This is a genomic window from Actinomycetota bacterium, from assembly GCA_040757835.1.
Classification (GTDB): domain Bacteria; phylum Actinomycetota; class Geothermincolia; order Geothermincolales; family RBG-13-55-18; genus SURF-21.
On record JBFLWJ010000018.1, the window covers coordinates 13,373 to 58,706 of the forward strand.

At 64.2% G+C, this 45,334-nt stretch carries 39 protein-coding genes, 1 other RNA gene and 3 riboswitches; of the genes, 27 read left to right on the forward strand and 13 right to left on the reverse strand.

What is annotated here, in order from left to right:
* The 3 genes from AB1384_12790 to AB1384_12800 form a co-directional block, all read left to right on the forward strand.
* Window positions 1-458, forward strand: a 458-nt coding sequence (locus AB1384_12790; GenBank protein MEW6555148.1) for a DUF5719 family protein, incomplete at its 5' end; no start/stop codon positions are given.
* 80 nt (window positions 459-538) lie between these two features.
* A riboswitch (molybdenum cofactor riboswitch) is annotated at window positions 539-659 on the forward strand.
* Window positions 660-807: 148 nt separating this feature from the next.
* Window positions 808-3,537 carry an IPT/TIG domain-containing protein gene (locus AB1384_12795; protein MEW6555149.1) on the forward strand — a complete coding sequence of 910 codons (2,730 nt, stop codon included), beginning with the start codon at window positions 808-810 and terminating at the stop codon, window positions 3,535-3,537.
* A gap of 433 nt (window positions 3,538-3,970) precedes the next feature.
* On the forward strand, window positions 3,971-4,456 hold the full coding sequence (locus AB1384_12800) for a hypothetical protein (GenBank protein MEW6555150.1): 486 nt from the start codon (window positions 3,971-3,973) through the stop codon (window positions 4,454-4,456).
* Between the two features lie 222 nt (window positions 4,457-4,678).
* On the opposite strand, the gene AB1384_12805 is transcribed toward AB1384_12800, so the two are convergent.
* Window positions 4,679-7,186: a DUF5719 family protein gene (locus AB1384_12805; GenBank protein MEW6555151.1), complete on the reverse strand. Its 2,508-nt coding sequence runs from the start codon at window positions 7,184-7,186 to the stop codon at window positions 4,679-4,681.
* Window positions 7,187-7,336: 150 nt separating this feature from the next.
* A riboswitch (molybdenum cofactor riboswitch) is annotated at window positions 7,337-7,455 on the reverse strand.
* 157 nt (window positions 7,456-7,612) lie between these two features.
* A riboswitch (molybdenum cofactor riboswitch) is annotated at window positions 7,613-7,731 on the forward strand.
* Between AB1384_12805 and AB1384_12810 the strand changes: the two genes are divergently transcribed.
* The 7 genes from AB1384_12810 to AB1384_12840 all read left to right on the forward strand — a co-directional run bounded on the left by AB1384_12810 (window position 7,721) and on the right by AB1384_12840 (window position 14,156).
* Complete coding sequence (locus AB1384_12810) at window positions 7,721-9,256, forward strand: molybdopterin-dependent oxidoreductase (GenBank protein MEW6555152.1); 1,536 nt, start codon at window positions 7,721-7,723, stop codon at window positions 9,254-9,256. Its footprint overlaps the riboswitch before it by 11 nt.
* Window positions 9,253-9,783, forward strand: coding sequence for a molybdopterin-dependent oxidoreductase (locus tag AB1384_12815; protein ID MEW6555153.1), 531 nt, complete (start codon window positions 9,253-9,255; stop codon window positions 9,781-9,783). The genes AB1384_12810 and AB1384_12815 overlap by 4 nt, the downstream gene beginning before the upstream one ends.
* Window positions 9,780-10,637: a substrate-binding domain-containing protein gene (locus AB1384_12820; GenBank protein MEW6555154.1), complete on the forward strand. Its 858-nt coding sequence runs from the start codon at window positions 9,780-9,782 to the stop codon at window positions 10,635-10,637. Before AB1384_12815 ends, AB1384_12820 begins: the two co-directional genes overlap by 4 nt.
* 131 nt (window positions 10,638-10,768) lie before the next feature.
* A complete protein-coding gene (locus AB1384_12825) occupies window positions 10,769-10,978 on the forward strand; it encodes a molybdopterin-binding protein (GenBank protein MEW6555155.1) in 210 nt (69 codons plus the stop codon).
* 219 nt (window positions 10,979-11,197) lie between these two features.
* A complete protein-coding gene (locus AB1384_12830) occupies window positions 11,198-11,476 on the forward strand; it encodes an RNA-binding protein (protein ID MEW6555156.1) in 279 nt (92 codons plus the stop codon).
* A 249-nt stretch (window positions 11,477-11,725) separates the two neighbouring features.
* The gene (locus AB1384_12835; GenBank protein ID MEW6555157.1) at window positions 11,726-12,337 is read left to right on the forward strand and encodes a hypothetical protein; all 612 of its coding nucleotides are present in this window, start codon (window positions 11,726-11,728) and stop codon (window positions 12,335-12,337) included.
* The gene (locus AB1384_12840; GenBank protein MEW6555158.1) at window positions 12,330-14,156 is read left to right on the forward strand and encodes a cobalamin-dependent protein; all 1,827 of its coding nucleotides are present in this window, start codon (window positions 12,330-12,332) and stop codon (window positions 14,154-14,156) included. Before AB1384_12835 ends, AB1384_12840 begins: the two co-directional genes overlap by 8 nt.
* Before the next feature lie 39 nt (window positions 14,157-14,195).
* Here AB1384_12840 and AB1384_12845 read toward each other — a convergent pair whose 3' ends face one another.
* The 3 genes from AB1384_12845 to AB1384_12855 all read right to left on the reverse strand — a co-directional run bounded on the left by AB1384_12845 (window position 14,196) and on the right by AB1384_12855 (window position 19,409).
* The gene (locus AB1384_12845) at window positions 14,196-17,141 is read right to left on the reverse strand and encodes a diguanylate cyclase (GenBank protein MEW6555159.1); all 2,946 of its coding nucleotides are present in this window, start codon (window positions 17,139-17,141) and stop codon (window positions 14,196-14,198) included.
* A gap of 85 nt (window positions 17,142-17,226) precedes the next feature.
* Window positions 17,227-18,327: a DUF362 domain-containing protein gene (locus AB1384_12850; GenBank protein MEW6555160.1), complete on the reverse strand. Its 1,101-nt coding sequence runs from the start codon at window positions 18,325-18,327 to the stop codon at window positions 17,227-17,229.
* Window positions 18,328-18,407: 80 nt separating this feature from the next.
* Entirely contained in the window at window positions 18,408-19,409 is a 1,002-nt protein-coding gene (locus AB1384_12855; GenBank protein ID MEW6555161.1) for an aldo/keto reductase, read from the reverse strand.
* A 145-nt stretch (window positions 19,410-19,554) separates the two neighbouring features.
* Between AB1384_12855 and AB1384_12860 the strand changes: the two genes are divergently transcribed.
* The 4 genes from AB1384_12860 to AB1384_12875 all read left to right on the forward strand — a co-directional run bounded on the left by AB1384_12860 (window position 19,555) and on the right by AB1384_12875 (window position 22,741).
* Window positions 19,555-20,343, forward strand: a complete 789-nt coding sequence (locus tag AB1384_12860) for a 4Fe-4S binding protein (GenBank protein MEW6555162.1) — start codon at window positions 19,555-19,557, stop codon at window positions 20,341-20,343.
* A 185-nt stretch (window positions 20,344-20,528) separates the two neighbouring features.
* The gene (locus AB1384_12865) at window positions 20,529-22,187 is read left to right on the forward strand and encodes a class I adenylate-forming enzyme family protein (GenBank protein MEW6555163.1); all 1,659 of its coding nucleotides are present in this window, start codon (window positions 20,529-20,531) and stop codon (window positions 22,185-22,187) included.
* Between the two features lie 130 nt (window positions 22,188-22,317).
* Window positions 22,318-22,482: a WG repeat-containing protein gene (locus AB1384_12870; GenBank protein MEW6555164.1), complete on the forward strand. Its 165-nt coding sequence runs from the start codon at window positions 22,318-22,320 to the stop codon at window positions 22,480-22,482.
* Complete coding sequence (locus tag AB1384_12875) at window positions 22,454-22,741, forward strand: WG repeat-containing protein (GenBank protein ID MEW6555165.1); 288 nt, start codon at window positions 22,454-22,456, stop codon at window positions 22,739-22,741. Before AB1384_12870 ends, AB1384_12875 begins: the two co-directional genes overlap by 29 nt.
* 123 nt (window positions 22,742-22,864) lie before the next feature.
* Here the strand turns inward: AB1384_12875 and AB1384_12880 are convergent, their stop codons facing one another.
* The 3 genes from AB1384_12880 to AB1384_12890 form a co-directional block, all read right to left on the reverse strand.
* Window positions 22,865-23,404 carry an SCP2 sterol-binding domain-containing protein gene (locus tag AB1384_12880; protein MEW6555166.1) on the reverse strand — a complete coding sequence of 180 codons (540 nt, stop codon included), beginning with the start codon at window positions 23,402-23,404 and terminating at the stop codon, window positions 22,865-22,867.
* An 82-nt stretch (window positions 23,405-23,486) separates the two neighbouring features.
* Entirely contained in the window at window positions 23,487-23,924 is a 438-nt protein-coding gene (locus AB1384_12885) for a helix-turn-helix domain-containing protein (protein MEW6555167.1), read from the reverse strand.
* Window positions 23,925-24,127: 203 nt separating this feature from the next.
* Complete coding sequence (locus AB1384_12890) at window positions 24,128-25,549, reverse strand: CoA-binding protein (GenBank protein ID MEW6555168.1); 1,422 nt, start codon at window positions 25,547-25,549, stop codon at window positions 24,128-24,130.
* A 125-nt stretch (window positions 25,550-25,674) separates the two neighbouring features.
* On the opposite strand from AB1384_12890, the gene AB1384_12895 reads away from it, so the two are divergent.
* Entirely contained in the window at window positions 25,675-26,595 is a 921-nt protein-coding gene (locus AB1384_12895; protein ID MEW6555169.1) for a creatininase family protein, read from the forward strand.
* A gap of 84 nt (window positions 26,596-26,679) precedes the next feature.
* On the opposite strand, the gene AB1384_12900 is transcribed toward AB1384_12895, so the two are convergent.
* Window positions 26,680-27,867, reverse strand: coding sequence for a hypothetical protein (locus AB1384_12900; GenBank protein MEW6555170.1), 1,188 nt, complete (start codon window positions 27,865-27,867; stop codon window positions 26,680-26,682).
* Between the two features lie 154 nt (window positions 27,868-28,021).
* Between AB1384_12900 and AB1384_12905 the strand changes: the two genes are divergently transcribed.
* From AB1384_12905 to AB1384_12925, 5 genes are all read left to right on the forward strand, one after another.
* On the forward strand, window positions 28,022-28,981 hold the full coding sequence (locus tag AB1384_12905) for an amidohydrolase family protein (GenBank protein ID MEW6555171.1): 960 nt from the start codon (window positions 28,022-28,024) through the stop codon (window positions 28,979-28,981).
* 157 nt (window positions 28,982-29,138) lie between these two features.
* Window positions 29,139-29,524: RNase P RNA component class A (gene rnpB / locus AB1384_12910), an RNA gene on the forward strand.
* Window positions 29,525-29,747: 223 nt separating this feature from the next.
* Window positions 29,748-30,662, forward strand: a complete 915-nt coding sequence (locus AB1384_12915; protein ID MEW6555172.1) for a hypothetical protein — start codon at window positions 29,748-29,750, stop codon at window positions 30,660-30,662.
* A gap of 133 nt (window positions 30,663-30,795) precedes the next feature.
* On the forward strand, window positions 30,796-31,080 hold the full coding sequence (locus AB1384_12920; protein MEW6555173.1) for a hypothetical protein: 285 nt from the start codon (window positions 30,796-30,798) through the stop codon (window positions 31,078-31,080).
* The gene (locus AB1384_12925; protein ID MEW6555174.1) at window positions 31,077-32,393 is read left to right on the forward strand and encodes a trehalase family glycosidase; all 1,317 of its coding nucleotides are present in this window, start codon (window positions 31,077-31,079) and stop codon (window positions 32,391-32,393) included. Before AB1384_12920 ends, AB1384_12925 begins: the two co-directional genes overlap by 4 nt.
* Window positions 32,394-32,427: 34 nt before the next feature.
* Here the strand turns inward: AB1384_12925 and AB1384_12930 are convergent, their stop codons facing one another.
* Window positions 32,428-32,787, reverse strand: a complete 360-nt coding sequence (locus AB1384_12930; GenBank protein MEW6555175.1) for a hypothetical protein — start codon at window positions 32,785-32,787, stop codon at window positions 32,428-32,430.
* A gap of 291 nt (window positions 32,788-33,078) precedes the next feature.
* On the opposite strand from AB1384_12930, the gene AB1384_12935 reads away from it, so the two are divergent.
* Window positions 33,079-33,684, forward strand: a complete 606-nt coding sequence (locus tag AB1384_12935) for a phage holin family protein (protein ID MEW6555176.1) — start codon at window positions 33,079-33,081, stop codon at window positions 33,682-33,684.
* Window positions 33,685-33,762: 78 nt separating this feature from the next.
* Here the strand turns inward: AB1384_12935 and AB1384_12940 are convergent, their stop codons facing one another.
* The 3 genes from AB1384_12940 to AB1384_12950 all read right to left on the reverse strand — a co-directional run bounded on the left by AB1384_12940 (window position 33,763) and on the right by AB1384_12950 (window position 36,746).
* A complete protein-coding gene (locus AB1384_12940) occupies window positions 33,763-34,575 on the reverse strand; it encodes an alpha/beta fold hydrolase (GenBank protein MEW6555177.1) in 813 nt (270 codons plus the stop codon).
* A 214-nt stretch (window positions 34,576-34,789) separates the two neighbouring features.
* Window positions 34,790-35,962, reverse strand: coding sequence for an MFS transporter (locus AB1384_12945; protein ID MEW6555178.1), 1,173 nt, complete (start codon window positions 35,960-35,962; stop codon window positions 34,790-34,792).
* Between the two features lie 133 nt (window positions 35,963-36,095).
* Window positions 36,096-36,746, reverse strand: a complete 651-nt coding sequence (locus AB1384_12950) for a CAP domain-containing protein (protein ID MEW6555179.1) — start codon at window positions 36,744-36,746, stop codon at window positions 36,096-36,098.
* Window positions 36,747-36,933: 187 nt separating this feature from the next.
* Here AB1384_12950 and AB1384_12955 point away from each other — a divergent pair, with 187 nt between their 5' ends.
* From AB1384_12955 to AB1384_12975, 5 genes are all read left to right on the forward strand, one after another.
* Window positions 36,934-37,959 carry a ketopantoate reductase family protein gene (locus AB1384_12955; GenBank protein MEW6555180.1) on the forward strand — a complete coding sequence of 342 codons (1,026 nt, stop codon included), beginning with the start codon at window positions 36,934-36,936 and terminating at the stop codon, window positions 37,957-37,959.
* Between the two features lie 8 nt (window positions 37,960-37,967).
* Window positions 37,968-38,516: a PaaI family thioesterase gene (locus AB1384_12960; GenBank protein MEW6555181.1), complete on the forward strand. Its 549-nt coding sequence runs from the start codon at window positions 37,968-37,970 to the stop codon at window positions 38,514-38,516.
* Between the two features lie 350 nt (window positions 38,517-38,866).
* Window positions 38,867-39,706 carry an SDR family NAD(P)-dependent oxidoreductase gene (locus AB1384_12965; protein MEW6555182.1) on the forward strand — a complete coding sequence of 280 codons (840 nt, stop codon included), beginning with the start codon at window positions 38,867-38,869 and terminating at the stop codon, window positions 39,704-39,706.
* 39 nt (window positions 39,707-39,745) lie between these two features.
* Window positions 39,746-40,594 carry an SDR family NAD(P)-dependent oxidoreductase gene (locus AB1384_12970; protein MEW6555183.1) on the forward strand — a complete coding sequence of 283 codons (849 nt, stop codon included), beginning with the start codon at window positions 39,746-39,748 and terminating at the stop codon, window positions 40,592-40,594.
* A gap of 25 nt (window positions 40,595-40,619) precedes the next feature.
* Complete coding sequence (locus tag AB1384_12975) at window positions 40,620-41,561, forward strand: SDR family NAD(P)-dependent oxidoreductase (protein ID MEW6555184.1); 942 nt, start codon at window positions 40,620-40,622, stop codon at window positions 41,559-41,561.
* Window positions 41,562-41,774: 213 nt separating this feature from the next.
* Here AB1384_12975 and AB1384_12980 read toward each other — a convergent pair whose 3' ends face one another.
* Entirely contained in the window at window positions 41,775-42,413 is a 639-nt protein-coding gene (locus AB1384_12980) for a DivIVA domain-containing protein (protein MEW6555185.1), read from the reverse strand.
* A gap of 594 nt (window positions 42,414-43,007) precedes the next feature.
* On the opposite strand from AB1384_12980, the gene AB1384_12985 reads away from it, so the two are divergent.
* On the forward strand, window positions 43,008-45,334 hold a 2,327-nt coding region (locus tag AB1384_12985; protein MEW6555186.1), incomplete at its 3' end, for a HEAT repeat domain-containing protein.

A 45,334-nucleotide genomic window follows, 5' to 3' on the forward strand; every position in this document is an offset into this window, starting at 1 on the left:
TCAACGCCGTGGTGGGACCCGACCGGGAAGTGGCGGTGATGATAGCGTCCGAAGACCCCATCGTGGCCGAGCGCCCCATGTACTTCGACTACCTGGGCAAGTGGAGCGGGGGACACGACGTCACCGGGGCCGTCGCCCCCCAGACCTCCTTCTTTTTCGCCGAGGGCTACACCGGGGCCGGCCTCTTCGACGAGTACCTCTGCCTCATGAACCCGGGGGACACTCCCACCACCGCCCACATAACCTACATGTTCCCGGACGGCACCACCCAGCCGCAGGACGTGCCCATCGGCGCGACCACCCGCACCACGGTAAGCGTCAACGCCGTGGTGGGACCCGACCGGGAAGTGGCGGTGATGATAGCGTCCGAAGACCCCATCGTGGCCGAGCGCCCCATGTACTTCGACTACCTGGGCAAGTGGAGCGGGGGACACGACGTCACCGGTTTCACCCCTTGACGCAATGAGGGGTCGTATGCTCGTTCTTTGGTCCGTCCAGTTGCTTGACTAGGTATGTGCCCGCATGATATTTTCCCACTGAATCGCAGGTTTTCCGAGCAGTTCCGCCTAAGGCCACATGGCTACGGAGAGCTGCCGACAGGGTCAGGTTGGAAACGGCCTCGCCTCCCGTGCTTGGAAAGGAAGACCTCAGCTGCTTGCTGGAGGAGTTAACGCCGTCAACAGGCGTTTTTCTCTCAGGTCAGCTCTCTTCTCACTGGCGCGCGGCGAGTTCCCCACCACCGCTCTTCCGGAGGACCATCACGCTGGGAATGACTTCGCCGGGAAGCGAGAGACGAGGAGGTCCATCATGAGAAAAACGCTGATAATCTTCCTGATGCTGGCCCTGTGCGCGGGCACGCTGTTCGCCGTGCTGGCCGGCCCGACCGCAAGACCGGATGTCGCCCTGGCGTCACCCGACCCCCACACCCGGGTCTTCACCGAGACCTACCTGAAGTCGATGCCCACTTTCTCCGGGCATTACACCCTCACCAAGAGCTCCTCTCCCTATACCTATTTCGAGCAGGACTGGAAGGGAGTTGACCTCTCGTACCTGCTGGAGACGGAAGTAGGGCTCGCACCCGGTACCACCGGCATCAAGATCCAGGCCGATGACGGATTCGGGCGCAGCCATACCCTCGACGAGATGCGGGGAAACAGCAACCCACGCGGCCTCAAGACCCTCCTCGCCTACATGTACGCGACGGCCAGCGCCGACAACCCCCACGCCCCCGACCCGGTCGGGGCGCCATGGGTCGCGCCGTTGACCCCGGACACACTGGTGAGCAACGCCGACGGCCCCTTCCGCTCGGTGTTGCCACAGACGATAGAGGGGCCAAGCTCTTCCAACACCGCCTATTCGCCTCCCGGCACCGGTACCGCGGGCAACTGGAGCAAGTCCGTGAAGCTGGTCAGGGCCATCGAAGTCCTGCCGCTGCCGGCCGGCATGACGGAACTCTCGGCAGCCGAACTCGGCGCGCTCCCCGACGACCAGATCCTCGTCTACGGCAATATCCAGCCCCAGTCCATCACGGACGTCTCGCCGCAGGTGGGCATCGCCGGCACCGAGGTGACCATCACCGGCTACGGCTTCGGCACCACCCAGGGGACCTCTTACGTGAATTTCGGCGGCGTCCAGGCCACCAGCTACACTTCCTGGGGCCCCCAGGAGATCAAGTGCAGGGTGCCCGCGGAAGCCACCGGCAACGTCCAGGTGACCGCGATGGTCCCGAACGGGGTCACCAACGCCGTCCCCTTCATCGTCTTCTCCAAGATGTACACGGAGACGGCCCTCAAGGCCATGACCCAGAGCGGCGGGCATTACACCTCCCAGAACGCCGCCACTACCTACCGGGAGCAGGACTGGCTGGGGGTGGACCTGCAGTGGCTGCTGGAGACCGACGTCGGCATCCCCGCCACCGCCACTGGCATCAAGATTCAGGGCGGGGACAGTTATTATGCCGCCGATCTCACCATGGCCCAGATGCGGGGCAACTCCAACCCCCGCGGCTTGAAGACCCTCCTGGGCTACCTCTCCGGCACGCGCATCACCAACCCGCTGGCCCTCAACGGCCTCATGGACGGCACCGGGGGCTTTCCCTCCGTGGCCCCGGTGACGCCGACCACCTACGACACCGGGCCCTTCCGCTCGGTGATGCCGCAGGCGGTGGAGGGCCCGGGTTCCACCAATATCAATTACAACCCTCTGGGCAGCGGCGATTCCAACGCCTCCGCCTGGGTACAGAACGTCCGGGCCGTCGAGGTCAAGCCGCTACCGGCCGGGATCTCCGAGCTCACCGGCCCGGAGGTCGATGCGCTGCCGGACAACCAGGTCCTGGTGTACGGCTACATCTTCCCCGACCTGACCATAACGTCGTCCGCCACCGCGGGCGGCACCATCACGCCCCTGGGCGCAACCACGGTGCCCTTCGGGGGCAGCCAGCATTACGACATCGCAGCCAGCACCGGCTACCACATAACCGACGTAGAGGTGGACAGCTCGAGCGTGGGCGCGGTGACCACCTATGACTTCACCGATGTCACCGCCAACCACACCATCGATGCCTTCTTCGAGATCAACAACTACACTATCGCCGTCTCGGCCGATCCCACTGAAGGGGGCACGGTCAGCGGCGGCGGCGGCTTCGACTACGGGACCCCGGTCAACCTGCAGGCCACACCGAACCCGGGCTGGTACTTCGTCAACTGGACCGAAGGGGGAGCGGAGGTCTCCACCAACGCGGACTACTCCTTCACCGCCGAGGCCGACCGCACCCTGGTGGCCAACTTCAAGCCTTACGCTGAGATCACCAATGCAGCTCCCACCGCGGGCAAGACGAACACGCTGGTGACCATCACCGGCGTCGGTTTCGGTGATACGCAGGGCACCTCGTTCGTGAGCTTCGGGAGCGTGAACGCCGCGTACATCGAGTCCTGGTCCGATACCCAGGTTGTATGCAAGGTGCCGCCGGGCTCCGCCGGCCTGGTCAACCTCACGCTCACCACCGACAAGGGGACCTCCAACGCCGTTCCCTTCAGCGTGCTGCCGTTTATCTCCAAGGTGGCACCCAAGTCGGGCGTGGCCTGGACGGTGGTCACCGTCAGCGGGAGCGGCTTCGGGGACACAAAGGGCACGTCCTTCGTGAGGTTTGGGGGTGTCCAGGTAACCAGCTACGTGTCCTGGTCGAACAACGAGATCGTGTGCAAGGTACCGGCCGCGGCCTACGGGTCGATAAACGTCGCGGTGGAGACGACTGGAGGCCGTTCCAACCTCATGCCCTTCAAGGTTGTGCCCCGCGTCACCAGGTTCTCTCCCATGTCGGGAGCCCCCGGGACGGTGGTGACCCTCACAGGCAACGGCTTCGGGGACAGGCGCAAGACCTCGACGGTGACCTTCGGGAACACCCCGGTGACCCAGTACGTATCCTGGTCCAACAACCAGATAAAGGTGAAGGTGCCCGCAATGGCCGCGGGCCCCACCCTGATCAAGGTGACCACGCCGGGTGGTACCTCGGTGGGAGCGGTCTTCACCGTGAAGTAGAAGGAATGCCAGGGGCCCGGCGGCGGTACGGGCCAGGCCCCTTTAACCGGCCGGAGCCGAGCATGAGGCCGGGGGAGCTAGCCCCCCGGCCTCTTTCTACCGGGTCTTCTTATTCTTGAAGATAACGGCTATTGTCTCGAAGCTCGTTTCTACCGAAATGATAATGAGTCGAGAAGCGGACGGCCGTGAGGAGAATCCAGCTGAAAAGGTTACCGACGATCCTGGTCATCGCCATGTTGGCCACCATGCTCGCTGTTGCGGGTTGTGGCAGCGCGAATGACCGCAAGCCACGAGCGGCCAGGAGGGCCCCACCCTGGTCTTCTCGGACCCGGAGTTGCAGTTCCAGCTCATGCGTGCCCTGGGGAGCATCGCCTGCGGACATGCGGACATAGGCGAGTGAGTTTCAACCGCGGAGCGCATCACCGAGGGCGACGTGAACAGCTGGTACGAGGAGTGGTACGCTACGGCGGAGCGCGTGCGGGGCATCGCGGACGATGGCATGGCGGCGGGGCACGAGGTGAGCGCCCGCGAGGCCTACCTGAGGGCCTCGACCTATTACGCCATCCGAGTTCTACCTGCACGGCGACCCCACCGATCCGCGCATCAGGGAGAGCATCGCGAGGAACAGGGACTGCTTCGCCCGGGCCGCGCAATTGTTCACTCCCCCATGGAGCCCGTCAGCATCCCGTACGAGGACACCGCCCTCCCCGGATACTTCTATGCCGCTGACGGCACGGGCACTTCCCGGCCAACCATCATCATCCAGACCGGGTTCGACGGCACCCAGAAGGAGCTCTACAGCGGGGGAGCGGCGGCCGCGTTGCGGCGCGGATACAACTGCCTGACCTTCGAGGGTCCCGGTCAGGGGGAGGCATCCGCGAGCAGGGCATACCCTTCCGTTACGACAGGGAAAACGTGATCGTGCCGGTGGTCGACTACATCGTGTCCCAGTACAGATGGGCGCCTTGCTCCTGGCCCACCAGCGCATCTTCGGCTGGCTGGACGTGACCTTCGCGCAGCCCTGAAAGAGAAGGTGGCACGGGCCGGGGTCGATCCTAGACGTGCCGCTGCGAGAATGCAATAAGGAGGGTCCTGGGGCGGACCCCCCTTATTGTGTGGGAGGAAACCTAAACCTGGTCTTTTACCAGGCCGAGTATCCCGTCGAACATGTCCCTTCTATCTGGCCCTTCCAGTACACGGCGCGCTCCGCCACGATGGGCGCCGAGGAGCGCACCAGGGTGGATACGTCGGTCGTCTCGCCCACGTCCAGACCTACGTTTACATTGGTCCTTACGCCGGCGGGCACCGGCAGGGGCGCTCTCTCGATGGCCCCGTTCTCCGTCTGGTAGGTGATATAGACCACCGCATCCGATGGCCCTGGGTTCTGCAGCAGCACCCAGGTCTCGAAGCCGCCGGTGGTACAGCCCTCGGCCAGGTAGGACCTGAACTTGGGGCTCAGTTGGCCATGGGCGACATGGCCGCTGGCCATGCCGTTCCAGTACATCGCGCGCTCGGCGATGACGCCGCCCCCCTCCGAGGCCACCCTTGTCGATACGTTGAAGTCGCTTACGTGTTCGACCAGGTTGAAGGAACGCCGCGTGCCCCCCGCGATGGGTATGTCCTGCCACTCGGGGGGCTCCTGCAGGCCGGTGCTGGTCATGAAGGACAGATCGACGGTGACGTCCGTCGGGTTGGGGTTCTGCACCAGTATGTAGGTGGTGTAAGGGCTACTGGTCGCGCCCTCGGCCAGGTACCACGTATCTGAAGGCGCATTGACGCCGAACTCGCAGGTGCCGCCACGCTTGTTGTCCCAGTATATGGCGCGCTCGGCGATTATCGGCTGGTCCGACTCCAGCATGGTGGAGACCTCGACCAGACCGCCGGCCCCGTCCGCGGCCAGGTTTATCGTCTTGCGGGACCGGGCCGGCACCTCTACCGGCGTGCCCGGTAGGTCCCCGTCGCCCTTCATGTAAGTAACGTCCACGTTGGCTGCCACGTCGCCGGGGTTCTCCAGCAGCAGGTAGGTCTCGAAGGTGCCTGAGGTGCAGCCCTCGGCCAGGTACCAGGTATTGGAGGGGGCGTTGACGCCGGAGGCGCAGTGGCCGCCGCCCATGCCGTTCCAGTACATGGCCCGCTCCACCACGATGGAGTCACCGTGATAGCCCTCGACCCGGGTTGAGAAGGCCTTGCCTGTCCCGATGGTGTTCACCGGGTTCACGGTGGTGCGGGAGCGGGCTGGTACGTCCAGGATCTCCTGCTGTGGGGTCTCGCCTTCGATAAAGTAGTCCACGATAACGCGGGTCTGCCAGCTGTTGGGGTTGGCGATGGAGATATAGGTCTCGAAGCCGGCGCCGGTGTAGCCCTCGGCGAAGAACCACTCGTTGGGCACGTTACCCGCGTCGATGTCGCCGCAGACGATGATGCGGTCGGTGGGCACCACGGTCTCGTCCACGCCCGGGTCGTCCCCCAGGGGCAGGACATGCACCTCGCGCACCCACTTCAGCCACCTGCTCAGGGTATAGGGGTTGGCCTCATAAGCCGGTTTTATCAACTGTAAGGGCCCGTCGTCGTCCGGTTCGGGCCCCAGGTCCGTCCCGTCCTTGTTCCAGCCCAGCATGAACTTGAGCCCGTCGTCGCCGTAGGCGCCCCTGATCTCGTCCAGGGTCCAGGTGTCCTTGAAGCCCCAGCCGTCGGCCGCGAAGAACATGACGTCGGTCGCGCTGTCCTGCAGGCCGATGACCTCATCGAGCAGGTAATCCACGGGGATGCCGGTGCAGACCGTCTCGCCCGTGCCGCCGCTGCTGTCCTCCCAGGCATAGGTCGCGGCGACCGGTTTGATGGATTTGAGCTGATCGACGGTGACGGTCTTGCGGTTTCGGATGTTGCCGTAGACCACTATCTCACCAGGGGGGATGGCCTCGTAGTCAAGGGCGGGTATCCCCGGCGGCACCGGTTGCACCTCGAGGGCCCTCACCCACATCACCGCCTTGTTCCAGTTGGGGGTGCCGGTGCCGGCGGGAGAGTCGTAGCTCTCGTTGCGCGGGTCCGGTCCCTCCACCTGCTGGGGGAGGATGAGCCGGAAGGGCCCTCCGTCCTCATGGGTGAGTTCGTTGCTGGCGGGGAGGGGGTCAATCCACGGAGCCCCGGTCGCGTCCGGCGCGTTGGGGTTGTTCTCGCTCGGCTCCCCGTACATGTAACCGAGGAGGGTGGGGAGGCCGCGGGGGTTGCCGTTGCCCCGCATCTCGTCGAGGGTCAGGGTAACGGCGTAGCCGTCCTCCGCTATGACCTTGATACCGGTGGTGCCGTCCTTGAGGCCCACCTCCTGCTCAAGCAGATAGGAGAGGTCCACTCCCTTCCAGTCCTGCTCGAAGTAGGTGAAGGGATCGGAGTTCTTGGAACAGGTATAGTGGCCGCCAGCCAGCTTCTCGGAGATGCTCACGATGTCGCCGTCCCCGTTCAGCGTCTGCTTATACTGCTTTATGGATTTCAGGTCCATCTCGGTGAAGGTGCGGTAGTTGGGGGAGGAGCCGGAAACGGCGTCCGCCTCGAATCCCACCTCTTCCGCCGGCGGTGAAGAGACCGCGAGCAGGGGCGTGCCCAGGGTAAGGCAGAGCAACACACCCAGGAAAACGATAATATATCTGCGCATTTGCATTCCTCCCATTCCGTCTAGCTCCCACCAGAGGGGCCCTGATGTCCCCTGCGCCCCCCCACATATGAAAAGCCGTCCTCCCCGCGCAGGAAAAGGACGGCTTGAAACAATGGGGGCGTCCCCCATGCGGAAGGGACGCCTCGCTAAGGCCGTATTAATGGTCTCCCTTTCCAAACACGGGAGGCAGGACCGTTTCCAATCCTACCCTATCGGCAGCCCTCCTTAGCTTGCGCCTTAGGACAGACTGCTCGGAAAACCGTACGGTGCCTGTTTACCATCAAAGCCGCATATTGTCAAGCCGCGCTCGCTGGTGTTTGCCCTTGCTGTACACCCCTCCTGCCCAACCAGGAGAACTCGGGTAAGAGGCCAGCGCATGCACGGCTCCATTACTTGACAATGAGGCAGGCTTCTATAAGAGTTAGCGGTGTAGGCGCTCTCCGAGCCCCTCGGCCTAAAGCGGGAGCCATGGTGGGGGGCCGATAGGGTCCGCCGGGAAACGGGCGGGCCTCCCGTGCTCGGAAAGGAGGGTGCATGGGCAGAAAGCCGCTCATGCTTTTCGTTCTGGCCGCGGTCCTCATAGCCGCTTCCATGACCCTGTTCTTCCTGCGCCAGGTGGGCGCGGAAGACCATTTGGCAGTCACCTACGAAGAGGTGCTCTCCCTCCCCGCGACCACCGCCGTCTACCACAGCATCAATAACTGGCAGACGGTGGAGGACACCGGTTTCACGGGGGTCGACCTGTTCGAATTCCTGGAGGAGCAGGGGATAGATGAGGACGGGGCGGAGGTAAGACTCATCGCACCCGACGGTTACTTCTGGCCGGCGGTCGGCACTACCCTGACCCTTGGGGAACTGAAGGAGCCCAACGCGGCCGGTCTCTATCCCCTGCTGGCGTGGGAGATGGACGGCAACGTCCTTCAGCCGGAGCCGGACGGTTCCGGGCCGCTGCGGCTGGTGATGCCGCAGTACTCCGAGGACGAGGTCAACAAGCCTTCCTGGGTGTCCAACGTCAGGCTCATCGAGATCGGTCCCGTGGGCGAGGAAGTGGCGGTGCCCGATGCGGCGCGGGTGCCCGTGGACGAGGTGTGGATATACGGCGACGTCCCCACGGCCTATCCCTTCTCCGCGGTCTATCCGGTCATCGCCCTGCTGGCCGGCGTCCTGGTCCTGGCGGCGGCCATCCTCGCACGCATGGCGGACAAGAAGAGGAAGCGGGATGTCTCACAGGTCGTGGCCGCCGTGGTCCTCGCCGCCGCGCTGGTGGCCGCGGCGCCCATTGCACTGCCGCATGGCAGCGTCTGCGAGGCCGGCCCCGGGAGCCGCATCTTCTCCATGGGGGAGCTGGCCGCCATGCCCGCCTTCGCGGGCCACTACACCTTCCTGAAATCGCAGGAGCCCTTCACCTATTACGAGGCGGACTACAGGGGCGTGCCCCTCTCCTACCTGATCGAGGAGAGGATGAGCCTCGCCCCCGGGGCCAGCGGCGTGAAGGTGATCGCCAGGGACGGCTACGAGGTCTCGCTGAGCCTGGCCGATGCGAGGAAGGTATATCCTGGAGGGCTGAAGGTCATCATCGCCTACGAGAAGGACGGCGCCCCCCTGGTCGGCGATGAGGGGCCCCTGCGGTTGATCGTGCCGCAGAGCGTGCCCGGCAGCAAGGACCAGGGAGGCGAGCCGAACACGCCGCTCTGCGCCAGGATGGTCTACGCCGTGGAGGTGGAGCCAGTGCCGGCCGGAGAGCGGCCCCCGGGGGAGAGCGAGGTCCCCGCGGGATCGCTGGCGGTCTACGGCGCGGTGAGCGAGCCCGCCCCTCAACCCCAACCGGCCCCAACGCCGGTGACGCCGCAGCCCGCCCCCGTCAGTCCGGGTGACAACGGCCAGGAGCGGGAACAGGCGCAGCCGGATCCCGCCGCGACCGCTCCCGGCACCACCGCCACGGCGGTATTGGGCGGGAACGCGGCGCTGGCGTTCGGCGCGAACTGGATGGTGCTGGCGGCGATACAGGCGCAACCGCTGAAGGCGGTCATGCCCCTGCTCTATCTCTTCTGGCGGGAGGGAAAGCGATGACGAGAAAGGCTGCGCTCGCACTTGCGGTCCTGCTGCTCGCGGGATGCCTTGCCGCTTCTCTCTGCGGCTGCGGGGAGGAGAAAAAGGCCTCCCCCTTCCTGGAGAGCGAGAAGCGGCTGGAGGGGATGTACGAGGAATGCCGGACCATCGAGGTCTCCGATACGGCCGGCGAGCGCCCGGACATCGACACCGAGAAGATCAAGTCCCTGCCGGTGGTCGACGTGAGGACGGTGCTGGTGAGGTCCAACGGCATGGAGGAGGAGGGCGTATGGACGGGAGCGCGCCTCTCCGATGTCCTCGCCAGCAGCGGTGTCGCGGGGCCCTTCACGGAACTGAGGATGGAGGCATGGGACGGTTACGTGGCCAAGGTGGGCTACGAGATGGCCATGCGGCCTGATACCATCATCGCCTGGGAGGAGGACGGCGCCTCCCTGCCCGAAGAACAGGGACCGGTTAGGCTGGTGGTCGGCAGCGAGGACGGTTTCTACTGGGTCCACCGCATCACCAGGATGGAGATAGTGCGGTGAGAGGTAGGGCTTTGCGCGTGCGTCCCGTCCTGGCGCTGGCCTTGCTGCTCGCGGCGACGGTCGTCACGGGCGGGGTATGGGGATGCGGGTCCCCGGCCGTCCCGGAGGAGGAGCGCAGCGAGCTCATACTGGCCACCACCACCAGCGTCCTCGATTCCGGCCTCCTGGACGTGCTGGTCGAGCGCTTCGAGGAGAGGTACCCCTACCGCGTAAAGGCCATCGCCGTGGGCAGCGGCGCCGCCCTGCTCATGGCCAGGCAGGGGGAAGCCGACGTGACCATCACCCACGAGCCCAAGGCGGAAAAGGAGTTCATGGACGATGGCCTGGGCGAGAGCCGCCGCGAGGTCATGTACAACGATTTCATCATCGTGGGGCCTTCTGCCGATCCCGCCTGCATCAAGGGCATGGACGACGCGGCGGAGGCCTTTACCCGCATCCATGAGGCCGGGCAACCCTTCGTCTCCCGCGGCGACGCCTCAGGCACCCACGCCATGGAGATGAGCGTATGGGAGCGGGCGGGGATCCAGCCCGCTGGCGACTGGTATAAGGAGAGCGGCCAGGGTATGGGTTACACCCTGAGGACGGCGGAAGAGGAGCGCGCCTACACCATCACCGACCGCGCCACCTTCATCGTACTCGACGAGGCGCTGGACCTCGAGATAATGGTGGAGGGCGACCCGGGGCTGCTAAACGTCTATTCCATTATCGTGACCAATCCCGAGGTCTATTCCGACACCAACATCCAGGGAGCCCGGGACCTGCAGGAGTTTCTCTTCGAGCCGGATACCCAGTCGTTGATAAGGGATTTCGGCGTGGACACGTATGACCAGCACCTCTTCTACGTCTTCGAGTGAAGGTCCGGTATTTCTCGCGAGACAGCGAAGCGGAATGCAGAACCTGCCCGGCCGGATCCCTACCGTTTTAATTGGTCTCTCAGGGGGAAAATAAACAGGGTGAAACGAGAAGCAAGACAGGAGGTAGAGTGATGAAGATCAGCGCCAGGAACGTCATCAAGGGAAAGGTGAAAGCCGTGACCCCCGGAGCCGTGAACGCCGAGGTGGCCGTGGAGCTGCCCGGCGGCGACGAGGTCGTGTCCATCATCACCAAGGCCTCGGCCGATGCGTTGGGGCTGTCCGAAGGCAAGGACGTCTACGTCATCATCAAGGCCAGCAACGTGATGATCGGGGTCGACTGAGCCGGCGGGGCGGGCTGACCGGGGGCGCACGGGGCGGAGGTTGGAAAGACCGTCATTGTAGAGACATGAAAATAATGGCAGGATGATCTCGCATTGAAAGGTGTTTGAAACCTGCTGGCTTCTGTTATAATATTCGCGTATTGGTTTTCAGGTTAGATCTTTCGTCTTCCCGAGGAGACCGTATCCTCGGGATTTTTTTAGGCGAAGGAGGTGAAAGTTTTGAAGATATATGTGGGAAACCTCAGTTACACGACCAGTTCAGAGGGACTGCGGGAGGCGTTCGAGGAGTTCGGGACCGTCGATTCCGCCGAGGTGGTGATGGACCGCAATACCAACCGTTCCCGCGGGTTCGGGTTCGTGGAGATGTCCAGTGGGGAGGAGGCGCAGGCCGCCATCTCCGCCCTCAACGGCAAGGACGTCGACGGGCGCCCGCTCAACGTGAGCGAGGCCAGGCCCAAGAGGACCGAGTCAAGGGGCTCAGGCTCGTACCGCTATTGAGAGCATAGCCCCGCGCCTCAGGGGCAAGGGGAGCTCGAGATCAAACAAGCGGAGGTCGCGTATCTCCGCTTGTTTTATTGTGTGGAAGAATGCGGCATGTATCTCCCCGAACCGTTTACCGCCATCACTTCCTGGGTATCCTCCCACTAACAGGCCGCTTCGCATAACGCCTTAGAGGTATGCCCGCGGGGCTATAGAAAGATTTCGCATAGAACGGGCGGTGACGATCTCCAGGGAGAGGAGCACGAGATGGCTGCGGTAGATACGGTCAAGGTCGAGGGCGACAAGCTGGCGGCGGTCCTGGCCGCCCTGAGGAAGTCGTTGGATAAGACCAGGAAGTACTTCATCGGCACCACCATCTTCTACGTGGTGCTCATCGCGGCCTTCAGCATCCTGGTGGCGACGGTCAAAGACGAGAAGGCGAGGGGGGCCGACATCGGGATACTGATCCTGGTGTCCCTGGGTTTTCTGGGCCAGTGGATATCTGAATTGCGTGGACTGCGTGGCTCAGGTTTCAGCATCGCCGGCTTCCTCAACCTCTACCACTTCCCCCTTGCCGGGAAACTTGCGGAGCTCGAGGACGAGGGGAGGTGGGAAAGCCGGGAGGAGCGCCTGAACCGGGCCATTGAAGTGCTCGAGCACCAGGCGGAGGCCGAGAAGGCGCACCGCGCCTGGCCCAACCGCGCCCTCAGCCTGGGCGTGATAACCATCGTCGATATCCTCATCTGGCTGGTGTGGGACAACTGGGTGATGGCCCTCGTCAACCAGGGAATCGCCATGGTCGTCAGCATGACCCACATATCGATGGGGCCCACGGCTTCCATCAAGGCCCTTGAAGAGCTGGGCGGCGCCAGTGAGTGAGACCATGCAGGCCGAGGAGAGGATGCGGGCCGCCATAGCCCTGGAGCCGGTGGACCGCCACCCCGTCTTTCCCATCCTGGTCACAGCGGCTCCCCGCCTCTACGGCATCACGCAGGGCGAGGCCTGGATGGACCACGACAGGGCGCGGGAGGCGTTGATCTGGTGCTACCGCGAGTTCGGCTACGACATCGGTTCCAAGCCAAATTACTACTACCCCATGCTGCCGGGAAAGTTCTGCGGCGCGCCGGTGCGCAACCTCATCCCGGGAAGGCAACTCCCGGAGGACGCCCTCTACCAGATAGACGAGCGTGTACTCTTCCCGCGCGAGGACTACGACAAGATCGCCGCCCTGGGCTGGAACGCCTACTGGGAAGAGTATTACGAGTCCATGAGCGGCAAATCGTGGGAGAAGCTCGTGGCCATGCAGGAGCTGTCCAACCGCTTCTACACCGAGGACATGGGGATCTGCGAGGCGGAGGGCATGCCCGTCTTCATGGGGGTCGCCGTGGACTCGGTGATGATGGCCTTCTCCCTCTGCCGCACCCTGGTGGAGTTCACCCGGGACCTCCACGAGGTGCCCGACAAGGTGGAGGCGGCCATGCGCGCGTCCTGCGGCGACCTCATCGCCAACGCCGTCCGGGTCTGTGAGGGCAACGGCAGGAAAGCCGCTTTCATCGTGCTGGAGCGCGGTTCCGGTTTCTACTATCCCCTGGAGGTCTTCGAACGCTTCGAGTGGCCGTTCCTCGCGGCCTACGTCGATGCCTTCGTCTCCGAGGGTATCCTGCCGTGGCTGCACTTCGACACCGACTGGGGGATCAACCTGCCCTATCTCAAGAAGCTCCCCGCGCGTAGGTGCGTGTGCGACCTCGACGGCATGACCGATATCTTCCAGGCCAAGGAGTTGCTGCGCGGGCACATGTGCATCAGCGGTGACGTGCCCGCGGCGCTGCTCACCCTGGGGAGCCCCGACGGCGTCAGGGCCTACTGCCGCCGCCTCATCGACGAGGTAGGTGACGGCGGGGGGTTCATGCTCACCACGGGGTGCGAATGCCCGGTGAACGTCAGGGCGGAGAACCTGCGGGCCATGGTGGAGACGGGAAAGACCTACCGCGGAAAGAAGGGCACCGCGAAGCTCCCCGCCCCGGCTACGGTAGAGAAAGGGGTGGTGGAGGTAGTCATGCCGGAGGGGGCCATCGCCGCGGCCTTCGCGAAGCTGCGCTACGGCGAGATAGAGGACCTGGTGGACCTGGCCGTGGGGGAGAGGACGGACCCCTGGCGCATCCTGGAGGAGTGCCGGGAGGGGATGGAGCTGGTGGGGGAGCTCTACAGCTCGGGCGAGTACTTCCTCTCGGAGCTGATCATCTCGGCCGAGATCTTCAAGGAGGTAATGGCGCGACTGGAGCCCATGCTGACGGAGGACGGGACCGCTTCCATCCTGGGCGCGGCCGTCATCGGGACGCCGCGGGGGGACATCCACGACATCGGCAAGAACATCGTATCCACCCTGTTGCGCGTGGGCGGCTTCGAGGTGCACGACCTGGGGGTGGACGTGGAGCCCGACGCATTCGTGCGCGAGGTGTCGGAGAGCGGGGCCCGCGTGGTGGCTATGTCCGCGCTCATCACCCCCACCTTCGATTCCATGCGCGAGGTGGTGGATTCCCTGGCCGAGAGCGGTTTGCGGGACGGGTGTTTCGTGATCATCGGCGGCGGCCCGACCACCTCCGAGGTCAGGGACTACGTGGGCGCGGACGCCTGGACCCTCAACCCCAAGCAGGGGGTAGACCTCTGCCGCGAGTTCATAAATACCCGTTCTCGATAGTGTGCATCGCACGTGTACGTATCGAAGGTAAGTCTCGGGTCACGACCGCTCCAGCATCTCCCGGGCCAGGTCCTCCCGGGACCTCTTCCCGGCGCGGTCCGCGACTTGCTTGCAGGCGGGCGCAGGCAGTTCGAAGGCCAGGCGGTCACGCAACCCCTCACCCAGGTTCCTGGTCTCCACGTCACACCCTTCTTGAGATAAGACGCCGCAGATCACCTCGTGGGAGCGCTCTTTCTCCCCCCGTTTTTCCAGCAGCAGGGCCATCTGGGCCATGGTATTGAGGGAGAGGGGTACGGCGCCGATCTCCTCGGAGACGGCCAGGGCCTCGCGAAAGCGGCTTGCCGCCTCCACCGGGTCATCCTGGTCCATGGCCAGTTGGCCGATGATGCTGAGGGTGCTGGCCATGCCGCGACGGTCGCCGATCTCGCGGAAGTCCTCCAGGCCCTGCCCGCAGAGCTCCCGTGCCTCCTCCCTCCGGCCGAGTTTGCCGGCAACCTCCCCCAGGTTTACCAGGCCGATGGCGATACCGCGGCGGTCCCCCAGGCGCCGGTCGATAGCCAGGCTCTCCTCGTAGTGGCGCTTGGCCTCCTCGTACTCGCCGAGGTAGAAACATGCCACCCCCAGGTTGTTGATGCTGATGCTCATGCCCCGCAGGTCGCCGAGTTCACGGTAGATCTCCAGGCTCTCCAGGTAGAGCTTCCTGGCCTCCTCGTAGCCGACGACGGAGTGGATGGCCTGGTTGAGCAGGGCCGTAGCCACCCCACGCCGGTTGTCCAGCTCCCGGTAGATGTCAAGGCTCTCCCGGTAAAGTCCGGAAGCGCGCGCGTAATCGCCGGTGCGCTCGGAGAGCATGCCGGAGAAGATGAGGTTGAAGGCAACCTCCTCCTGCATATCCAGTCCGCGCAATATGCGCAGCCCCTCATCCAGGAGTTCCGAGGCCTTTTCGTGCATACCCATGCGCAAGGCCAGGCATCCCTGGCGGGTGACGGCCCTGGCCACCAGCTCCTCCTCGATGCGCCGCCGCAATCCGCCTTCGCCCGCGGAAGCGCGTACCGCGGCGACCAGCTCACCCAGCAGCTTCTCGCCCTCCTCCAGCCAGGCCTTGATGTCATAGAATAGGTAGAGGGATGATACGCTGCGGTTCAGCTCTTCCAGGCACATGCCCTGTACCGCCATCTTCCAGGCCTCGCGGATGTTCTCTATATCGTCCTCCAGCGCGGCCAGGGCTTCGACCTGGCGCGCTCGCAGGTATTCCGATTCGCAGGCCTGCAGCAGGCGGAGATAGTAGCTGCAGAAGGCGTCTCTCACACGCTCCTCTTCCGCCGCGCCCTCGCCGAGTTTCTCGCCCGCGTAGGAGCGCAGTACCCCGTGCATCTCGTAACGCCCGCTGGATCCGCGCCGCAGCAGGGACTTGTCCATGAGGGCGGTGATCAGGGCCAGCGGGGCACCTGCCACCTCTTCGCCCGCCTCGCGCCGGAAGCCGCCGCGGAAGACGGACATCCTGGCGAAGGCCAGCCGCTCCTCCGGCTTCAGCAGGTTCCAGGAATACTCGAATGCCACGCGCAGGCTGCGGTGGCGCTCCGGGATGTCGCGCAGGGTGGTGGAGAGGAAGTCCAGGCTGCCGGCGATCTCCTCGCAGATCTCCTTGAGGGGGAGGAAGCGGATCCATGGCGAAGCCAGCTCGATACCCAGGGGCATGCCCTCGAGGAAGCGGCAGAGGTCCCCGATGAGTGGCCTCTCCTCCATGGTGAAAGTGATCCCGGGATATACCCGGCGGGCGCCGTGCAGGAAGAGATTGATGGCGTCGAATTCGTCCGGAGCCGTGAGACTGAAACCGCGTTCGTCGTCGGGCACGTCCATGCCCCCGACCTCCAGGATCCATTCGCCCTTGAGGTTGAGCCGCTCCTGCGAGGTGACCATGATCTTTGCCTGGGGCGCCGCTTCCAGGATGCGTGCCAGGAGCAAGGAGCCCTCCTCGATGAAACGCTCGAAGCTATCCATGACCAGCAGCAGCTTCTTCTCCCTCAGGAAATCGAGGAGCTGGGCCAGGGCTTCTCCCTCGGCGTAGAAGGAGAAGTCGAGGGAGACGGCCAGCGCGGAGACAAGGTGCTGTGGCGACGACAGTTGCGAGCCGGGAAAGAAATAGGCGCCATGGGGATAACCGCCCTCCGCTCGCATCGCCGCCTCCAGGGCCAGGCGGGTCTTGCCTATGCCCCCTGGTCCCACCAGGGTCAGGAGTCGGCAGTCCTCCTCTCCCAGGAGAGAGGCGATCTCCGTAAGCTCCTTCTCCCTGCCGATGAATGCGGTGGGTTGCTGGGGCAGATGGGAGGCGCCGGGGCCGGGCGAGACCGCGCCACCAGGCGGCACGGTGACGGCGGCATCTCCCTCGAAGACCACGGTGCGGTTGCGGCCGCCGTGCTTGGCCTTGTAGAGGGCCCGGTCGGCCATGTGCAGCAGCTCGTCCAGCCGGCGGGAGTGGCGGGGGGATTCGGCGATGCCGAAGCTGGCGGTGATGGGTACGGTAAAGATCTCCAGGGTGCGGTCGGCGATGACGCTCCGTAGTCTCTCGGCGAAGCGCAGTGCCCCCTGGGAATCGGTGCCGGGGAGCAACACCAGGAACTCCTCGCCCCCGTATCTGAAGCAGGCGTCGTCGCCCCGCGCCGCATCGGTGATGAAGGTGGCCATGGCCTGCAGAACACGGTCGCCGGTATCGTGCCCGAAGCGGTCGTTGACGGACTTGAAATAGTCGATGTCTATTATCAACAGGGAGATGACGGTATGGTTGCGGGCCATGCGGCCGAATTCGTCCTCCAGGCAGTGGCGGTTGAAGAGTCCCGTCAGCCGGTCACGCAGGGCCTGCTGTTCCAGGCGCTGGATACGCGAGTGGTACTGCTCGAGGTAGTCGCGCATCTTGTCCTGCAGCTCCTTCTCGTTGACACGGTCGAGAGCCTCCAGGAAAGCCTCCTCCAGCCTGTCCTCCTCCAAGGTCACCCCCGCGGTTCAGCAGTAGTCTCCTCCCGCTCATTGTAGCAAAAGGGAAGCAGGTCATTTTGCGGCAGGGACACAGCGGTCACCTCTGCATGAAACGGATGAAGCGGTTGAGGATGATGGCGTGCTCCGGGCATAGCTCGTAGCAGCAGTAGCAGTTTATGCACTTGGCGCCGTCGAAGGCCGGCACCTTGTCCACCTCGATGGCTCCGACCGGGCAGTTCTTCTCGCAGGTACGGCAGGCGGTGCAGCGCCCCGGCTCGGCGCGCAGGGCACGGTGGGCGACTAGCCTGAACATCATGGCCTGGATGGGCGCCGTCCAGGCCATGCGGGGCACGGTGGAGGGCTGCTTGAAGTGGGCGATGGGCCCTGCCGGTCCGCGCACATCGATATCCTCCAGGCGCACCGGGCCCAATCCGCGCTCGCCCGCCGCGACCAGCAGCGGCACCTTGGCGGGGTCGATACCCATCATCGTGGCCACCACCGTGTCCAGGGCTACGCCATTGCGCGAGGCGAGCATCTTGCCCTCCTCGCGGATGTCCTCGCAGGAGGGGCCGTTGCCCTCCATCACCGTTATGGCGTCCATGATCACCAGGTCCGGGACGCGTAGCTGGTAGATGTCCACCATCAGTTCTCCAAAGTCGCGGAAACGCGGGGCCACGGCGTGCATGCGCGCTTTCTCTCCGCCCACCAGGAAGCCGAAGCTGTTCTTGACGGCACCGGTGATGATCGTGCTCACGTGGGTCTTGAACTTGGGGACGGAGATGAGGACGTCGCAGTCGAGCACCTGGGAGGAGATGGAAGTGCTGTCGAGGAAGCGCGACGCTATTGTCACCTTGCGGGGAGAGGCCGCGAAGTTCACCAGGCGCTCTCCCAGCAGCTCCTCCAGGCCGGTGCTGCGCCACACCTTTTCGACGCGGCCGTAGCCGCGCACGCCCGGGTTGTCTCCCACCTGCACCCGGGCGCCCCTCTCCTCGAGCACGTCCACCAGGGCCCGCACGAATAAGGGGTGGGTGATGATGGCGCTCTCGCCGGGCCAGGGACCGAGCATGTTCGGCTTCACCAGCACATTCCTGCCCTCGAGCTCGAGGGGGAAGGTGTCGAGGACCTCCCGCATGCGCCGCGCCAGCACCCCGGCGTCGTAGCTCGCCTCCAGCGCCAGCACCGTTTCTTTCTCCGCCAAGTCCGACCTCCCTGACGTTTGGTCGATTGCCGCTGCTGCCCATTATTGTAATGGACTAGCGACGGGTATGGTCTACATATCTACCTGCCGATGGGGAGCAACCTCCTGAACTTCGTGGAGAGCTCGTCCAGGCGGGCCATCTCCAGCTCGGAGAGCTTCAGTTCGTTCGCCTGCAGGTTCTGTTCGACCTGGCTGACCTTGGTCGCCCCCGGGATGGCCACCACCGTCTCGCCGTAGAAATTAACCAGCCAGCTCAGGGCGACCACGGCGGCTGTAACCCCGCTGGCGGCGGCGATCTCCTCCAAGGCCTTGATGAGATCGCGGCTCCGTTCCATGCGCATGCGCATGAACATCCGCCTGCCCGCCGGCCGGCTCTTGAGCAGCCCGGGGTCCTTATGGAACTTGCCGGTGAGCACCCCCATCTCCAGGGGGGACCAGGCGATGAGGGTCATGCCCAGCTGACGCGCGGCCTTGAGGGTGCCGTTGGTCTCGATGTGGCGGTTGAGCAGGCTGATCTTGACCTGGTTGGAGGCGAGGGGGATACTCCTGGCGGCCAGGGCGGCATGGGCCCGTCGCATCATGGGGGAGGGAAAGTTGCTGATGCCCACGGCGCGTATCTTCCCCGCGTCGACCAGGTCGGCCATGGCCTCCATCTGGGCCCTGACCGATGACAGGGCTATGGGCTGGTGGATCTGGAGCAGGCCCACTGGATAGGGCCGCAGGCACTCCTGCCTGGCGGCGATGTTCCTGCCCAGGGATGCAGCCGTGCGCATGAAGGGCATCCACTTGGTCGCCACCAGCACCTCGCCCTCACCCGCCCCGGCCTGCTGCAGGGCCAGGGCGAGGCGCCGCTCGGAGCGCCCCATACCGTAGGCCTCGGCGGTGTCGAACCAGTTGATGCCGCCGGCAAGCGCCCTGCTGATGATCTCGTCGGTGACGTCATCGGGCACGTCCTGCCACACCAGGCTGTCGAAACCCTTCCCCCCGGCCAGCTGCCAGGTCCCCAGGCCTATGGGCGTGATCTCGATTTCGGTGCGGCCGAGGCGCCGCAGCGGTATCTGTGCCAGCGCGGTTCTGGTCATGTCTCCGCCTTTCCCCGGTCCCCAGGTGGGGAAATCAGTATATATATCAGTACCATACGCGATATACTGCAATAATCACAGGGGACCGAGGCCCGGTCGAGCGATGCGGGCAAGCGTGAGACGAAATGACCGGAGGGGGATGGCCGTGGCGGTGAAGAAGGGCGGAGGCTGGAAAGCCAGGACCGGCGAGGCCTTGATCAAGGGCGCGTTGAGGATCCCCGGGATCGACCGCGTGCATCCCTGGCTGAGGCGCGGCAAGACCGACGCGCGCTGGCTGCCCATCAACGACGGCATCCGCATGCCCGACGACGTACCCCTGCCACTGGCGCTGCTCGAGCGCTTCATCGAGGAGGCCTCTCACCGCGTGATCATCGACTACTGCGGCTGCCGCAAAGGCTTCGGCTGCAAGCACTATCCAGTGGAGATAGGCTGCCTGATGATGGGGGATTCTGCCCTGGAGATCAAGCGCTTCCCGGGACGTGAGGTGGGGGTGGAGGAGGCGAAGGAACACGCCCGCCGTGCCGTCGAGGCCGGCCTGGTTCCGGTGGTGGGAAAGGTCAGGGCGGACAACTACATCTTCGACGTCAAGGACCGCTCGCGCATGCTCACCACCTGTTTCTGCTGTGAGTGCTGCTGCGTCACCCGTTATACCCGCTACGTGCCCCTGAAGTCGCTGGACCCCCTGCAGCCGCGCCTGGAGGGCGTAAGCCTGACGGTCACGGACAACTGCAGCGGTTGCGGCAAATGCGTAAAACACTGCTACATCCAGGCCATCGAGGTCAACGGTGGCCGGGCGGTGATAGGCGGGTACTGCCGCGCCTGCGGCAGGTGCGCCAGCGTATGCCCGGAAGGCGCCATCGAGATCCGTATCGACGACCCCGACTTCATGGAGAAGGCGTACAAGAGCATCCGTTCACACGTAAAATACGACTGAGCTGCAGGTCCCGCATGAGGCCCCGTTCATATCCAGGGCTCGTCTTCGGCCTTGAAACCGCCCCCGGCAGTGATTTTTTCCGGAGCTGTTCCCAAGAGGCCGCGTTATAGGCAATAATCATGGGGTAGGTCTATGCTGTCTCGACACACCAGTGAACATATTTTCTCTTTATCATGGGGGATGTTATGTATAAAAACGGCTGGCCGCGTGACGGGATCGTCGACGAGTGGTTCGAGGGGGCACTGGAGACGACCTATGCCTGCAGGTACCCCAACCTGATGGCCATCTTCCAGGACGGCCTGGCCAGGTACGGGGACGAGGAGATATTCGTCTTTCCGACCCTGGGGGAGCGCTTTACCCGCAAACGGCTCGACGAGGCAGTCAGAAAGGTCGCCGCCTCGCTCATCGAGGACTACGGCATCGAAAAGGGCGACCGCGTGGCCATGATCCTCCTCAACAACCCGGAGTTCTGCATGAGCTATCTGGCCATCGCCGCCGCCGGCGCCATATCGGTGGTCGTCAACGCCAGGCTGGAGACGGAGGAGCTGGGATTCCAGCTGCGAGATTCGGGCGCCAGGGTGGCCATCGTGGAGGCGGAGCTCTACGAGAGGGTGAAGCCCCTGCGCGAGCGCCTGGAGGGCCTCGAGTCCATAATCATCACCGGCAACGAGGGCACCGACGGCTGCCCCCCCTTCACAAGCCTGCTGGCCAGGGAGGCGCCCCCCCACATAGAGGTCGAGGTGAGCGAGAAAGACATATGCAGCATCTGCTATACCAGCGGCACCACGGGCAGGCCCAAGGGGAGCATCATCACCCACCGCAACGTGGTCTCCAACGCCATGGCCCAGCTCAGCTGCATGCCCTACCTCATCCCGGAGGAGTATTCCATGGACGAGATCTTCAAGATAAAGCAGATGATCTCCGTGCCCCTGTTCCACGTCACCGCCCTGCACACCCTCTTCAACATCTGCCTGCTGGGGGCGGGGGCCGTGGTCATGCCCATCTTCCAGGCCGACCAGGTCATCGAGGCCATGGTCGCGGAGGAGGTCAACTACTTCGTCGGGGTCACCGCCATGTTCTGGCTGCTGCGCATGCAGCCCAATTACCAGAAGCTGGTGGAGGCCGGGCAACTGCGACTGATGTTCCAGGGCGGTTCTCCCATGCCGCCCGAGTTGGGGGAACTGATGCTCAAGGATTTTCCCAACGCCAAGATAGGCAACGGCTTCGGCATGACCGAGACCACCTCGGTGGGCGCGGGCTCCATCCTGCCGCCGGAACAGGTCATCGCGCGGGGGTCGTCCATAGGCTGGCCCACCCCGCCCACCCTCTTCAAGGTGGTGGACGACCACATGCGGGAGGTGGCGCCGGGCGAGGCGGGGGAGCTGCTCATCAGCGGCGCAGGGGTGTGCCGCGGCTACTGGAACCTGCCCGACAAGACCCGCGAGAGTTTCGTCATCGACGCGGAGGGGCGCAGGTGGCACCGCTCCGGGGACGTGGTGGTCGTGGACGAGGAGGGCTTCTATACCATCGTCGACCGCAAGAAGGACATGATCCTGCGGGGCGGCGAGAACGTGTATTCGGTGGAGGTGGAGAACCTCATCAGCATGAACCCCAAGGTGCTGCAGGTTGGGGTCATCGGCGTCCCCGACCAGGTTCTGGGGGAGAAGATCAAGGCGGTGGTGTTCCCCATGCCCGGGCACAGCATAACCGCCGAGGAGGTCCTGGAGTTCTGCAAGGGCAAGATCGCCGACTACAAGGTGCCGGACTTCGTGGTCATCTCGGACACCCCCCTGCCCATGAACCCCGGGGGCAAGATCATGAAACACCTGCTCAAGGAGATATGACCATTAATGGGGTCAGGTCTTGGATCTTGGATACCGCGGTACGTTGCCTGATCGCACCAGCGGTTTTATGGGGCGCATGCAAGACCTGGCACCAACCCGAGGTGAAAAGACCAGGCGCGCGTGGTAGGTAATGGGAAGCGGGGGCCAGAATCCCTTCAGGCCCCCGAAGCATGGCCACGTGGATAGGTCAGGGAGAACCGTGATCGAACCGCGCTTTTCTGCGGTCAGTCCATTCAGTGAGGGTATGGCGGCCGTTAGGCTCGACGGTGGATACGGCTATATCGATATTAGATGAAAAGGAAGGATACCTGGATAAGAACGGCAAGCTCTCCATCGCGGCGGTCTGCGAATACGCAAACTACTTTTCCGAGAGTCTCGCCACGGTTACTTCATCCGGTATATGCGGATATATCGATACCTCCGGCAACATGATCATCGAGCCGCAGTTTGACGAGGCCGGCGATTTCCACGAGGGGTTTGCTTACGTGGAAGAGGGCGGCAAGTGCGGTTATATAGACACCACGGGGAACATGGTCATCGCACCGCAACCATAACATGATGAACGGATCCTGACCCCGCCCTACGGAGAAAAGACCACAGCCCCATGGCAAGTAGTGGGAGACGGGGCCAGGCAGAAAGCCTGACCCCGCCGCTACGTGGATAAGGTCTCGGCCTCGTTACATGAAGATACTGCCTAAGGAGAGGCCGAAAGCCATATCGCCTTCGAACTTGATCTTGCCCTGCATGAAGGCCGTGGGTCCGTTGAGCTCCCCCGTCGCTATCTTGGCGAGGTCCGCGGACGAGCCGGCTATCCTCAGGCTGGGCTGGGAGGCGCCGTTGAAGACCGCCTGGATCGGCATGGTCCAGTCCCCGGGCATGTTCACGTCGAGATCGACCGTGCCCTTGGTCTGACTGACCGCGTCGTACTGCTTGCGCCCGGTGAAGGACGAGGCCAGCTCCACCAGGGGCCGCACGAAGTCGTCCGAGAGGACCACCTCAAGCATGGGGCTGTCGATGGCCCCTTCGGTCACGGTGATCTCCCTCGCGTCCTTGATGGATATCCCGAACACGAGTGTCTTCTCCCCGTTGATGGTCACCTGGAGCTTGAACTCGGTGCCGTCCATGTCCGGCATCGGTTTCTCCGCCAACCGCTTCCCCACCAGTTCCGGGACGTAGGACTGCAGGTACTCCTGTATCCCGATCGTGTTTACCGCCATGTTCGCTCCCCCTTTCAGGTCCTTCCCTTTCCTTCCGACAATAAAGCCCGCCCCGCCGCTCCTGCCGTGGCGGATGCGGGCGCTATTCCACCCGTCCCGAGCCCGCGTACCAGGGATCGTTGTGCCTGTCAGGCTTCGCGCCCACCGGCTCGCTGTAGGCCAGGTCCCTCTCCTGCAGCCGCCGCAGCGCTCTCTGCGCTTCCCTGGTCTCCAGCGCGAGGGACTTGGCCACCTCGTCGGCGCCCGCCCCCGGACATTCGCGCAGATACGCCAGGACCCTGTCCGCGTCCTCCTTGATCTTGCAGACCGCTTCCCGTCCTTCGTCGGTGAGGCCGATGCTCTCCAGGGACCGCTTCTGCTTCCTCCTCTCCAGGAAGTCGTCAATGTCCTCCTGGGTCACCACGTACCTCTTGCCGACGCGGGCGGCGCGCAGCTCTCCCTGCCGGATGTAGTGGCGGACCGTCTGGACGTTGACCCCCAGGCTTTTGGCCACATGATAGGTGTTCATATAGGTACGCAATGGATATCTCCCATATACCTAACGTTGTTTTACGTTGTTTCACGTTATGTTACGTCTATCTAAAGAATCTGTCAAGTTGTGTCTCTAGGACAAGAGGTCCGTTCAGAGAGGAGGTAAGGAATCAGGGAATCCGGCAGAACGCTTTCAGGCGTGCTGGATGGAGACGCTCGAGATATCGTTTGGGCGGCTCTACAGCAAACGGATCAGGAGTTCACCAGGGAGAGGGCGCGGATGGCCCGGGGCATGGATGGGTAGGCGAGCACGCCGCCCGCGAGCAGGCGCTTCTCCAGGCGCCGCCTCATCTCCTCGAAGAAAAGGTCCTCCTCGCCCTGGGCACGGGAATAGAGCACCACCACCACGGGCTTGCTGGACGTTCTCCTTATGTCGATGAGGATGTCCATGGCCGCGTTCAGGCCGTCCTCTCCCCCCAGGCCGAAGGCGAAGTTCACCGCGATGTCGAAGACGAGGATGTCCGCGGACGGGTTGGCGGCCGCCTCGCGCATGGCCGCCTCGAACACCGGCAGATAGATAAGCGGCGCCCCGATGTCCAGCGGGTTGCCCACCGCCGCGCCGGGAGCGTAGAGGATCTCCTGCAGGTTGGAAAGGTTATCGCCAGCCAGGGACGGCACCTCCAGTCCGGCCTCCTCGGCCAGGTCCGCGGCGTAGGTGCCGAGGCCGCCCCCGCCCCCGCTCAGCATCAGCCTCTTTCCCGGCCTGCGGCCCGCGAGTTTCAGGGCCAGGAGCACGTCGCAGATCTCGTCCACCCCCGAGACCTCGATGGCTCCGCTCTGGCGCAGCGCGCTGCTCCACACCGCGGCGGACCCGGCCAGGGAGCCGGTGTGGGAGACCACGGCGCGGGCTGACGACTCGCTCTTGCCCACCTTCCAGATGACCACCGTCTTGTGCGCCGCCGCCTCCTGCAAGGCCTCCAGCAGCAGGCGGCCGTCGGAAGTCCCCTCGAGGTAGGCGGCGATGATCTCGGTCTGGGGGTCCCGCGCGAAGTAGCGGATGAGGTCGATCTCGTCCAGGTCGGCGCCGTTGCCGTAGCTGACGATGGCCGAGAAGTCGATGCCCAGCCCCTTGCACTGGCGTCCCACGTGCACCGAGAAGCCCCCGCTCTGGGAGATGAAAGCGACGTTGCCCGGCACGGTGGAGAAGTCGTGCCCGGGCAGCAGGGTGACGCGGTTGCGCGGGTTGTAGATGCCGAAACAGTTGGGACCGACGATGCGGAAGCCGCCCTCGCGGGCCAGGCGGAGCGCCTCACGCTCCAGTTCCTCACCCGCCTCTCCTATCTCCCGGAAACCTGAGGCCATGATGATGACCCCCTTCACCCCCAGGCCGGCACAGTCACGCAGGATGTCCATGGAGCGGTGGGCGGGGATGGTGGTGATGACAAGCTCCGGCACCTCGGGTAGCGACCGCAGGCCGGGGTATACCTTGTGCCCCATGATCTCCGTCTCGCCCGGGTTGATCAGGTAGACCGGCCCAGAGAAGCCGTAGGCCATCTGGGACATGGTGAAGAGGGAGCCGAACTTGACCGGTTTCGCCGACGCCCCCACGATGGCCATGGAGCGCGCGTTGATGACGGCGTCTATCTCCTCGAAGTCGAAAGGCAATGCTACCACGTCCTTTTTCCGGCGCTCATTATATCACCTGCGGGAGCGGGCCGTTGAGTGCCGCGGACGGCACGATTGCCAGCGCGGTGCGGTCGGTCGGATATATTTGCGCGGTGCGGTGATATAATCAGCTCATGGCTGGAAAGAGGCTGAACCTGGTGGACATGACGGGCCCGGAAGTCGACTCCCTCGACCGGGAGAAGACCCTTTTCGTCATGGCCCTGAGCCCCATCGAGGTGCACGGCCCCCACCTGCCCCTGGGGACCGACGTGTGGGTGGCCGAGGAGATACGGGACCGTGCCCTGGCCAAGATAGGAGAGCGCCACCCCTACCTGGACTTCGTGCTCTTCCCCTCCTACTACATGGGGAACGATACCATCCCCGGCTCCGTGGAGGTGGACAGCCGGGCCGTCAACCTCCTGCTGCGCGGCAACGCCGCCTTCCTCGCCGCGCGTGGTTTCAAATACCTACTGGTCACCGACAACCACGGCGGGCCTCGCCACCAGATAGGCACGGCCAAAGCGGTTCAGAGGCTCTACGATAAAGACGGTTTCCACATCATCGCTCCTTTCCTCTCTTTCTTCCGCCGCATGGTGGAGCTGGACCCCGTGCTCCTCTCCCGCCTGGGGGCGGGGAAGGGCGCCTGCGGCGACGACGAGGACAGCCATGCCGGGCTCAACGAGACCTCCCTCATGCTCAGGACCCTCCCAGACGTGGTGCGCCCGAACTGGAAGGAATTGCCACGCGTGACCATGAACCCCCGCCGCTGGCCCAACCTCCTGCTGGGCCCGCTGGGCAAACTGCTGGGGGCGCTGGGCGCGAAAGAGCTTGGCCAGGATATCAGCCGCACGGGCCTGATGCTCTCCTGGGTGACGGAGAAGGAGCCTTCCAACTATATAGGCGAGCCCCGTGGCGCCTCGCCCGAGGCGGGGGAGCGCATGCTGGACGCCTTCTCCGACGAGGCCGCGGACGCGGTGGACGCTGCGCTGGCCGGAAAGCCCCCCTACCACACCCCGCTCGGCTGGTCGCTGCGCGTCATCGAGCCGAGCCACTAGAAACGCTTCCTCCGGCTGGCCGCGCATCCTGATCTTCAAGCGCCATATCCTGCCGCGTCGCTATGGTGAAGGTAAGGCTGAAGGTCAAGGGGATGAGCGAGAGAGCTCCTTGAGCTGTACGGCCAGGGATTCGAACTCCTCGCGTGAGAGGTCGCCGGTGACCACGAGTTCCGTTTCCCCCAGGACGAGGCGCATCTCCTGGCAGTCCATGGCGGCGGTGTAAGTGGCGTTCGCGGCGTCCTCGCCAAAGGTCTCCTGCCCGGTGAGGTAGGCGCCCGATAGCGCGCCCATACTGGTGGTGTAGTAGGAGAAGTCCTCGCTGTAAGGGGTCTCCCTTATCTCCACCTGGCGTGTACCATTTCGCAGCACCAGGTACAGCTCGCGGAAGCCCTCGGGAAACTTCGTCAGCTCCTCGGATCCCGAGAGGTTCGAAGCAGCGGGGTCGCGCACGTAGACGGCCGCCAGGCCGAAGCCGTCTATCCGCGGCATCAGCGGCTCGAAGCCCGCCTCCGCCGAGGCGCCGGCGATGTCCGTCGCACGGCAGGCGCCGTCCCTGGTGACCACATCAACGCTCATGGCGGGACCACCGAAGAGGGGCAGGGGATCGGACGGGAAAGGCTCGTCAGGATAGACCGCGTTCTCGACATAGTCCTCGTAGCGGAAGGCCACCGCCCGGTCCTCGCTCAGCGAGATCTCCTTTCTGAGCGGCAGCCCGGTCGCCGCGTCCAGCCAGATGCGCATGGACGGCGTCAGGCCCGGCGCCGAATCCAGGCGGTAGGTGCGGGTGCCCTCCACGTCCTCCTCGCCGGTCACCTCCAGTTGGCCGCCCCTTATCAGGGATATCATCGACTGGAAGAAGTCGGCGTTCCCCACCAGGTGATAGAGGGCCAGGTAGTTGCCGGTGCAGCGCAAAGGGGGGACGCCCGCGAAGGTCTCGACCTGCAGGTGATCGGAGCCATCCCCGGGATCCTGTATGACGCGGGCGCGGTAGAGGTCCGTGCCCGCCTGGGCGGTGAAGTTGCGCAGCCGCGCCATCCCGCTCTCGTACTGGTAGAGGCGGTAACGGTAGTGATCGGGGAACCCCAGCTCGAACTCCTCGCGGTAGAGGCGGCCGGCGTCCTCGGTGGCGCAGGTATAGGAGATGGTCTCGACCTCGCCGCTGCGCCGGGCAAGCAGCTCCAACAGGTCATCGCGTGCGGAATCAGCGCCGCACCCCGCAGGCACCAGGAGAGCCAGCAGCGCTATGGCCAGCAGGACCACGAGCCTGCGCACCCTATAGTCACCTCCTCGTATGCGGGCATGTCCGGGTATGTCCCATATATCCTAGCAGAGGCGCGGCGCCACGGGACACCCGGACGTGCCGCTTGAGATATAATCGTGGGGGCGCCACGAGGCCCCGGGTGAGCGATCGAGAAGGAGTGGGACCATGAGATGGGAGAGCGGCAAGACGCGCAGCATCGAGAACGGCATGCCCTGGGTCGACCCACATATCCACATCATGCCGCCGCGGCGCATGGCGGGCCTGGTGCGCTGGGTGAAGAAGTTCACCCCGGGTTTTCCCATCAGTGAGGACATCAGCGCCGAGGATATCCTGGAAAGCGTCCGCGAGTCGGAGATACCGTTCTTCTTCAACCTCGTCTTCCCCCTGTGGGTGGAGGAGACCGAGGACCTCAACCGCTTCAACTACGAGCTGTGCGCCGGCATCCCCGAGGCCATCCCCTTCGGCTCCGTACACATCGACACGCCGGACAAGGGCGCCGAGACGCGGCGCTGCATCGAGGAGTACGGCTTCATGGGCATGAAGCTGCACCCCTTCGCCCAGCGCTTCCCCGCCTTCGGCCCGGAGATGCGCCCCATGTTCGAGGTCTTGAACGAGCACGGCAGGCCGTTCCTGGTCCACACGGGGTTCGACGCCTGGTACGGCATGTACATGGACCTGGAAGACATGGAGGCGGTGATACGCGACTACCCCGACATGCAGACGGTGGCGGTGCACTCCCTCTTCCCGCGTTTCCGCCTCGCCCACCGCCTGCTCACCGAGTACCCCAACTTCTGGCTGGACATGACCAACTCCATCTCCTGTATGCGCCTCTTCGAGGATATCAAGGACAACCGCGACGACCTGCCTCCCATAGCCAGCGGCCTCGAGTTCGAGGAGGTGCGCGACAACTACGACTACTTCTTCCGGCTCTTCGAGGACTTCCCGGAGCGCATCATGTACGGCACCGATTTTCCCGTAGGTTTCGGCTACCACCCCGCGCTCCTGGACGACCTGAAATACTTCGACCTGGGCAGGGAGGCGGAGGAGTGCATGCTCTACCGCACGGTGCAGAGCCTGCTCGCAAGATGTGGCCGGCCTGATTTATTAACCGGGTTGGCGGAGTAGCGGGGTCAGGTCTTGTTTCTTGGATTTTCCGGTCGTGATGACAGCGCGATATGTGCTGCATACGTGAGAGAATATTACCAAAAATTGCTATTACATACCGGGGTATCCAAAAAACAAGACCTGACCCCATAGACGTTGGGTTATAATGGGTGGTGAGAGAGTCAGCCGGGTGGTCGCGTGCGCGGATACGTCCACGTGCGAGGAAAGTCCGGACTCCAAAGGGCAGGGAGCTGGGTAACGCCCAGGCGGGGTGACCCGACGGAAAGTGCCACAGAGAGGTAGACCGCCCGCCGGTGCGCTAGCGCATGCGGTGCCGGCAGGCAAGGGTGAAAAGGTGGGGTAAGAGCCCACCAGCGGTCCTGGTGACAGGCCGGCTAGGCAAACCCCTCCCGGAGCAAGGCCAAATAGGAGCCGACGCTGTGGCCCGCAGCATCCGAGGCTCGGGTAGGCCGCTAGAGGCCGCCGGCAACGGCGGTCCCAGATGGATGACCACCGCCCGGTGCGAACCGGGTACAGGATCCGGCTTACAGGCTGGCTCTCTCCCTTTATTTATCCAGATATCCCCAGAATAGCGGGTTCTTTTACCATTTCCGTTTATGCTATCCTAGGCATGGAGAAGGAACACGAGCTGGTCGCATGGGGGGTCGTGAGTATGTCTCTTACCAGGTGCAGTCAGTGCGGGGTACCTAAGCGCATCGCCTTCATGCATCGCTGGAGGGATGACGGTGTCCTTGAGAGCCGTATGGGTGGCGCCAGGGGAATCCTGGTGGAGAGGAAGGTCTTCGCGGGGGCCCTCGAGCATATCGAGGAATCGCTGGGGGTACCCATAGACCATATCATCATCGACGCCAAGCGCCGGGACGCCAAGCTCTACGTGGACGATATCGTATCCGGGCCGTTCGGGGTCATCGCCAGGCTGCGCCCATTCCGCCGCCTCGGCTACTTGATCATGATCCGTCAGGCGGCCATGATCGGCCTCGCCAAGGCGGAACTCCTGAAATACCGGCCCGGAAAGAAATTCATCGGCAGGGTGGAATCCGTTTACCATCCCATACTCTTCGTCGGCGACGTCTGTGGCGCGTTCGAGAGCCTGGAGAAGATCAGGGCCAGGCCGATATACGGGCCCATCGGTGAGGCCTGGTTTTCGGAGCTATACGTGGACGAGACCCTGCCGAAGGAGGACCGCCTGGAGCTGGAAAAGACACCGGAGGCGCCCGCACGGGCGGCCTTCGAGCGCTGCCAGGGCTGCGGCGTTCCCCTGGGAACGGGCAATTTCCGCTGGGACACGGCGCAGGCGAAGATCATCGACCAGACCACGGGCGAGTGGATAATCTACATCAACGTGGAGGGGCTCAATACCATCCTGCGCGAACTCCAACAGGAACTGGGCGACGGCATATCGCGCATGGTCGCCAGGCATTCCTTCGAGACCTACCGCGGACTGATGCGGAAACACCCGTCCTCCTATCTCGACGGCCTCTCCTTCATGAAGTTGCGCGGCTTCGGGGTCCCGGAAAACGAGGCGCCATCACGCCAGGACCTGGAGGCGGGCCTTACCGTGCGCAATCCCTTCAACGCCCCCATCGTGGCGGGCCTGGTAGCCGCCGTCTGCGGGGATGACTGTGCCGATTTCACCTGGGAGACGACTGAGCCCGGTGTGCTGCTGGTGAGAGCCACCTAACCGGCTCCAGGCACGAGACGGACGCCCGCGGGACCTTTCCACCCGCCGTCTTCACGCGGTAATATGCTTGTAGCCGCATGCCGCCGCGCGGCGGGCGGCTGCCGCTGGAGGGGCCGGGGACGGCTCCGGCGAAATGGGAGAGCAACGGTCCGGCAACGTGGCCGGAAACCGCGACGGGAAAGGGGAGAAGATGGCCAGCAGCGACGCCACGGCACCCGCGGAGTTCGACGAGAAGACGCTCAAGAGGGCCGACTTCTGCATGAACAAGTGCACGGCCTGCAAGGTGGGAAGGGACAAGGGCAAGGGGTTCTTCAACTGGGTGGTCAGGATGGAGTCCAAACTCAAGGTCTGCCCCTGGTGCAGGGCCTACGAAAAGGTCTACGGGGTACCGGCCTACCAGAAGCCGCCGGAAGCTTGAGCGAAACTATTTCCCTCACGCGCGATGACTGGGAGAAACTGGCAGGCGAAGCACTGCGCGTCTTCGGATTGAACGAGGTCGACCAGGGAGAGGTCTATTACCACATGCCCTCCCACAATCACTACCCCTCCCTCTTCGGCTGGGACAGCGGTTTTCATGCCGCTGCCATGACCCACCTGGACGCTATAAAGGCCCAGCGCGAACTGGAGACCCTCTTCCGCCAGGTAGGGGCGGACGGACATCTCCCGCACGAGGTGTTGTTGCCGAACAGTTACTCCACACGCTGGATGAGGGGCCTGCAGACGCGCCTGGTGCGCTGGGAGTTCGACGGGCGCGGCGCCTCCTTCATGGTGGACCCACCCAGCTACCACTACGCAGCCGAGATGGCCTACCGCAGGACCGGCGACCTCGCCTGGCTCAAGAGGATATTCTCCCTCATGTGCCGCAGCCTCGATTACTTACTGCAGACCAGGGACGTCCGGGGGGAGGGGCTGATAGCCATCCTCCACCCCTGGGAATCCGGCACGGACATGTCGCCGCAGTTCTTCCAGGCCATGGGCATACACGACCGCGGGCCGCTGTCCTCGGCCCGCGCCTGGCTCTACCCCGCCTGGCTCTACGCCTTCAACCGTGCAGCGGGTTGGCGGGCGGGAAGGCTGGCCAGGGCCGACCGCTTCGTATGCGAGGACCTGACCATCAACAGCCTGGCGGCGCGGGCATGCCGCAGCATGTCGTTTCTGGCGGGCGAACTGGGGAGGCGTCACGAAGAGGGGAGATACCGGCGGCAGGCGGAGAGGATGATGGACGCCATGGACTCCCTGCTCTGGGACGAGGGCGCGGGGTGCTACTTCCCGCGCTTCGGCTGCCGCCGCCCGCGGCTGCTGCGCCGCCGCACCGCGGCCTCGCTGCTGCCGCTCTTCACCGGCATGTGCCGCAGGGAGCACGCGGAGCGGTTGATCGCCGAACACCTACTCGACCCCGCCGCCTTCTGGACCTCTTACCCCGTGCCGTTCAACCCCGCGCCAGAGCTGGCCGGATACGGGGAATGGGTCGACAACCATCTCTGGGCCGGTCACTGCGTTTGGATGAACTTCAGCTGGATGCTCTCCATAGGCCTGGGGGAGTATGGCTACGTCGAGGAAGCCCGGGAGATGACCGCGCGGGTCGTGCGCATGGTGCTCAGGGAGGGCTTCTACGAGTACTACGACGCCCGCAGCGGCAGCGGCAGGAGGATAGCGGATTTCTGCTGGCCGGCGCTGGCCCTGGACATGATGGCCCGTTTCTGGCCGCAGACGGCCGGTGGACGGGAGTGAGGGAAAGATCCGGCGGATAAGAGGGCGCCTTCCGTCAATGCTTGATGACCCGGTCGGGGAAGGCGTCGCTGAGCATTCCCGTGCGCATGTAATCGAGGTAGCGTTCCCGCCTGCGCGCCGCGGCCGCATAGAAGGGGATGAGGAGCGCGGCGATGATCAGGGTCAGCCAGGACCTGAACCCCAGCGCGACCCCGAGGTTCATAGCCGTCCTCGCCAGTATCCTCTGGTAGCCGTGGCGGGTGACGGCCGAGCGGTGCGTGGCAAGGCGCTGCCGCCGGCGCCGCACGATGCTGATGTTGTAGAGAAAGCCCGCCGCCCAGACGAGCAGACCCAGGGGCACGGCAACGGCCAGGGGGATGTTGATGCGCCATCCCGCGGCGAGACCCGTTATCACGCTGCCCCACAACAGTACTACATGTAGAATGATGACCCAGTTCGCTTGTGGCATAGACACTATATACCCACAGGGGGACGGCAGAAAACAACCCTCCGCCGCAATCCGGGCCGCGGCCATCCCGCCGGGAGGTCTATAGCTATACCCCGGAGAAGATAAGCGTGTAATATAGGGGTACGGCTGGGAGGGGTCTGGCGCCGGATATGCGACCGGCTAGCCGGCGAGATAAAGGGCGTTTCCGATGTTTATTCATATAGATATCGACCCTGCAAGAGAAAGGAGGATGGTTGGGTGAGTAAGCTTGCGGAGATGAAGCAGCGCTTGCAGCGCCTGGCCGAGATCAGCGCGGGCATGAAGCAGCAGCTCGAGAAGTTGAAGGGTCCTGAAGGCATCGCCATGCGCGAGAAGGCGAAGAACGCCGGCACCCGCATGGGCATCGGCGCCGGCCTTTCCGCCTTCGGGGTGATCATAGTGGCAGTGGCTTCGGTATACATCATCGCCGTACTGATCCTGCTGCTGAACATCGCGCTGGACAAGCTGTGGCTCTCGGCCCTCATCGTGGTCACGGCCTCGTTGCTCCTGGGGGCTGCGATAGCCGCGATAGGCGCCGGCATCGCGCGCAAGGCGGCGAAGGAGATCCCTCAGATCCGAAACGAGATCATCCAGCCGCTCAAGGATGCCAGCGAGGAGATGAAGGAGACGGTCGAGGAGCTGCAGGTCATCGCAAAGGAGGAGGCGGAAGAGCGCCAGAAGCAGATGCAGGAGGTGTTGGAACAGGCGAAGAAAGTGGCCCCCTACGTCATCGGGGCCTATATCGGATACCGGGTGATCAAATCGGTCGTGCGGTCCCGCAGGACCAGGAAGAGGATAATCCTGGAGGCCTGGGAGGAAGACTGAACCCGGGGAGAACAGGTCGTGGAAGGGGCCGGGAGACCGGCCCCTCTCTTAGTTTGCCGGCGGTGTTCGCGGGAGCCCTCAGCTCTCCAGGAAGGCGACTATTCTTTCCGCCATCTCCACGGGATACATGACCTGGAAGCCGTGTCCGCCTCCCTCCATCACCACCAGCTCACTGCCGGCTATGGCCCCGGCCAGGATGCGCGAGTTCTCCGGGGGGATGAGCACGTCCTCGCTCCCGGTCATGATCAGGGTGGGGATGCGCAGGTCCGCCAGGCGGGAGTGACAGGACCACATGGTCACCCCGGTTATCTGCCATAGGAAACACTGCGGCTCGATGGGGGCCACGAGGTATGCCTCGACGAACTCGTCCATCTTCCGCGGGTTCTCCTCTATGTATCGCGCCGGAAAGAGCAGGTAAAGCGACATACGCGCGATGTCTTCCTGCGTCAGGCCCTTGCGAGGCGCGTAGAGCATGGCCAGCACCTCGGGGCTCGCGGGCACCGCCTCGGGTCCGCCGCAGTTGGTGCAGAGCAGCACCAGGCGCCTCACCCGCCCGGGATGGCTAAGGGCCAGTTCCTGGGCTATCATGCCACCCATGGACGCCCCCATCACATGCGCGGATTCCCACCCCATGTGGTCCATGACTCCCAGGGCGTCCTCGGCCATGAGCGGGATGGGGTAAGGGCCCTCGGGCCGGTCGGACCTGCCCGCGCCGCGGTTGTCGTAGGCCACCACGTGGAAGCGCTCCGCCAGGGGCGCGATGAGGTCATCGCCCCACCAGTCCACGTTGGCGCTGAGTCCCATGATCAGCAGCAGCGGCTCGCCCTCGCCGTACTCGCGGTAATGGATGTTTATACCGTTGATCACCGCGTCGTTCATCTTCACATCCACTTGAGAAATCTCCCGGCCTCGCATGGTCGCGTATATACGCCAGTTTAATGCGTGGGGGTCCGGGCGACAACGGTCTGCCTGTCGTAGCCCTGGAAGTCTGGGGTCACCGTATCGCACCGAGATATATGGAGCGGATGTTTATCTTACGTAATGGCGACTGGGGCCAGTATAAATGATGGCTTCAGCGCTGCGCACCGCTGGCCACGGGCTCCGGTCAATGCGGTCGGCTTGGAGGCTTACAGGCCCCGATGAGGAAATAGGCCAGGCCTACCAGGGCTATGGCCGCCGCCACCAGGTACATGGTGGTGTAGTTCCAGAGGTCGGCCAGGGGACCGAGGATGATGCCCCCCAGGCCGATGCCCAGGTCGAAGACGGCCATGAAGATGCCCAGGGCGCCACCGCGGTCACTCACCGGCGTGTGGTCCAGAAGCAGCGCGGAGAGGGTGGTGGGCAGGTACGCGAAACCGAGGGCGTAGATGAAGATGCCCGTGAAGAGGAGGACGACGTGCCCGGAGATGGCTATTACGGTTAGGCCTATCAGCGATGCGACGGCCGAGGTGATGATCAGAGGCCGACGTGGCAGGCGGTCGGCCTTCCTGCCCATGCCCAGGCGGAAGATAATGAGAGTGACGGCGAAGATGAAGAAGAACCACTGTCCAAGATCGAGGCCCCTGGCCTCGGAGGAAAGGATAATGAAGGTCTGCAAGGTGCCGAAGGTGAGGGTGAAGCCCATGGTGCAGGCGAAGATGGCCCTCTGCAATGCGGTCACCCTGATCCGCCTGCGGGCGCCTTGTTCCCGGTGCTCGCCCGGGGCCCTCGTCTCGCGCACCGCCAGGGACACGAGCATGGCCAGCATGGCCAGGCATCCCGCGATCACATAGACCGGGGCGACCCCCCAGGCCTCCTCCATGGGGATGGCGATGATGGGGGCGATGGCGATGGTCAGGTCCACCGACATGTAGAAGAGCGCAATGGCCTGCAGGCGGCGCGAGGTAGGCGCGAGGTCGCCGATGACCGCGTAGGCAGCGGTGTGGAAGGCGGCCAGCCCGATGCCGTTGATGAAACGGATGATGAAGAGGGGCACCGCGGAACCGAAGGCGGCATAGAGGAAGGTCGATGCTCCCAGCAGCAACGTTCCCGCGACAAGCACCACCCTGCGGCCGCGCCGGTCGGCGGTGCGGCCGAAGAGGGGACGCAGGAGGGCGGCGACGGTGAACATGGCCATGATGGCGCCGATGAGGAAGTTCGAATAGCCCTTTTCCTCCAGGTAGACGGGGAGGATGGGCACGATGAGATAGACAGAAAAATATGCCAGGAAGTTGCTGGTGCAGACGGTGATGAAGTCCCGTTTAAAGAGCTTCTCGTCCACTGCCGCTGCTGTATCCATCTCTCTCCGTGCTCGTTTTCCCGTGCGAGGCTCCAACTATTCTCGACCAGTCACCGGCGACGGTCAAATATCCTTTCTCTGAGAGGATCACGCGCAAAGTCCGCCGGGTGCGTCTCTCCGCCGGTCGCCGCGGTCAGGAGAAGTTCTCGGTGATGTAGACCTCTCCCTCGGCGGTGACGTATATGCCGATGCCCTCGCGGGTGAAGGGGGTCAGGATGTTCTCCCGGTGTCCCGGGCTGTCCATCCAGCCCTGTACGGTGGAGCGGGCAAGCTCTTCCAGGTCGTTGAACTCGTAGGAGTGCACCTGGCCGGTTTCCGGGTCGTAGGTGTATGAGCGGACGACGTTGGTGAGGGAGAGGTTCTCGCCGCCCACATAGACGGTGTCTCCGACCCGCGTCTCTTTGTGGTAATCGTGCTCCGTGTAGCGGTCGGCGAAGTCCTCGCCTTCCGGGCTGAGATGGTCGAAATAGTCTCTCTCCGCCATGTCCTTGCTGTGGTCGAAGGCGATCCTCGCGAGGGACTGGTCCCACTGCAGGGACCTGAGCCCCTCCTGCCTGCGCTCCTCGTTGATGAGGTCGTGGATGGTCGTGGCCAGGCCCGGGGCGTTGCTCGCCACGTGCTCGATCTGGCCCTGCAGCTCCGCCTGGACGGCGGCGGCTTCCTCCTCGCTGATGTCCTCGCCCTGGGGCAGGCCCACGTCCAGGCAGCCCCCGACGAGCAGGACCGCCAGGATGAATACCAGCACCACGGCAACCATGTGCGCGGCCTTATCGTTTGATCTCATCCTTCACACACCTCCCGGGATAATTCTATCAGACGCGGCGGGCCCTCCGGGACGGCGCCACCGCGCTTCGCCGGAGGTATAATACTGGTGGCGGCGGACCGGCGAGACGCAAGGCGACGCTGGTGAAGCCCGCAGCGGTGTTGAAGCCGCCACGGCCGGCGGCGGTCGGAACGGAGGGAGGACCGAGATGCGGATAGCACTGGTGGGCGCGGGGGCCATGGGGACGATCATCGGGGCCCTGATCGCAAGGAGCGGCGAGGACATCGTGCTGGTGGACGTGAACGAGCCCCACGTCGAAGCCCTGAACGAGAAGGGCGCGAAGATTACAGGGCACATGGACGTCACCGTGCCGGTCAAGGCCGTCACCCCGGATGGGATGGAGGGCATATACGACCTCGTCATCTATCTGGTCAAGGCCGTCTACGACGACACGGCCCTGCCCGAGTTGCTGCCCTATCTCGGCGAGGACAGCATGGTCATTACCCTCCAGAACGGCGTCCCAGAGGAGAAGGTCGCCGGGGTGGTAGGCCGGGAGAGGACCCTCGGCGGCGCCATCGGCTGGGGGGCCACCTTCATCGGGCCCGGGGTCTCCGAGCTCACCTATGATCCCGTGGAGATGACCTACGACATCGGGGAGATGGACGGCGCGCTCACCGAACGCGTCAAGCAGGTGAAGGCGGTCCTGGACCATGCCGGCGTCGCCGATATATCCGACAACCTGGTGGGCACGCGCTGGGTGAAGCTGATGATCAACGTGGCTATGAGCGGTCTCAGCAGCGCGCTCAACTGCACCTACGGGGACATCCTTGACAACGACAAGGCGGCGCTCGCCGCCATCACCATCCTCATCGAGACCCTCAAGACCTCCCAGGCCCTGGGCATCACCATGCAGCCGATAAAGGGCCTGGACCCCGTGGTGCTCCTGGACATCTTCAAGCAGGGCGAGGAGACATCCCTCGGCGCCTTCCGCCTGTTCTTCGAGCGCTCGCGCGAGCAGGTGGCGTCGATGCTGCAGGACCTGAGAAAGAGGATACCCTGCGAGGTGGAAACCCTGAACGGGTACCTCTCCGTGAAGTCGGCCGAGGCCGGGGTGCCCACCCCGGTGAACGACAAGGTGGCGGAGATCATCCGGGGCATCGAGGCGGGCGAGTACCCGCTGAGCTTCGACAACCTGGACATGATCGAGGTGCGTCCCCTGGAGGAGATCCTCTAGGCGGGCAGATGAGCGCGGGCGGAATCCGTGGCCCCGCGCGGCAGGGCAGGCGGGCAGCCGCAGGCGACCGCAACGAGAGGAAGGCGGGCAAGATGGCCGAAGAGATGAGCCAGGAGGAGATCAGGCAGAGGATATTCGCGCTGCTCAACAACTCACCCTTCTATCTGCACCTGGGCATGGAGATCGTCGAGGCGGGCGACGGGCACGCCAGGCTGCGTCTGCCGGTTAAGGATGAGCTGAAGAACCTCTACGGCATCCTGCACGGCGGGGTCATAGCCGCGCTCCTCGACTCCTCGTGCTCCATAGCCGTGGGGACCCTTCTGGGGCCGGACGAGGCCGCGGTCACCCTGGACCAGCGCATCAACTACATCTCAAACGTCAAGGACGGCGTACTCTACGGTGAGGGCAGGGCCCTGCATAAAGGCAGGTTCACGGGGGTCGGCCAGGCGGAGGTGAGGGACGAGGAAGGCAATCTGGTCGCCGCCGGGATGACCACCTCGTTCATCATCCAGAGGGGAGTCAGCCAGGCAAGAGATGCCAAGGACCCAGGTTCGTGAATACGGTCTGCACCGAGAGTGCCGGTGCGCCACGCCTGCAAGGCACGCGAGTGAGGCGTACTCGCTGAGTACGTCGCAGGGAGCGGAACGCAGCAGGCGGGGATGCAGCGGTGATCAAATGTGATCGTATTCACGGATCGGGGTCCTAAGGACCCCATTGACGAGAGGCTGAAGTAGGGAAAAGGAGAGGCCTCGGGCCAGGGTTGCCCGCAGCATATCGCCGATGGGCTCGGCGCCGCTCCGCCCCTTTCGCGCACCGTCCGATTGAACACCCTTATATAGTGAAAACGCGGACTGAGGTTATCATGTAATCAACCCTCATATACCGGTACGAAAAGGGGGATTCGAGATTGGGGGATTTCAGGGGCAAGGTAGTGGTTATCACCGGCGCAGCCAACGGTATAGGCCGCGAGATGGCCAGGTCCTTCGCACGGCGCGGCGCGCGCCTGGTGATGGTGGACATCGACGGGCAGAACCTGCGGGCCGCCGCGGGTGAACTCGAGGGCGCCGGTGCTGAAGCCACGGCCTGCGTGGTCGACGTATCCTCCGCCGAGGAGGTGGCGGACCTGTGCGATGACGTCTACGCCGCCCTTGGCAGGGTGGACGTACTCTGCAATAACGCCGGGGTGGCCGCGGCAGGTGATTTCGAGGCCATGTCCCTGGATGACCTGGGCTGGGTTATAGATGTCAACCTGCGGGGGGTCATCCACGGCTGCCACTACTTCTACCCGCGCATGATCGCCCAGGGCGGCGGCGGGCACATAGTGAACACCGCCTCGTCGGGAGGGCTGGCGCCGTTCATGGCGCTCGCGGTCTATTGTTGCACCAAGTACGGTGTGGTGGGACTATCGGAGACGCTGCGGGCCGAGGCGGCCCTGCACGGCATCGGGGTCTCCGCCATCTGCCCCGCCGCCATCGCTACCGACATCGTGCTCAGGGGCCGCATAAGGTCGCATTCCACCCGGTCGACCCCGGAGAAGCTGGCCGCCGTCACGAACGCGATGATCAAGCGCCGCGCCATCGCTCCCGGGCGGGTGGCGGAGGCAGCCGTGAAGGCGGTGGAGAGGGACCGTGGAGTGGTGGTGGTGGGTCCTGAGGCCTACCTGATGGATTGGACGCACCGTCTGAGCAGGCGTATGTTCGACTTCGCCATGACCGGAGCGGTACGCGCGGTGAAGAGGCTGATCTAGGCGCCGCTCGACCGCGGCGTCCCGTTGCATGGAGGAAGTATGGTGGAAAAGGGTTCGTTTAGGGACAAGACCGTGGTGGTCACCGGCGCCGCCAGCGGTATCGGCAGGGAGATCGCCCTCGCCTTCGCGCGGCGCGGCGCCAGGCTGGCCGTGGCCGACATCAACGCCGGTGGCCTGGAGAAGGTGCGGCTGGAGCTGACGCCGCTGGCGGGAAAGGTCTACGCGCAGGTAGTCGACGTCGCCATTGCGGCCGAAGTGGAGGGTTTCTGCGACAGCGTCTACCGCGAGATGGGCAGGGTGGACATCCTCTGCAACAACGCCGGCATCGGTATCGGCGGGCGTTTCGAGGACGTTACCCTGGAGGACTGGGAGTGGACCCTGGGGGTCAACCTCTGGGGAGTCATCCACGGCTGCCACTACTTCTACCCGCGCATGATCGCCCAGGGCGGCGGCGGACACATCGTGAACACCGCCTCGGGAGCGGGTCTTGCCCCACTCCCCCTCATGACCGCTTATTGCTGCACGAAGTACGCCGTCGTGGGCTTCTCGGAGACGCTGCGGGCCGAGGCGGCGCTGCACGGCATCGGGGTCTCCGCCATCTGTCCGGGCATCGTCAACACTCCCATAACGGGGTCCGCCAGGCTCTGCTCGGGCACGGAGCGCTCGACCTCGCAGCAACTGCAGGAGAAGATCATCAGTATCTACGCGCGGCGCAACTATACCCCCGACCGCGTGGCGGCCGCGGTGGTGAAGGCGGTGGAGAGGAACAGAGGCGTGGTGCCGGTGTGCCCCGAGACCTACCTTGGTGACTGGCTGCACAGGGCCAGCCGCAGATTGAACGACGCCGGTCTGGCACGCTCGGTGCGGCTGTTCTTGCGGCGGTTATAGGCAGGGGAAGCAAAGGGATTGGAAGATGAAAGCGACCATGGACTTCAAGGAAAAGACGGTGGTGGTCACCGGCGCCGCCAGCGGTATCGGCAAGGGGATCGCCCGGGCCTTCGCCCGGCGCGGCGCCAGGCTGGCCGTGGCCGACATCAATGCCGAGGCCCTGGAGAAGATGCGCCTCGAGCTGGTGGCGGCTGACTGCAAGGTCTATGCGCAGGTGGTCGACGTCGCGTTGGCGGCGGACGTGGAGGGTTTCTGCGACAGCGTCTACCGCGAGATGGGTCGCGTGGACGTCCTCTGCAACAACGCCGGTGTGGCGGTGAGCGGTTCCTTCGAGGACATCGGCCTGGATGACTGGCGGTGGATCTTCGGCATCAACCTCATGGGAGTGATCCACGGCTGCCACTACTTCTATCCGCGCATGATCGCCCAGGGCGGCGGCGGGCACATCGTGAACATAGCCTCCGCGGCGGGGCTGTTCCCGCTGCCCGGGTCGATACCTTATTCGTGCACCAAATACGCCGTCGTTGGACTGTCGGAGACACTGCGGGCCGAGGCGGTGCTGCATGGCATCGGGGTCTCCGCGATATGCCCGGGTTTCGTCTCTTCCGGCATCTTCGGCTCCGCCCGCCAGTGCACCCCCCGTAAGGACATGACCCATGAGGAAGCGGCGAGCCAGTTGCGGGAGAACCTGCGCAAGCGCGGGCGCACGCCGGAAAAGGTCGCCGCCGCGGTGCTGGAAGCCGTGGAGAAGGACCGGGGCGTGGCGGTCTGTCTCACCGAGGCACGATGCGGCGATCTCCTGCACCGTTTGAGCAGGAAGGCCAGCGAGTACATCGCGGCGCGGGCCGTGGCCATGGGTGAGAAGGGCATGGCCCGGGGGCCGCGAGCGCGGGAGGTAGGGGACCGGCTCGTCTCCGATCAGGAACTGGCTGAGATCGTGGATGAGGAAACCGCCCTGCGCCGCTGAAAGACCAGAACCTCCACACACCGGAGGACGTACATGCGCCAGGCCTTGACATCTCTAACCGGGGTTTATTGATCGACTGCCAAGGCGAGACATGTAAGGGCGCTGGACACCGCCGCGCCACCTTTGGGTGTCGCTGTCGCTTACGCGACGCAATCCGGAGAGCCCGAATAGAAAAAGGGCGCGCCGAGCCGCGCCCTTCCGGTGACAACCTGCCTATTCCCAGACGTACTTGTCCTTCTCCTCGGGGGGAGCCTCCTCGCTCACGGTCTCCTCCTCGGCCGGCGCGGTCGCCTCTTCCGCCTCTGGGACGCTCTCGGGGGCGGGTGCCTCCTCGGGGACCTCCTTAACCTCCAGCCCTGCCGATTCCGCTGCCGCCGCCAGGTCCGCCTTGGTCGTGTACTCCTCGTATTCGATGAGGAGGCTCTGGCTCTTTACCAGTAGCTCGCGCATGGGCGAGATCTGTTCAACGATCTGGTCACGGATGGCCGAGAAGGTTGAGAGGATATGGGCCTTCTCGCGCTCGAGATCATCTAGGATGCGGTCGCTGCGGTCCTGTGCCCGCTTGATGATGGCCGTCGCCTGGCTCCTGGCCTCCTGCAGTATGTTCCCCGCGCTGCGCTGGGCGTTCATCAGGGCTGTCTGGAGCGTTTTCTGCATCTCGTCGAACTGCGAAACCTTGCGGTCCATCCTGGACACGGCCTCTTCCAGTTCCTTGTTCTTGTTGGTCAGCTTCTCAAGTTCCTCCGCTACGGCATCCAGGAAGGAATCGACCTCTTCCCTGTCGTACCCTTCGGTGCTAACGGTGCTGAACTCCTTAAGATGGATGTTCATCGGGCTTATCGCCACTGCCATCTCCTCCTTCAAGAAGATCCACCGCCTCTAAGAGGCAGCCCCACGGCCTCATCGCCTAATAAGAAATCGTCCTCTTCTTCCCGCAACTATAGCAGCTTTTCCGCTATTATACGACAACCCGCACATGCTTCACAGCCAGGCACGTGGTCATACTCGGGCCGCATCCAGCAATTCTATTACAAGTATTCTTCTCTTTCCGCCGTCCTTCCTTCATGGCTTCAGCCCCTGTCGTTTGGGGCCGATTTAATGGCTGTGACCAGGATGTCCGACAATGGTGGGGCACGAAGTCCACCTTGAGACCCCCGGCGTGGCCGCCTGCGTTCCGGGGCGCATGACGTAGGTATGGATATGTGTATGGAAGCGTTACCAAAGGCTCGACACAATCTTGACAGGCTTTCATATATAATAGATGTTTATGATGACGCAGCTTTGGAAAACACCGCTGTTTTAGTGCTGGAAGGACTCTGGGGGACGGTTGGAGAAAGGTCCACCGAGCGGCAGTTTGCAGGCGTCTCGAGGGATGGCAACACCGATTAGTTCAGCCGCAAGGACAACGTTGCCGCAGCCTGTTTGGACAAGGAGGGGAGAGATTAGGTGAGCGCGTTCGGGTTACAAAAATCCCGCTTCGTCAAGCCGAACATCGAGAAGATGGAGGCGAAGAAGGACGTCAACGGCCTTGCTCAGGCATTGAAGAACGAAAACGTTAACCTGCGTATAAATGCCGCTCTTGCGCTGGGCAAACTCAAGAGGGCACGGGCCGTCGCCCCGCTCATCGAAGCTCTCAGGGATGAGGACGAGGACGTTCGCTGGGGTGCGGCATGGGCCCTCGGCGAGATAGGCAAACCGGCGGCCCGTCCCCTGATCCAGGTACTCAATGACGAGGACAGCGACGTGCGCTGGAAGGCCGCCTGGGCCCTTGAGAAGATTGGGAAGCCTGTGGTGGAGTCGTTGATCCAGGCCCTCAAGGTGGAGTCGGGGGAGGCAAAGGCCAAGGTGGCCCTGGTGCTGGGGGCAATCGGGGATATCAGGGCGGTGCGGCCTTTGGTTCAGGCCTTGCGTGACGAGGACGAAAACGTGCGTTGGGGGGCGGCCTGGGCCCTGGAGAAGATAGGGGGCGCCGCGGCCAAGTCACTGACCAAGTCGCTGGAAGACGGCAACGCGGAGACGCGCAGGGATGCGGCCATCGCCCTCGGGGTCATCCGCGACGAGACCGCGGTGGAACCGCTGCTCGTCACCATGAAGGACACGGACGCCGAGGTGAGGCGGGAGTCCGCTGCGGCGCTGATCAATATCGGAAACAAGAAGGCTATCTCCACCCTCAAGCGGCTGCTCTCGGACGAGAACGAGGACGTGCGCAGGCTGTCCGCCGCGGTCCTCGGGAGTCTGGGCTGGCAACCGGACGAGGAGACGGACAAGCTCCAGTTCTATATCGCCAACCGGGAGTGGCAGGAAGTGGTGAACCTGGGTAGCGAGTCCGTACTGCCCATGCTCAAAGCGCTGAAGAACGAGAACTGGGACGTGCGCAGGCAGGTGGCCCTCGCCCTCAAGGACAAGGGCGACCCCTTGGTCAGGGCTCTGGCGGACGCCCTGGACGAAGAGGACGAGGACATCCGCCGCGAGGCGGCCCTGGTCTTTAAGGAACTCGGAGACGAGTCCACCCTGGATGAGTTGCTGGAGGCCATGGGAAACCGGGACTGGTTCGTTCGCCGCAGCGTGGCCCTTACCCTGGGTGAGATCGGGAGTGATAAAGCCATCGGCCCCCTCATCGTCGCCCTCAAGGACGAGGACGAGGACGTGCGCCGCGTGGCTGCCTGGGCCCTCGGCAGGCTGGGGGAGATAGCGGTGGATCCGCTCCTGGAGGCACTCATCTCCGACGATACGGGAATGCGTCGCGGTTCCGCGTGGGCCCTCGGAGTGATCGGGGACGCGCGAGCCTGCGACAGCCTCATCGCTGCCCTCAAGGACAAGGACGAGGACGTAAGGCGCGGTGCGGCCTGGGCCCTGGTCGAGATAGGAGTGGAGGCTACCGGCCCGCTCAACACGGCCCTGGCCGACGAGGAGATCCAGGAACAGGTGGAAGCGATCCTGCAGAACCTGGGCGTCAAGCTAGAGGCAGAGGTTGCAGCGGAGGAGATTCCCGGGGAGGAGCTGTTGGTCCAGGGGGCGGAATTCGCGGAGGAGCCTTCGGTAGCCTGCGAACCCGTGGCGGAGGCGCAACTGCAGGCCACGCCGTCCACCTCCGAGGTGCTCGAGAAGATGGGTTGGGCACCCGAGAGCTGCGAGGAACCCGAGGCCGAAGCGGAGAAAGTCGAGGACCTCATCGCCAACCGGCAATGGGACCGCCTGACGGAACTCGGCGACGAGGCCGTGGGCTCACTTATCCTGGTCCTCGAAGACGAGGATGCGGAAGTGAGGGGACGGGCCGCCTGGTCCCTGGGTGTGATCGGAAACGTAAAGGCGATCAAGCCGTTGATCCGGAGGCTGGCGGACGAGGATAGAGATGTGAGGGTCAAGTCCGCCGGAGGCCTCAAGAAGATCGGCAGCGCAGCGGTGGACCCCTTGATCGATACGCTGACCTCCGAGGACCCCGAGCTGCGCAAGGAAGCGGCAAGGGTGTTGGGAGAGATCCGGGACATCCGGGCCATCGCTCCGCTCATCAGGACGCTCAAGGACGATGACGAGAAGGTTCGCGGCAGGGCGGCCAATGCACTGGAGAAGATCGGCAAGCCGGCTGTCGAGTCCCTACAGGAAGCTATACACGACGAGGATCCGAGCGTGAAGCAATTGGCGTCGTCGATATTGACCAGGCTGGGATGGAAGCCTTCGGAGATGGAGAAACCGGTGGAGGAACTGCCGCCGTTGCCCGAGATCCCCATGGTGGAGGAAGAGGTCCCGGTCGCGGAGATGGCCGCGGTCGCCGC

Excerpts from the sequence above, each read along its gene's own strand:
- AB1384_12795 (MEW6555149.1), top strand. The coding sequence starts at position 808 with ATGAGAAAAACGCTGATAATCTTCCTGATGCTGGCCCTGTGCGCGGGC.
- AB1384_12805 (MEW6555151.1), bottom strand. The coding sequence starts at position 7,186 with ATGCGCAGATATATTATCGTTTTCCTGGGTGTGTTGCTCTGCCTTACC.
- AB1384_12810 (MEW6555152.1), top strand. The coding sequence starts at position 7,721 with ATGGGCAGAAAGCCGCTCATGCTTTTCGTTCTGGCCGCGGTCCTCATA.
- AB1384_12815 (MEW6555153.1), top strand. The coding sequence starts at position 9,253 with ATGACGAGAAAGGCTGCGCTCGCACTTGCGGTCCTGCTGCTCGCGGGA.
- AB1384_12825 (MEW6555155.1), top strand. The coding sequence starts at position 10,769 with ATGAAGATCAGCGCCAGGAACGTCATCAAGGGAAAGGTGAAAGCCGTG.
- AB1384_12835 (MEW6555157.1), top strand. The coding sequence starts at position 11,726 with ATGGCTGCGGTAGATACGGTCAAGGTCGAGGGCGACAAGCTGGCGGCG.
- AB1384_12855 (MEW6555161.1), bottom strand. The coding sequence starts at position 19,409 with ATGACCAGAACCGCGCTGGCACAGATACCGCTGCGGCGCCTCGGCCGC.
- AB1384_12865 (MEW6555163.1), top strand. The coding sequence starts at position 20,529 with ATGTATAAAAACGGCTGGCCGCGTGACGGGATCGTCGACGAGTGGTTC.
- AB1384_12870 (MEW6555164.1), top strand. The coding sequence starts at position 22,318 with ATGGGAAGCGGGGGCCAGAATCCCTTCAGGCCCCCGAAGCATGGCCAC.
- AB1384_12880 (MEW6555166.1), bottom strand. The coding sequence starts at position 23,404 with ATGGCGGTAAACACGATCGGGATACAGGAGTACCTGCAGTCCTACGTC.
- AB1384_12895 (MEW6555169.1), top strand. The coding sequence starts at position 25,675 with ATGGCTGGAAAGAGGCTGAACCTGGTGGACATGACGGGCCCGGAAGTC.
- AB1384_12905 (MEW6555171.1), top strand. The coding sequence starts at position 28,022 with ATGAGATGGGAGAGCGGCAAGACGCGCAGCATCGAGAACGGCATGCCC.
- AB1384_12920 (MEW6555173.1), top strand. The coding sequence starts at position 30,796 with ATGGGAGAGCAACGGTCCGGCAACGTGGCCGGAAACCGCGACGGGAAA.
- AB1384_12945 (MEW6555178.1), bottom strand. The coding sequence starts at position 35,962 with ATGGATACAGCAGCGGCAGTGGACGAGAAGCTCTTTAAACGGGACTTC.
- AB1384_12950 (MEW6555179.1), bottom strand. The coding sequence starts at position 36,746 with ATGAGATCAAACGATAAGGCCGCGCACATGGTTGCCGTGGTGCTGGTA.
- AB1384_12955 (MEW6555180.1), top strand. The coding sequence starts at position 36,934 with ATGCGGATAGCACTGGTGGGCGCGGGGGCCATGGGGACGATCATCGGG.
- AB1384_12960 (MEW6555181.1), top strand. The coding sequence starts at position 37,968 with ATGAGCGCGGGCGGAATCCGTGGCCCCGCGCGGCAGGGCAGGCGGGCA.
- AB1384_12970 (MEW6555183.1), top strand. The coding sequence starts at position 39,746 with ATGGTGGAAAAGGGTTCGTTTAGGGACAAGACCGTGGTGGTCACCGGC.
- AB1384_12975 (MEW6555184.1), top strand. The coding sequence starts at position 40,620 with ATGAAAGCGACCATGGACTTCAAGGAAAAGACGGTGGTGGTCACCGGC.
- AB1384_12980 (MEW6555185.1), bottom strand. The coding sequence starts at position 42,413 with ATGGCAGTGGCGATAAGCCCGATGAACATCCATCTTAAGGAGTTCAGC.